General features: G+C 32.3%; 59 protein-coding genes (2 of these 59 running past the window's edge). 18 read left to right on the top strand and 41 right to left on the bottom strand.

What is annotated here, in order from left to right:
- Together ACKTTV_RS08055 and ACKTTV_RS08050 are read right to left on the bottom strand one after the other, a co-directional pair.
- Positions 1-531, bottom strand: partial view of a hypothetical protein gene (locus tag ACKTTV_RS08055; RefSeq protein ID WP_408030316.1) — the 5' portion only. Its footprint begins 141 nt before the window's first position; the window shows 531 of its 672 coding nt (coding positions 1-531); its start codon is at positions 529-531; the stop codon falls past the left edge of the window.
- A 60-nt stretch (positions 532-591) separates the two neighbouring features.
- The gene (locus tag ACKTTV_RS08050) at positions 592-1185 is read right to left on the bottom strand and encodes a DUF2589 domain-containing protein (RefSeq protein ID WP_408030315.1); all 594 of its coding nucleotides are present in this window, start codon (positions 1183-1185) and stop codon (positions 592-594) included.
- 1003 nt (positions 1186-2188) lie between these two features.
- On the opposite strand from ACKTTV_RS08050, the gene ACKTTV_RS08045 reads away from it, so the two are divergent.
- The 6 genes from ACKTTV_RS08045 to ACKTTV_RS08020 all read left to right on the top strand — a co-directional run bounded on the left by ACKTTV_RS08045 (position 2189) and on the right by ACKTTV_RS08020 (position 7837).
- Positions 2189-2812 (top strand): hypothetical protein, encoded by a 624-nt coding sequence (locus tag ACKTTV_RS08045; RefSeq protein ID WP_408030314.1) that lies wholly within the window; start codon positions 2189-2191, stop codon positions 2810-2812.
- A gap of 215 nt (positions 2813-3027) precedes the next feature.
- Positions 3028-3705: a hypothetical protein gene (locus tag ACKTTV_RS08040; protein WP_408030313.1), complete on the top strand. Its 678-nt coding sequence runs from the start codon at positions 3028-3030 to the stop codon at positions 3703-3705.
- 596 nt (positions 3706-4301) lie between these two features.
- Positions 4302-5048, top strand: a complete 747-nt coding sequence (locus tag ACKTTV_RS08035; protein WP_408030312.1) for a sensor histidine kinase — start codon at positions 4302-4304, stop codon at positions 5046-5048.
- Positions 5049-5203: 155 nt separating this feature from the next.
- On the top strand, positions 5204-5848 hold the full coding sequence (locus ACKTTV_RS08030) for a response regulator transcription factor (RefSeq protein WP_408030311.1): 645 nt from the start codon (positions 5204-5206) through the stop codon (positions 5846-5848).
- Positions 5849-6082: 234 nt separating this feature from the next.
- Positions 6083-6478 carry a 30S ribosome-binding factor RbfA gene (gene rbfA / locus ACKTTV_RS08025; RefSeq protein WP_408030310.1) on the top strand — a complete coding sequence of 132 codons (396 nt, stop codon included), beginning with the start codon at positions 6083-6085 and terminating at the stop codon, positions 6476-6478.
- 153 nt (positions 6479-6631) lie between these two features.
- A complete protein-coding gene (locus tag ACKTTV_RS08020) occupies positions 6632-7837 on the top strand; it encodes an ABC transporter permease (RefSeq protein ID WP_408030309.1) in 1206 nt (401 codons plus the stop codon).
- Between the two features lie 99 nt (positions 7838-7936).
- On the opposite strand, the gene ACKTTV_RS08015 is transcribed toward ACKTTV_RS08020, so the two are convergent.
- From ACKTTV_RS08015 to ACKTTV_RS07990, 6 genes are all read right to left on the bottom strand, one after another.
- Positions 7937-8470 (bottom strand): HD domain-containing protein, encoded by a 534-nt coding sequence (locus ACKTTV_RS08015; RefSeq protein ID WP_408030308.1) that lies wholly within the window; start codon positions 8468-8470, stop codon positions 7937-7939.
- A 71-nt stretch (positions 8471-8541) separates the two neighbouring features.
- Positions 8542-9519 (bottom strand): tRNA dihydrouridine synthase DusB, encoded by a 978-nt coding sequence (dusB, locus tag ACKTTV_RS08010; RefSeq protein WP_408030393.1) that lies wholly within the window; start codon positions 9517-9519, stop codon positions 8542-8544.
- 78 nt (positions 9520-9597) lie between these two features.
- On the bottom strand, positions 9598-10449 hold the full coding sequence (locus ACKTTV_RS08005) for a DUF5777 family beta-barrel protein (RefSeq protein ID WP_408030307.1): 852 nt from the start codon (positions 10447-10449) through the stop codon (positions 9598-9600).
- A complete protein-coding gene (locus tag ACKTTV_RS08000; RefSeq protein ID WP_408030306.1) occupies positions 10431-10823 on the bottom strand; it encodes a hypothetical protein in 393 nt (130 codons plus the stop codon). The genes ACKTTV_RS08005 and ACKTTV_RS08000 overlap by 19 nt, the downstream gene beginning before the upstream one ends.
- Positions 10801-11352 carry a YceI family protein gene (locus ACKTTV_RS07995; protein ID WP_408030305.1) on the bottom strand — a complete coding sequence of 184 codons (552 nt, stop codon included), beginning with the start codon at positions 11350-11352 and terminating at the stop codon, positions 10801-10803. The genes ACKTTV_RS08000 and ACKTTV_RS07995 overlap by 23 nt, the downstream gene beginning before the upstream one ends.
- Complete coding sequence (locus ACKTTV_RS07990) at positions 11330-11695, bottom strand: hypothetical protein (protein WP_408030304.1); 366 nt, start codon at positions 11693-11695, stop codon at positions 11330-11332. Before ACKTTV_RS07990 ends, ACKTTV_RS07995 begins: the two co-directional genes overlap by 23 nt.
- A 340-nt stretch (positions 11696-12035) precedes the next feature.
- Here ACKTTV_RS07990 and lepA point away from each other — a divergent pair, with 340 nt between their 5' ends.
- Together lepA and ACKTTV_RS07980 are read left to right on the top strand one after the other, a co-directional pair.
- Complete coding sequence (gene lepA, locus ACKTTV_RS07985) at positions 12036-13832, top strand: translation elongation factor 4 (protein ID WP_408030303.1); 1797 nt, start codon at positions 12036-12038, stop codon at positions 13830-13832.
- Between the two features lie 17 nt (positions 13833-13849).
- Positions 13850-14017 carry a hypothetical protein gene (locus tag ACKTTV_RS07980; RefSeq protein ID WP_408030302.1) on the top strand — a complete coding sequence of 56 codons (168 nt, stop codon included), beginning with the start codon at positions 13850-13852 and terminating at the stop codon, positions 14015-14017.
- 57 nt (positions 14018-14074) lie between these two features.
- On the opposite strand, the gene ACKTTV_RS07975 is transcribed toward ACKTTV_RS07980, so the two are convergent.
- The 5 genes from ACKTTV_RS07975 to ACKTTV_RS07955 all read right to left on the bottom strand — a co-directional run bounded on the left by ACKTTV_RS07975 (position 14075) and on the right by ACKTTV_RS07955 (position 19721).
- Positions 14075-14842 (bottom strand): LytR/AlgR family response regulator transcription factor, encoded by a 768-nt coding sequence (locus ACKTTV_RS07975; RefSeq protein WP_408030301.1) that lies wholly within the window; start codon positions 14840-14842, stop codon positions 14075-14077.
- Between the two features lie 79 nt (positions 14843-14921).
- Entirely contained in the window at positions 14922-15926 is a 1005-nt protein-coding gene (locus ACKTTV_RS07970; protein WP_408030300.1) for a sensor histidine kinase, read from the bottom strand.
- A complete protein-coding gene (locus ACKTTV_RS07965; RefSeq protein ID WP_408030299.1) occupies positions 15916-16467 on the bottom strand; it encodes a hypothetical protein in 552 nt (183 codons plus the stop codon). Before ACKTTV_RS07965 ends, ACKTTV_RS07970 begins: the two co-directional genes overlap by 11 nt.
- 5 nt (positions 16468-16472) lie before the next feature.
- On the bottom strand, positions 16473-18851 hold the full coding sequence (locus tag ACKTTV_RS07960; RefSeq protein WP_408030298.1) for an outer membrane beta-barrel protein: 2379 nt from the start codon (positions 18849-18851) through the stop codon (positions 16473-16475).
- Between the two features lie 180 nt (positions 18852-19031).
- Positions 19032-19721: a zinc metallopeptidase gene (locus tag ACKTTV_RS07955; RefSeq protein WP_408030392.1), complete on the bottom strand. Its 690-nt coding sequence runs from the start codon at positions 19719-19721 to the stop codon at positions 19032-19034.
- A gap of 99 nt (positions 19722-19820) precedes the next feature.
- Here ACKTTV_RS07955 and ACKTTV_RS07950 point away from each other — a divergent pair, with 99 nt between their 5' ends.
- From ACKTTV_RS07950 to ACKTTV_RS07915, 8 genes are all read left to right on the top strand, one after another.
- A complete protein-coding gene (locus ACKTTV_RS07950) occupies positions 19821-20855 on the top strand; it encodes an asparaginase (RefSeq protein WP_408030297.1) in 1035 nt (344 codons plus the stop codon).
- 248 nt (positions 20856-21103) lie between these two features.
- Positions 21104-21823, top strand: coding sequence for a MotA/TolQ/ExbB proton channel family protein (locus tag ACKTTV_RS07945; protein WP_408030296.1), 720 nt, complete (start codon positions 21104-21106; stop codon positions 21821-21823).
- Positions 21824-21832: 9 nt separating this feature from the next.
- Positions 21833-22273, top strand: a complete 441-nt coding sequence (locus ACKTTV_RS07940) for a hypothetical protein (protein WP_408030295.1) — start codon at positions 21833-21835, stop codon at positions 22271-22273.
- 6 nt (positions 22274-22279) lie between these two features.
- Entirely contained in the window at positions 22280-22912 is a 633-nt protein-coding gene (locus tag ACKTTV_RS07935; protein WP_408030294.1) for an ExbD/TolR family protein, read from the top strand.
- Positions 22913-22929: 17 nt separating this feature from the next.
- Positions 22930-23400: an ExbD/TolR family protein gene (locus tag ACKTTV_RS07930; protein WP_408030293.1), complete on the top strand. Its 471-nt coding sequence runs from the start codon at positions 22930-22932 to the stop codon at positions 23398-23400.
- Positions 23401-23569: 169 nt separating this feature from the next.
- The gene (locus ACKTTV_RS07925) at positions 23570-24199 is read left to right on the top strand and encodes an ExbD/TolR family protein (RefSeq protein WP_408030292.1); all 630 of its coding nucleotides are present in this window, start codon (positions 23570-23572) and stop codon (positions 24197-24199) included.
- Between the two features lie 2 nt (positions 24200-24201).
- On the top strand, positions 24202-24456 hold the full coding sequence (locus tag ACKTTV_RS07920; protein WP_408030291.1) for a hypothetical protein: 255 nt from the start codon (positions 24202-24204) through the stop codon (positions 24454-24456).
- A 114-nt stretch (positions 24457-24570) separates the two neighbouring features.
- Positions 24571-25245, top strand: a complete 675-nt coding sequence (locus tag ACKTTV_RS07915) for a porin family protein (protein ID WP_408030290.1) — start codon at positions 24571-24573, stop codon at positions 25243-25245.
- Here ACKTTV_RS07915 and ACKTTV_RS07910 read toward each other — a convergent pair.
- The 14 genes from ACKTTV_RS07910 to rplM all read right to left on the bottom strand — a co-directional run bounded on the left by ACKTTV_RS07910 (position 25240) and on the right by rplM (position 42630).
- The gene (locus ACKTTV_RS07910; RefSeq protein WP_408030289.1) at positions 25240-25839 is read right to left on the bottom strand and encodes a hypothetical protein; all 600 of its coding nucleotides are present in this window, start codon (positions 25837-25839) and stop codon (positions 25240-25242) included. The two genes, ACKTTV_RS07915 and ACKTTV_RS07910, sit on opposite strands and share 6 nt — an antisense overlap.
- Positions 25839-27302 carry an RNA polymerase factor sigma-54 gene (gene rpoN / locus ACKTTV_RS07905; protein ID WP_408030288.1) on the bottom strand — a complete coding sequence of 488 codons (1464 nt, stop codon included), beginning with the start codon at positions 27300-27302 and terminating at the stop codon, positions 25839-25841. Before rpoN ends, ACKTTV_RS07910 begins: the two co-directional genes overlap by 1 nt.
- An 83-nt stretch (positions 27303-27385) precedes the next feature.
- Positions 27386-28828: an asparagine--tRNA ligase gene (gene asnS / locus ACKTTV_RS07900; protein ID WP_408030287.1), complete on the bottom strand. Its 1443-nt coding sequence runs from the start codon at positions 28826-28828 to the stop codon at positions 27386-27388.
- 136 nt (positions 28829-28964) lie between these two features.
- The gene (locus ACKTTV_RS07895) at positions 28965-31331 is read right to left on the bottom strand and encodes an efflux RND transporter permease subunit (RefSeq protein ID WP_408030286.1); all 2367 of its coding nucleotides are present in this window, start codon (positions 31329-31331) and stop codon (positions 28965-28967) included.
- 96 nt (positions 31332-31427) lie between these two features.
- Positions 31428-31982: a ribosome recycling factor gene (gene frr / locus ACKTTV_RS07890; protein ID WP_408030285.1), complete on the bottom strand. Its 555-nt coding sequence runs from the start codon at positions 31980-31982 to the stop codon at positions 31428-31430.
- 51 nt (positions 31983-32033) lie between these two features.
- Complete coding sequence (gene pyrH / locus ACKTTV_RS07885; RefSeq protein ID WP_408030284.1) at positions 32034-32741, bottom strand: UMP kinase; 708 nt, start codon at positions 32739-32741, stop codon at positions 32034-32036.
- Between the two features lie 329 nt (positions 32742-33070).
- Entirely contained in the window at positions 33071-34207 is a 1137-nt protein-coding gene (locus ACKTTV_RS07880; protein ID WP_408030283.1) for an MBOAT family O-acyltransferase, read from the bottom strand.
- Positions 34207-35094 (bottom strand): hypothetical protein, encoded by an 888-nt coding sequence (locus ACKTTV_RS07875; RefSeq protein WP_408030282.1) that lies wholly within the window; start codon positions 35092-35094, stop codon positions 34207-34209. The genes ACKTTV_RS07880 and ACKTTV_RS07875 overlap by 1 nt, the downstream gene beginning before the upstream one ends.
- Entirely contained in the window at positions 35094-36947 is a 1854-nt protein-coding gene (locus ACKTTV_RS07870; protein WP_408030281.1) for an AMP-binding protein, read from the bottom strand. Before ACKTTV_RS07870 ends, ACKTTV_RS07875 begins: the two co-directional genes overlap by 1 nt.
- Positions 36934-39732, bottom strand: coding sequence for a class I adenylate-forming enzyme family protein (locus tag ACKTTV_RS07865; protein ID WP_408030280.1), 2799 nt, complete (start codon positions 39730-39732; stop codon positions 36934-36936). The genes ACKTTV_RS07870 and ACKTTV_RS07865 overlap by 14 nt, the downstream gene beginning before the upstream one ends.
- A 127-nt stretch (positions 39733-39859) precedes the next feature.
- Positions 39860-40828 (bottom strand): translation elongation factor Ts, encoded by a 969-nt coding sequence (tsf, locus tag ACKTTV_RS07860; RefSeq protein WP_408030279.1) that lies wholly within the window; start codon positions 40826-40828, stop codon positions 39860-39862.
- 89 nt (positions 40829-40917) lie between these two features.
- Positions 40918-41667, bottom strand: a complete 750-nt coding sequence (gene rpsB, locus ACKTTV_RS07855; protein ID WP_408030278.1) for a 30S ribosomal protein S2 — start codon at positions 41665-41667, stop codon at positions 40918-40920.
- 121 nt (positions 41668-41788) lie between these two features.
- A complete protein-coding gene (gene rpsI, locus ACKTTV_RS07850) occupies positions 41789-42175 on the bottom strand; it encodes a 30S ribosomal protein S9 (protein ID WP_408030277.1) in 387 nt (128 codons plus the stop codon).
- Complete coding sequence (rplM, locus tag ACKTTV_RS07845; protein WP_408030276.1) at positions 42175-42630, bottom strand: 50S ribosomal protein L13; 456 nt, start codon at positions 42628-42630, stop codon at positions 42175-42177. Before rplM ends, rpsI begins: the two co-directional genes overlap by 1 nt.
- Positions 42631-42852: 222 nt before the next feature.
- Between rplM and ACKTTV_RS07840 the strand changes: the two genes are divergently transcribed.
- Positions 42853-43890, top strand: coding sequence for a DUF5694 domain-containing protein (locus ACKTTV_RS07840; protein ID WP_408030275.1), 1038 nt, complete (start codon positions 42853-42855; stop codon positions 43888-43890).
- Between the two features lie 75 nt (positions 43891-43965).
- Here ACKTTV_RS07840 and ACKTTV_RS07835 read toward each other — a convergent pair whose 3' ends face one another.
- Entirely contained in the window at positions 43966-44814 is an 849-nt protein-coding gene (locus ACKTTV_RS07835) for an OmpA/MotB family protein (RefSeq protein ID WP_408030274.1), read from the bottom strand.
- A 127-nt stretch (positions 44815-44941) separates the two neighbouring features.
- Here ACKTTV_RS07835 and ACKTTV_RS07830 point away from each other — a divergent pair, with 127 nt between their 5' ends.
- A complete protein-coding gene (locus ACKTTV_RS07830) occupies positions 44942-45934 on the top strand; it encodes an FAD:protein FMN transferase (protein ID WP_408030273.1) in 993 nt (330 codons plus the stop codon).
- A gap of 50 nt (positions 45935-45984) precedes the next feature.
- On the opposite strand, the gene ACKTTV_RS07825 is transcribed toward ACKTTV_RS07830, so the two are convergent.
- The 13 genes from ACKTTV_RS07825 to gpmI all read right to left on the bottom strand — a co-directional run.
- Positions 45985-46566 (bottom strand): TMEM175 family protein, encoded by a 582-nt coding sequence (locus tag ACKTTV_RS07825; RefSeq protein ID WP_408030272.1) that lies wholly within the window; start codon positions 46564-46566, stop codon positions 45985-45987.
- A gap of 93 nt (positions 46567-46659) precedes the next feature.
- Positions 46660-47106 (bottom strand): cupin domain-containing protein, encoded by a 447-nt coding sequence (locus ACKTTV_RS07820; RefSeq protein WP_408030271.1) that lies wholly within the window; start codon positions 47104-47106, stop codon positions 46660-46662.
- Between the two features lie 12 nt (positions 47107-47118).
- Positions 47119-47577 (bottom strand): SRPBCC family protein, encoded by a 459-nt coding sequence (locus ACKTTV_RS07815; RefSeq protein ID WP_408030270.1) that lies wholly within the window; start codon positions 47575-47577, stop codon positions 47119-47121.
- Positions 47578-47689: 112 nt separating this feature from the next.
- Positions 47690-49168, bottom strand: coding sequence for a Dyp-type peroxidase (locus ACKTTV_RS07810; RefSeq protein ID WP_408030269.1), 1479 nt, complete (start codon positions 49166-49168; stop codon positions 47690-47692).
- Positions 49147-49575, bottom strand: coding sequence for a hypothetical protein (locus tag ACKTTV_RS07805; RefSeq protein WP_408030268.1), 429 nt, complete (start codon positions 49573-49575; stop codon positions 49147-49149). The genes ACKTTV_RS07810 and ACKTTV_RS07805 overlap by 22 nt, the downstream gene beginning before the upstream one ends.
- 34 nt (positions 49576-49609) lie before the next feature.
- Positions 49610-50746: a ferritin-like domain-containing protein gene (locus ACKTTV_RS07800; protein WP_408030267.1), complete on the bottom strand. Its 1137-nt coding sequence runs from the start codon at positions 50744-50746 to the stop codon at positions 49610-49612.
- Positions 50721-52361: a GMC oxidoreductase gene (locus tag ACKTTV_RS07795; protein WP_408030266.1), complete on the bottom strand. Its 1641-nt coding sequence runs from the start codon at positions 52359-52361 to the stop codon at positions 50721-50723. The genes ACKTTV_RS07800 and ACKTTV_RS07795 overlap by 26 nt, the downstream gene beginning before the upstream one ends.
- 2 nt (positions 52362-52363) lie before the next feature.
- On the bottom strand, positions 52364-52891 hold the full coding sequence (locus ACKTTV_RS07790) for a hypothetical protein (protein ID WP_408030265.1): 528 nt from the start codon (positions 52889-52891) through the stop codon (positions 52364-52366).
- Between the two features lie 36 nt (positions 52892-52927).
- A complete protein-coding gene (locus tag ACKTTV_RS07785; protein ID WP_408030264.1) occupies positions 52928-54535 on the bottom strand; it encodes a phospholipase D-like domain-containing protein in 1608 nt (535 codons plus the stop codon).
- Between the two features lie 235 nt (positions 54536-54770).
- A complete protein-coding gene (locus ACKTTV_RS07780) occupies positions 54771-55538 on the bottom strand; it encodes a class I SAM-dependent methyltransferase (protein ID WP_408030263.1) in 768 nt (255 codons plus the stop codon).
- A gap of 1 nt (position 55539) precedes the next feature.
- Positions 55540-56358 carry a type I methionyl aminopeptidase gene (map, locus tag ACKTTV_RS07775; RefSeq protein WP_408030262.1) on the bottom strand — a complete coding sequence of 273 codons (819 nt, stop codon included), beginning with the start codon at positions 56356-56358 and terminating at the stop codon, positions 55540-55542.
- 30 nt (positions 56359-56388) lie between these two features.
- Complete coding sequence (locus ACKTTV_RS07770; RefSeq protein ID WP_408030261.1) at positions 56389-56919, bottom strand: thioredoxin family protein; 531 nt, start codon at positions 56917-56919, stop codon at positions 56389-56391.
- 21 nt (positions 56920-56940) lie between these two features.
- A protein-coding gene (gene gpmI, locus ACKTTV_RS07765) for a 2,3-bisphosphoglycerate-independent phosphoglycerate mutase (RefSeq protein WP_408030260.1) crosses the window boundary here: on the bottom strand, positions 56941-57671 show its 3' portion. The gene runs 787 nt beyond the window's last position; only the last 731 of its 1518 coding nucleotides appear in the window; its start codon lies off the right edge, out of view; the stop codon is at positions 56941-56943.

Genomic DNA, 57671 nt, shown 5'->3' with positions numbered 1-57671 from the left:
AACTTTAGTGTTTTGTTTTACAACTTGTTTTGAAGAAATAAGTGGTTTTAGATTTGAGTTAAGTTGTTTTACAAGAAACTTGTAATCTAATTTCTTTGGATAAATAGATAGAAAACGTTCAGCAACCCTCATTGAAAATTGATCCAGAAACTCTTCGTTGTTTTGATTTGCCTTTAAATTCTTTTCTAGGATATCGGTTTCTTCGGCAATTAATGAACGAAGAAGAGTAGATGTTTTACGATCAAATGTGTTTACTTTGGAACTGTTTTTTAAAATAGTGTAAGTTTGAGAGTTGAATTCAATATTGTTAATTGGCTCGTAATCTTTTTCATAATCGCTAGAAAGTTCACCAATGGCAACTGGAATCGTAAGCTCAACATTTTGAGCTTTAAACCTAGGGATTGTAAAATGCTTCAGTAAATTATGTTTAGCAAATTTCTCTGCAATTTCCAGTGATTTTAAATCGGACATTAATCGTGCCTCTGCTATTGAGGTGGCAATACCACCAAGATATTCGTTTAAATTAACCATGATAAAAAGTTTAAAAAGAGACTGAGTGAGATAATACTCTTCAGTCTCTTTATGTTATACTTAAGCTACTGTAGCAATACTATCTTCAAGCATATCTAAAATTCTACTCAATCCCTCTGGTAACTCGTCATTTACCGCCCTAACTTTTACACCTAAGTTGTAAGTCTTATCTACTTTTACTCCTTGAGAAGTGTTTCGCTTGTATGAAGCCGAAGCTTTAAAGTTTACAATCTTATAGTTGATTCCTAACTCTGCACTCGCAGCAAATTCTGTGGAAATATCTCTAGTTTCTGTTGAACTTAAACGAGCATTAAAATCGATATTTACTTCATCTATTCGAATAGATGGAATGGTAAGTGTTGTTAAGAAAGGAACCTTAATTTCAACTTCATTTTCAATAAACTTTTGATTACTTGGTCCAACGGCTGTGTTCGGATCGTAATCGGGGTTAGGAACAGATTTCTTGTATTGGAAATCTACATAACGAAGAGGGTCAACGGTTGCATCGTTTCCATCACTTTCGAAACCTACTTCTTTAATAAAGTTAACAGTTGCCATGGAAGCGGCAGTTTGTGCTTGAATAGCGGCCTGTAATGGTCCACCTACATATACATTAAAATCTAAGCTATTTAATTCTGGAACTAAATTTGGCATTTTTATTATTTGTTTTTGTTTGTACCTACTCTCTTTAGGCTTTTCGGTTTTCGCCTTTTCTATTTCGAAATACTGAATGCAAAGTTTGTGGATTCTAGGAGATGCTTTTCCAGTAGAAAAACGCTTTTTAAAACTGGAATCTCTGCTGTTTTTTACGGTTGTTTTCCTTGAATAGAATAGGGAAAAGCGAAGGATGGGTAAAGAGGAATAACCTTAATGAGCCTACTTAACGTAAGTTTGATAGGGATTATTAAAGTCAAAAATTATCAACTCGAGAGGGAGAAAAAATTCTCAAATGGATTTGATTACAACGACGAGAAATATTTTTGAAGGGTAAATTATTTTAACTGATGAAAGGCTATTAAAAATACCCGTTCTAAGCAGGTAAGCCAAAAATAACACCGCAAGAGCCGTTAAAATTAAAATCTGTTTGAGCGATAGCGAGTTATTTTAATTTAGGTTCGAGGATGATTAGTTTTGAGTGCAGGCTGGTTAAAACTAGATTTTTTGTTTAGCTCATTAATTATTATTGGTTTTTATGGAATTCGTGAACCTCTTAGTCGGTTTCTTTTTCATCAATGGAAAAAGAAAAATAACTTAGAAAAATGAGTAACACAAATTCTTAAGATTTCTTCTAAATTTGAAATGACGTCAGTGGTTGTGAAAAAAGTAAGAGTTTTGTGTTGAGAATAGCTTTTTAATTGCGGAAATCAATTGTTTTCGATATATTTTTCTTCGAAAAACACTCAAACTGACATTAATTTTCTAATATCGAAGTAACGTTATTTAAGATCTGTTTTCTTATACTCAAGGATGAAATAAATAATGTAATGTTAGTTGTTTTATTTAAAAAGTGTTAAATTGCTCCAAAATGCTGGCTATGAATTTTCTACAAAAAAATAACGCTGTTTTAATAAGTCTTATATCCTAACTATATTGAATTTATAGTTGTTTTGTGCTATGCAATAGCCAGTGAAATCTTAACCAATTAAAAATTTTAATTATGAAAAACAAATTGATGTTAGTCTTTATGGCTATTGCCTTAACTATGGTGTCTTGTTCTCAAGATAGAATTGAAGAGCCTTCTCAAAATGAAACGGCTGAGGTTTCACGTCCGTATAATGCTTTAAACTATTTGGAGTTAGTTCCAATGTTGGAACATTATGACAAAACTAGAAAACCTGTTTTGGAAGAAGCACTGGGTTACGAGGATACTCGTATGAACTATTATAGTATTGAAACTATTGAAAACTATTTGAAATATGTGAAAACACTTTCAAGAGAAAAAGGAATTAAGTTTACGGGGATCAATTTTGTTTCTGCGGCATATCCTGAAAATACGGGGCATGGAGTTCCGAATTATCAGAACTTGTTATTGATGCCAACAACCGAAATTAATGGTAAAAACATATCTTTTGATCCCGTTCAGTCAACATCAGAAAAGATTGTAACTGTAAAGGAGATGTTAGCAAGTTATGGCTATAATTGGGTGTATGATTCAAAAGAGGACTATGATAGTAGGAATAAACCGAATGAGTTAGTGCAGCGAAACTTTCAGAATAGGTCTAAAAGTAGTGATGTTGAAAGTGGAGCAGGGAATAGGGGGCAAATATCTCCGCCATATTAAATTGAGAATAAGAAAAGGTCGGTTTTAAGCTGACCTTTTTTTATATAAACAACCGTTGAAGTCTTTAAATTCCTTTAGTGTAAACGCTGGAGGCTTTAGGGTGGTTTTCCTGAATATTCTTTTGAAAGCGTTGATTTACTTAGAGGTGTGAAAAAAAATGTTGGTTTTAGAAAATATAGGAATGTATATTTGACTCAAACAAACCAAATAGTATCATGAGGGAACAAAATTTTATTACGAGATTATTAAGAGCAATTAGAAACTTTTTTAGAGGTGATTGCGATTGCGAAGAATGTATTGAGAAGGGACCAGAACAAGGAGTTTTTTGTTATAAAGATGAAGGAAGAACCAAAGAAATGCTTACTTATCCTCAAGTTATCGAAATGTTGAAACGATATGACGATACAAGAATAGAGCCTTTTGAACAAGCTTATGGGTATGAAGATTCGCGTATCACAACGTTCGATTTTTACCAGTTCAAAAAATATTTAGGGCATGTAGAAACCTTGAGTAGAAAAGCCAAAATTAAAATGACAGGCATTTCTTTTATTTCAGGAGCAACAAATCTGGAAGATAATGGTAAGGAATATAGTAGTTTGATTTATATGCCTTCAACGAAGATAAATGGAAGAGATGTTCTATACGATCCAACTCGTAGTGCAAACGAGGGGAAATTGGTAACTTTTAAAGAAATGTTGGAAAGATATGGTTACCAATGGATATATGATAATGCTGAAGATTATGAACAAGGAAAAAGAAAAGATAATAATTATGACTTAAAATCGAATCAAGTAAAATCTGCTAGATTTAGTATGATTTCGAATGACGGTTTTGGTCAAGATGATGAAAGTGGTGCGGGTAATTATGGACAGCTGACACCACCATATAATTAAAAATGTAATATGAAGTATTTATCCCTTCTAGGAATCGTATCGCAAATTATAGTCGCTTTAATTTCTGTTGCTTATTTTAAACGGTATAGTACTTTATTTGCTAGGATTCTATGCCTATTGTTGATTGTGAATTTAATAGCTGAGGTTATTGGGGCTTATTGTAAAACCCACCAAATAGATGCTTTTCTTTCGTATTATTTCTATACGGGTATAGCTTTCACTTTAATAGGGGTAATGTATCTTAAAATTATTAAAAGCAAAACATCAAAAAGGAATATAAAGATTTTAATGTCTTTGTTTTTTCTTTTGTTACTTGCAGTTTTCTTCAGACAAGATTTGTTTACTATTTTAATAATTTTTGGAGGGGTCAATACAAGTATATTTATTTTTGTTTACTTAAAAGAATTACTTCAATCAAATGAAATAATAAATTACAAAAAGTTACTTTCTTTTTGGGTGTCGGTAGGTTTATTAGTTTTTTATTTACCGTCAATTCCTTTTTTTACTATGCATAAATACATGGAAAATAGGGGGTTGTTTTTTATTCTAAATATATTAATTATCTTGATGAATGGGTTTATATCTTTCGGATTAATATGGAGCAAGGAGGAGAAATATTAATAGTTACTACGGTTATTATAGTTGTCGTTGTTGCTTTTCTAGTGATATTATTCACCGTTTTTCAACGTAGAAAGAATAAGCTTTTATTGGAACGTGAAGAAATAAAAAAACAATTTGAGCGAGAAATAGCCGAAACACAAATAGAAATTAGAGAAGAAACATTAAGAAGTATAAGTTGGGAGTTGCACGATAATATTGGGCAACTCCTAACCTTAGCTAAAATTCAATTGCAGCAGGCAACCCCTGAAAGCTTGCAAGAAATTACCGAAACCATAGGAAAGAGTCTAACGGAAATAAGGGCGTTATCTAAATTAATAAATCCAGAATTTATTAATAATATAAAGTTTATCAAAGCATTGCAACTAGAAATAGAACGTTTTAATAGATTAAATTATATCAATGCCAGTTTAAATGTTTTTGGAGAAGAACAGGAAATCAATCAAAAACATGGTATTATTATTTTTAGAGTGCTCCAAGAGTTCTTTTCAAATACAATTAAACATTCAAAAGCAACAGACTTAAAAGTGGAGTTGCATTTTAAAAAAGATAAACTAGAAATTAAAGCCTGCGATAACGGAGTAGGTTTTGAGGTAGATAAGGTAGCTCTCAAAGGTATTGGCTTGCAAAATATTAAGGCAAGAGTTAAATTAATAAATGCAAAGGCAACCTTAAAATCTGAACCTCAAAAGGGTACAACTTTAACAATTAATTATTATTTTTAAGAAATTTCCCTATTGTTATGCCTGTTGTTGGTTGAAAATACTAGAAGAGAAAATGAATAACTTCTTCCTTAAATAAAGAAAAAAGGATTGTTTTATTGTGGTCATTTCAAATTACAAAAGGTATTGTTAGAAGAAATTAACCTAAACTTAGTTTTATGAAATATTCAGTAGTTGTTGTCGACGATCATACATTATTGTCGCAAGCAATCGAAAGTATGGTAAATACTTTTGATAAATTTAAGGTGTTATACACCTGTAAAAATGGAAAAGAATTGTCAGATAAATTTACTGGGTCTCCAATGAATATCCCTGATATTGTATTGGTTGATGTTAACATGCCAGTAATGAACGGTATAGAAACTACACAATGGGTTGTTGAGAACTATCCTCAGGTACATGTTATGGCACTGTCAGTAGAAGATGCTGATAATACCATTTTAAAAATGCTTAAAGCAGGTGCCGTAGGCTACTTACTTAAAGATACTCAAAAGGAAGTACTAGAAAAAGCATTGCTAGAGTTAATGGAAAATGGTTTTTATCATACCAAAGAGGTTACAAGTTTATTGATTGATTCGGTATCTGGGAAAAAGAATAGGAGCAATGTTGAGTTTAAAGAGAACGAATTAAAGTTTATGAGATTGGCATGTTCCGAATTAACCTATAAGGAAATTGCCGAGAAAATGTTTTTAAGCCCAAAAACTATCGATGGGTATAGAGATAGTTTATTTACAAAGCTCGATGTTAGAAATAGAGTAGGGTTAGTAATGTATGCCATTAAGAATAAGATATATACTCCTTAGAATTCGTTTGGGTAGCGATTTTGAGTAGTAGTCTAATTCTTAATTTTATTAACTTTTAGGTAAAGTTGTAGGTTTTGTATTCACTGCAGGTAATTTAAATCATTAGAGAAAAATCTCTATCAAATTTTTAAATTCTTCTGAAGAGGGTATCGTACTCCTTTTCTCATAATCAAATTATAAGATTAAAAAATTACAAAAACTCAAACGTCTGAAAATATTCCGTAAATTTGCGGCATGGAAGAAACAAACAGACAGCGTAAAATTGCGGGTGTACTGCAACAGGATTTAGTAGATGTTTTACAACGTGCTGCTCAAGATGGAATGCGAGGGGTAATAATCTCTGTATCGAAAGTTTCGGTTACAGCGGATTTAGGTGTAGCGAAGGTGTATTTAAGTGTATTTCCTTCGGAAAAAAGAGATGAAATTATTGAAGGAGTCAAGTCGAACACGGCTTCAATACGTCATGAATTAGCTCAGAGAACAAGAAATCAATTGAGAAGAATGCCTGAGTTACTCTTCTATGGTGATGATAGTTTGGATTATATTGAAGAAATTGATAAATCTTTAGGAGGAGAAGACGTTGATCCAATTAAAAACCCAGATATCTTACCAAGACGCCAAAAGCGTTAATGCTTAATAAGTAGTGGGTTATCCTCAAATTAGTCAAAGGCTAAATAAACCTGTTAAAAAGAATAGCATTGGCTTGGATAATTAAATTATTATCTATGGTTCTGTGATTAAAAAAAGAATTACATTTGAGGTGTAATCTTTTTAAAAAGTCTATTGAATTTTCCTCTATACATAGCTAAGAGATATTTATTTTCAAGGAATAGTACAAATGCTATCAACATTATAACATTTATAGCAACGTTTAGTGTTATTGTTGGTACGGCGGCTCTTTTTATTGTATTATCAGGATTTTCAGGATTAAGAACTTTTAGCGATTCCCTTTTGGAGGCTTCTGATCCAGATGTAAAAATCCTTCCTTCAAAAGGAAAAACCTTTAAAATCTCAGATAACTTTATCAATTCGCTAGTTGATAATACTAAACTAGAGGCGTTTTCATGTGTTATAGAAGAACGAGTTTCCTTAAGCTATAACGATAAAAATTACATTGCATTTATTAAAGGAGTTGATAAGCACTATAACAATGTTGTGCAAATCGATTCGGCTTTAACTGTTGGTGTTTGGCTTGACAAAAAGTATACAAATACAGCAATTATTGGAGCGGGAATTTCCTATAAATTATCTGTAGGGGCTTTTAATTTTGGAGATCCGTTGCGTATTATGGTACCGAAGCCAGGAACTAAGTTTATTACAAACCCCAATAAAGCATTTAGCTCTATTGATGTTCAGGTGGTTGGTGTGTATACAGGTTCAGAAGAATTTCAAAATAAGTTTGTTTTTACACATATTGAAGAAGCACAAAGATTGTTGAATTATGATAGTAGAGATATTTCCGCTATCGAAATTAAGGTGAGAGATTCTTATGATGTAGAGGATGTGAAAGAAGAATTAATTACCAAACTTGGTGATGAATTTGAGGTTAAGACTAAAAAAGAATTGAATGCATTGTATTATAAAGTGGTAAATACAGAAAACTTTATATCCTACCTCATTTTTACTTTGATTATTGTAATTGCTCTTTTTAATGTTATCGGTTCAATTATCATGATGATTATTGATAAAAGAAAGAATCTTAAAACCTTACTTAGCTTAGGTACAAGTGTAAAGGATATCAAAAGAATATTTGTTTATCAAGGGTTTTTGCTGGTTTTGGTTGGAATGTCGATAGGATTATTCATAGGGGTTGCATCAGTGTTTATACAATTGAAATTCGGTTTTTTTATGATTACCGATAGTCTTCCTTATCCTGTAGAATTAAAATGGATTAATTTTTTCGTAGTACTCCTTACGATAATAGTTCTTGGTTTTATAGCATCTAAAATAGCAAGCTCTCGAATTAGTAGAGGTTTTATAGAAAAGTAAATAGATAGAAGTATTTTTCGCGTTATTTTGACTGAAAGAAAAAAAATGGGTTTCTTCTTTAGTAAGTATGGTTTGTCAAAAGACTAATGTCTCAATATCTTATAATCCTTGCCAGGCAATTCGATCATCTGATCCGAGAATGATCTTTTCTAAAATTGATTCTAATTTCATAGAAACATCCCAAAAATCAGCTTTGATCAATTTAGATATTTCAGTTGTTATCCGCTCCTCTAATTCATCTATCCGTTTTCCTTTCCAGATTTTATCAGATAAACATACGAGAAGATCTTCTATATTCAAGTCTGGACTTTTCCAGTCTCCATGAGTTATAGTAAACCTTGATTCCTTTTTGTTATAACCAAGATCTGTTAGTATTCTGAACCCTTCAGATTCATGTTTATTACCTTTTTTGTAGAGTTCATCGGTAACGATTACTTTTCCGATGTCATGAGTGGAAGCTCCGAATAATATTTCTTTTTCGTTTAATACTAAGTTGGGTAGCACCTTTTTTAATTCTTCAATTATAAAAAACGCTGTTGAATTAACAATAGTCAAATGTTTGATAAGCCTTTGCGGCGTATCGAATTGTGCAAGTAATTTTTTTACTTCTTCAGATAATTCTACTATTTTCAAACAATTGATTTTATCTTAATGGGAATTAAATTTCTGGAGTCGATAATAGTATCGTTAAACTAATCTACTGATTACCCAAACTTCTCTTTTACCAACTCAAACGTATCAAAAACATCTTGAGGATCATCGGAAGTAACCATTTTTAAGCGGTACTCTTTAAAATGAGGAATTCCTTTAAAGTAATTAGTATAATGTCTTCTGGTTTCAACAACGCCTAAATGTTCACCTTTCCAATCGATAGACATTTCAAGATGCCTTCTTGCCATTTCAGCACGTTCAACAATGGTCGGCTTTGCTAAATGCTCACCAGTTTTAAAATAATGTTTGACTTCATTAAAAAACCAAGGATATCCAATAGAAGCACGACCAATCATGCAACCATCAAGTCCGTAAACATCGCGCATTTCTTTAGCTCTTTCAGGAGAGTCAACATCACCATTTCCAAAAACAGGAATGTGCATTCTTGGATTGTTTTTAACTTCAGCAATAGGTTTCCAGTCGGCATTACCTTTATACATCTGAGCACGTGTTCTACCATGAATAGAAATAGCTTTACAGCCAACATCTTGTAAACGTTCTGCTACTTCAACAATACGAATAGAATCGTGATCCCAACCTAAACGAGTTTTAACTGTTACAGGAAGTTTGGTATGTTTAACCATGGCTTCGGTTAATTTTACCATTAAATCAATATCCTTTAAAATACCAGCTCCGGCTCCTTTAGAAACTACTTTTTTCACAGGGCATCCAAAGTTAATATCAATAATATCTGGGTTGGTTTTTTCAACAATCTCAACAGATCGTAACATAGAATCCAAGTTCGCACCGAATATTTGAATACCAACAGGTCTTTCTTTCTCATAAATGTCCAGCTTCATAACACTTTTTGCAGCATCACGAATTAAACCTTCTGAAGAAATAAATTCAGTATATACAACATCGGCACCATTTTCCTTACACAAAGCTCTAAAAGGAGGGTCACTAACATCTTCCATTGGAGCTAGTAATAAAGGAAAATCCGGTAATTCTATAGTATCTATTTTAACCAAACCAAAAAATTTTGGCAAATTTAACTTTTATTTTTTAGGTAGAAAAGTATCTCGTCCTATCAATAGAAGTTCAAAGATTTAGAATACTCGTACAATATTAAATCCAAAAGCGATGTCACCTTCAGCCTTACTAATAAACCCAGGTTCGTTGGTAGATTGAGCATTGGAAAAAAGTAGTTGAAATACATGCCCTCCAGTTTCAATATCTACTCCGAAAGTATATGGGTTGGCAAATCTAGAATTTTCATGACGGTTAAAATTATGAACATATTCGGCGTTTAGACTTACTCGCTTACTAATTTTATAACGTCCACCAAAACCAAGTGCAAACTGATTATGATTTGCTTCAACGGTGTTTCTTAAGTCTTGTAAGTTTTCTCTAATAAAAGTTGGAGCTATTTGGAAAGAAAATTCTTTAGAGAATCTTTTAGAGGCTAATAGTTGTAAAGAGTAACTATAGCGATCAGCATCTTTTAATTCTGGAAACACCTGTGTGTTTATCAAAGTATTTCTGTAAATACCTGCATATCCAGTTAAGTTTATTGGGAATTTTTGAGATTGTTGTGTTATTCTCACTTTCGATGTAGCAGCAAAAGTACGATCGAAAGACTCTCTAGAAATACTGAATTGTACTCCATTCCATAAGCTATAAAGTAATTCAATTTTTGTATTGGCATTATCCAAACCTAGAAAGGTGTCAAAACCTTCGCTAAGTGGTCCAAAACGATGTGAAACAATTAAATAAAAATCACCTTTATTAGCTACTTTAGTCGATTGAAGGTTGCCAATCTTGAGGGTTTTAAAAGCAGGTAAAATAAAAGTAGATGTCGTGTTATCGTCATTTTCTAACTCCTCTAGTAAATCGTCTTGAGAGTATAAAGATGTTGTGATAAGAATAATTAATAGAGAGATTAATTTTTTATAATACATTGATTGATTTTTAGTTCGTTTAGTAATTCGTCATAACCAACAACAATTCCTTTAATGGTTATTTCATCGTTTAATTTGGGTAAAGATTTTACTTCGTGAGTTTCTTTAAGTTGACAAAAAACAAATCCATCCATAATAAAGTTGTTTTCTACAAGTTCAGTTATCTTACCCGAAAGCGCTATGGGTTTATTATTCCATTTCAAAGGGTTTTTATCTAGTAAATTGATAAAATTTTTGGATGTACCTGAATATAGTACTTCCATTGCTTCAATTTGCTTTGGAGCTTGAAATACATATTGAAAGACACCCCAAAAAGAGATAACCAGAATAATGGAAATGAGTAAAACGCCTTTATTTTTTTTCAGAAAGTTCATAGTCAAGAGTTATGGTTACTTGTTCTGCGATTTTTTTTCTAACAATGCTAGGTATTTTAATATCGAAATCTTTAGGAGATACTATTAAAGTTCCACTCAGAACAACTTTATTGTTTAAAGCTTTTTTTATTTTAATTTTTGTTTGCACCGATTTAGAGATTTCTCTAATAGTCAAAATTCCCTTTAAAATATAAGTGTCTTTTAAAGCCCCTATATCAAACTGTTCTATGGTACCTTTAAAGTTGGCCTTTGGGAATTCATCAGATTCCATATAATTTTCATTAAAATGCTCTTGCATAAGAGCTACTTTAAACGAAAAGGCACTGATGTATAATTGCGCTGCTATTTTACCTTCACTATTTACCACAACAGATGTGCTTTTGTTTATGGCTTCAACTGGTTCAAATGCATCAATCGATGCTTTGAATTCTGTAACTCCTGTTCTTGTGAATAGCTTTTGCGAGAAACATAAAGGAGTAATAAATAAAAATACCAGAGCAGTGATTCTAATTTTCAAGATATCCATCATTTTTCCATTGATTTATAATTGTAATAATTGTACTGTTTTGACCAGTCGGAGGCATTGGATTTGAACTGCTATTTATACGATTGATGAGATTTCCGTTTTCTGCTGCATTTCTTACTTGAGTATAATTTGTTAGAGGCAATCCAGCTTGAGGATTGTCGGAATCATGGCAAGCAGAAGTTGCACAACTGTTGTTTATTAATGTTTTTACATCTTTCTCGTAAGTGGTTTTTTCACTTGGCGGATCAACAGGAGTTGTGTCAGGATCACTGATTTCAGCAGAAGAGCAGCTCAATAGAAAAATGCTCATCAATAAAGCTATAGTTGACTGAATTAATTTTTTCATTTTAAATTAAAGAATTTTAAAAATTATTTGATACGTGGGTTTTCTTATCGTAGGTAATACGATTTTTAAACAAATTAACTTCAATTAGCTATTGCGTAGCTCTTTAAAGTTACTAAAAAGGAATTTAATCATGTTGAAAAGGAAAAATTAGCTTTGAAAAAATGTCACATTTGGTTAAAATGGAGCAAAATTGTTCTGTAAGCGAAAAAAACAGTAGTGAAAATTAAAGGCTTTGAATTGATATTTCAATGAATAATTTTAAATCAGATGGTTACTTTTTATTTGTTGAAGGAGTTAAATAGCGTATCTTTGTCGGTCACGAGATGTTAGAATTTGATACATGAAAAATATTAGAAACTTTTGCATTATTGCGCACATTGATCACGGGAAGAGTACTTTGGCTGATCGTTTGTTAGATTTTACTCAAACTGTTACAGAGAGAGAAAAACAAGATCAGTTATTAGATAGTATGGATTTGGAACGTGAGCGTGGTATTACAATTAAATCGCACGCCATTCAAATGGACTATGTTCATAATGGTGAGCCTTATATTTTAAACTTGATTGACACTCCAGGTCACGTTGATTTTTCTTATGAAGTGTCTCGTTCGATTGCTGCTTGTGAAGGGGCGTTATTAATTGTTGATGCAGCTCAGAGTATTCAAGCGCAAACTATTTCTAATTTATATCTAGCACTAGATAATGATTTGGAAATCATACCTGTTTTAAATAAGGTTGATTTACCAAGTGCAAATCCTGAGGAAGTAACTGATGATATTGTTGACTTGTTAGGGTGTGATGCAGAAGATGTGATTCCTGCGAGTGGAAAAACAGGTTTTGGTGTTGATAATATTTTAGAAGCAATTATTAATAGAATTCCTGCACCTAAAGGAAATCCGGATGCTCCATTAAAAGCATTGATTTTTGATAGTGTGTATAATTCATATAGAGGAATTGAAACTTACTTTAGAGTAATTGATGGTTCTATTAAAAAGAATCAGAAGATTAAGTTCATGGCTACAGGAAAAGAATATTTTGCTGATGAGGTTGGAACATTAAAGTTAAATCAAGTTCCTAAAAAGGAAATTCAAACAGGTGATGTTGGGTATTTAATTACTGGAATTAAAACTGCCAAAGAAGTAAAAGTAGGAGATACTATTACTGATTTTGCTAATCCAACTACAGATACTATTGAAGGTTTCGAGGATGTAAAACCAATGGTATTTGCAGGTATTTATCCTGTTGATACTGAAGATTACGAAGAATTGAGAGCTTCCATGGAGAAGCTTCAACTGAATGATGCTTCGTTAGTATTTCAACCTGAGAGTTCCGCTGCGTTAGGTTTTGGATTCCGATGTGGATTCCTAGGAATGTTACATATGGAAATTATCCAGGAGCGTTTGGAACGTGAGTTCAATATGACTGTAATTACTACAGTTCCTAACGTATCATATCATGCTTTTACAAATAAGGAACCTGATGAAATTATTATTGTAAATAATCCATCAGACTTACCTGATCCTTCAAAATTAAATAGAGTAGAGGAGCCATTTATTAAAGCTTCAATTATTACTAAGGCTGATTTCGTAGGTCAAGTAATGAGCTTGTGTATTGAGAAGCGAGGACAAATAATGAATCAGACCTATTTGACTACGGAAAGGGTTGAATTGATTTTTGAGATGCCATTAGCTGAGATCGTTTTTGATTTTTATGATCGATTAAAAACGGTATCTAAAGGTTATGCTTCGTTTGATTATCATCCAATAGGTTTAAAAGCTTCGAAGCTTGTTCGTGTTGATATGTTATTAAATGCACAGCCGGTTGATGCATTGTCATCTTTGTTACATGCCGATAATGCTTATACAATTGGTAAGAGAATTTGTGAGAAATTAAAAGAACTAATTCCTCGTCAACAGTTCGATATTCCTATTCAGGCCGCTATTGGGGCTAAAATTATTGCTCGTGAAACCGTAAAAGCTCTAAGAAAAGATGTAACAGCGAAGTGTTATGGAGGTGATATTTCACGTAAGAGAAAGCTTTTAGAGAAGCAGAAAAAAGGTAAAAAACGTATGCGTCAGGTAGGTAATGTTGAAATTCCACAGCAAGCGTTTATGGCCGTATTAAAATTGAATGATTAATTATTAAGTTCTTGACTTTGAATAAAACTCAAATAAGAATATTAGGAGCATTGTTAATTCTAATATCTGTTAGCTTTATGGTTTTTGATTTTGTTGGAGGTTTTCTAGGAGGTATGTTTCTTGGAGCAGCAACAGCAGGAGGTATTGTGCTAACGATTTATGGGAAGTTCAAGTTGAATAATTAAAAATATATTCTAGTGGCAAAAAAGGCTCTTTCAATTTTGAAAGAGCCTTTTTTTAGATTATTGTTCCAACCACTTTCTAAAATCGGAAGTAGTGGAAGAGCTTGTCATTACTTTATCTTTTCCTCCAGAGAAAGTAATTAGTAGTCTGTTTTTAAAATGACTTTCTATATTTTCTATGGCATCAATGCTTATTATTTCACTCCTGTTAATTTTGAAAAACTTGTTTGGGTTTAACTGTTTGAATATTGTACCCAAATTCATAGAAATTGTATGACGTTTCCCAGAGTTTTCAGTGGCAATACAAAAATCACCTGAAGCTTCGATTAAACTTATATCGCTAACATTCAAAAGTTGGATCCCATTAGTTTTTTTAATAACGAATCTCTTTTTAAAGCTAATATTTTCACTTTGTAGAGCCGATTTTAGATTATGAATTGTTTTTTTATTGATCTTATGATAGGTGCCTTTATTGAATAGCGACTGGTATTTTTCAATGGCCTTAGTGAAGTCAGATTTCGTGTAAGGTTTTAAAATATAGGCAATTCCATTGGTGTCAAAAGCCTTTAGCAGGTAATTATCATGTGCTGAACAAAATATGATTGGGCAATTTGTAGGAATTTCATCAAATAAGTCAAAAGAGATTCCATCTAACAATTGAATATCCGATAAAATAAAATCATACCCGTTATTCATTAGAAATTCTTTACCATCATTTATTGATCGAGACCAGTCATGATCATAGGAATCACCCATAAAGAAATCATCAAGATATGATGTTAGTTTTTTATATGCTGGAATTTCATCTTCAAGAATCAATATCTTCATCTTCTTTGGATTATCTTGGTTATATTGAGTTTAATTTCATTTTCATAAATCTTTCTAAGAATTTATTTTTTCATAAAATTTAATTGGTCAATTTAATCAATGGAACAGTAACCTTAAATTCTTTTTCTGTATTTATTATCAATATTTCCTTATTAGAAAGGTGACTATATCTTATTTTTAAATTGTCAAGTCCAGTTCCAAATGAAATATGACCGGGTTTAAGATCTGATTTTGTATTAACAATGCTCAAAACTTTATCGTCAATTTTTATGGTGGCATAAATGGGAGTTTTGTTCGGTTTATTATGTTTCACTACATTTTCCAATAAGGTTTGAATGGCGCCTGTAGGAAGGAAGGAATCAGTTGTATCAGTACCTTCACTATTTACATTGAATACATAATCATTCTCAAACCGGGTTTTGATAAGAAAAATATAGTTCTCGGCAAAATTGAGTTCTTCAGAGAGTTCCATTACCTCACTATCTTTGGTTTGAATTAGGTAACGATATATTAAAGAAAGGCGGTTAATATACTCCTTTGCCTTTTCAGGATCTATATCGATCAATGAATCTAAGGTATTTAAGTTGTTAAACAAAAAATGAGGATCTATTTGAGACCTTAATAATTTTAACTCATTCTCTTTTTGTTGTTTTTCTATTAATAAAAGGTTGTTTTGTCCTTCATAAAACTTTTTAGTTAATAATAGTGCAAAAGGAAAAGCAACTTGTCTTGAACCGATATCTAACATTTTTAAGATAAAATCGAAACCAGTAGGAAAGCGTTTCCAGTCATTATTTCCAGACCAAAAACCCAAAGTATAATCGATACCAGTGAACACAATGAGGATCAAAATTCCAACAAAAGCAAAGAAAACATAGTTTTTCTCTTTTACAATTTTCGGAATTAGCCAGAAAACGAAAAGAAAAATAGTACTACATATAGAGAAGGTCTCGATAGGGAAATCGATTAGGTATTCTCTGATCAAAGCATCTCTATCAATATAGTCTTGTATTTGAATTATGTACGAAACAACAAAGTATACGATGAGAATATAAAGATCAGATCGATTAAGTTTAGTGTTCATTACTTACAGTTGTTTTGGTGAATAATATAAGGTAAAAGCCAATAGCGTAAATAAGATAAGCGTATATTAATCTATTTGGAATAAATCTCATAAAAAACACAATTAATGTAGCCAAAAAAATAAGTGCGGTTCCAATTTTGTTCTTCTTGAAAAATGGAATGCTGAGCAGCAGTAATCCTACATTTAAAAAGTTAGGGCCAGTGGTAATAAATGGCTTCCATATAGAAGGATATTTCGAAAGGTGTGTCGCAAATTTAACTCGCACATCTTGATTGGGTTGACTCCACCATACAAAATCTAAAATGCACATACCTATAATACAAACTATTCCAATTAAAACAATTGGTATTCCAAGCTTTACGAAGAGTTTCTCTGGAAAAGAAAATAATTGAGGAATCAGAAATACAACACCCAGTAGCAAAAGCCAATGCGCAAAATCTATTGGTTTTTGCGCATATACAAATTCAAGACCGTTTGATAATAAAATCTGACCGATACATTCAAATAGTAAACCTACTATAAATAGTACTCTATAAGTCATGATGTTTAGTTGTTATTTTCAATTCTGTTTTCCTCATCTCTTGAAGAGTTTCTTTTCGATTTCTTTTTGCCAAACTTCGAACCAAAACTATAGCTTACTCTTAATTGTATGTTTTGTCTTGAACCATTACTTTCAACATTAGCTGTACCATTTCCATAATCAATATTACCAACAAAACCTCTATTTAACATTTTATTAAATCCTAAATTTACCTTTAGTTTGTTGTCAAGGAATTTTTTACCCAGTGAAAAATCCAATCCAGCTAACCAATCTACTTCAATTTGTCCTTCTAAAGCTCCTGTTCCATAATTTCCACTTACTTCTAAGTTGACATCCCAAGGTAATTTATAGTTTGCTTGAAGGAACCAGATTAAGTTCCATTTTGATAAGTTTACATCATGACTTGCTGAGGTAAAACTATTTCTATTTACAATGAATCCCGTAAAGCCATCTAGTTTTTTTATGAAATTAAGAGGGCCGAATAATCTGAAATTCCAATTTTCGAAATTTTCAACATTAACAGCTTGCTGTCTAATTTGAGCAGTTTCATTATTCTGTTTAATTAAGTCGAAAATTTCATCATTTGTTCTGCTGTATCCAACTGTAAAGAAAGGTTGTCCTTCATAGGTTAAATTAAACTGATAGTTGTTAGTGAAAGCAGGTCTTAACCTAGGGTTTCCTTCACTTGCAGAAAAAGGATCTAAGAATTCTTGGAATGAGTTTAAGCTACCATAAGAAGGTCTTTCAATTCTATAACTATAAGAAAGACTAGCTCCAATGGCTTCTGTAATTTTTCTACTAATAGAGGCGCTTGGAAATAACTTACTAATAGGTCTTTTGTTTATTTCAGTTGTCATTACTCCATTTTTTAAGAAAATAGAAGTACCATCGGTTTTACTGTCTTCATAACGTAGACCTCCTGAGAAAGACCATTTACCAAAGTTAGCGTTAAGTTTAGTATATAAGGCAAAAATGGTTTCATCTATTAAAAAGCGACTACTGGTTTCTGGATCTAATACAAAACCAGTACCAGATTCATTTTCTTCAAATGATTGTAAATCATTATCTGTATTTACATCAGCAAACTTACTTCCGAAGCTCAATTTAAGATCATCTGAAAGATTTCTTGAGTAATCTAATCGATATGTTTTGATATTGTATTTTCCATCTTGTAAATATCTTCGGTCTGTAAAATCAACTGTACTTCCCATAACATCAGATAAAGTGTTTGTATCGTCATTAACATAATCGATATAATTAAAGTCAATTAATAATCTGTCTTTGTCTGTCTTATATTCGTAATAAGGGTTGATATTGAAATCTACTCGATCTCTATCAAAAGTGTTTTCCGAAAGTAAAATGTTTGAGTTGTTAGAGTCCGAAATAACAGTTCTACTTGTTGCAATTCGATCAGATTGACGACTGTTCCAACGTCCTCCAATTCCAATAGAATGATGTTTACTTAGGTAGTAGTCTAAACTACCACCAATATTTAAGTTTACCGGATCGTATGGCTCTCTTGTAACCTGATCGTACGTTTCATCTCCAACTGTTCTTACGAGGAAAAGATCATCTCTCCAAGTTGGTCTTGAATGACCAATACTCGCTTGCCAGTTTAATTTATTTTTGTAGCTGGCAATAGAAGCTCTAGTACCATACTCAAAGCCTTCATCTTCACCGACCCAAACCATAGCACTTCCATGAGTACCTAATTTTACATTCTTTTTAAGAATTATATTAATTACGGCTCCAGTACCAGAAGCATCATATTCAGCTCCAGGTTGTTCAACAACTTCGACTTTAGCAATATTATCAGCAGGAAAATCACGTAGTAAAGTTTCAACATCCATGTATTCCGTTGTTTTGCCGTTAATTAATATGCGAACACCACTTTTACCAGCAACACTTATTCCGTTGTTGGTTACTAATATTCCTGGAACTTTTCTCATTACATCTTGCAAACTGGAATTAATCATTTCCGTTTTTTCAAGATCTACCACTAGCTTTTCAGCGGTTTGTTTTATCACTGGACGTCTAGCAGTTATTTCTACTTCACTTAAGGCCTGATTTTCCTCTTGTATTGTAAAGTTCAAGGTTTTATTACTCTCTAAGTAGAAATTATCTGATTTTTTAACCTTGAAACCAAGTACAGATATTTCTAGTTGATACATTCCTTTTTGAATTTTTGAGAACCTGAATTTACCTTGATCGTCAGTAATTTCACCTTTTGGGGTTTTGCCTTTTTCTTGTTGAAAATGTAAGATGACATTGGCAAAGGGAATAGGAGTGTCGTTTTCATCGGTTACTGTCCCCTCTACAGTATATTGACCGTATGATTTAAAAACTCCAATAAAAATAATAATGATAGTAGCTAAATATTTCATTTTTGAGCAATTGATGGATTGTGGAAACAAATTTGCAGGAGAATCAATGTTTTTTAAAGTCAATTCTGCCGAACAAGGTTTTTTTTCCGTTTAATGATTAGTTTTCTCTGTTCAGTTTGTGAAAATAAAAAAAGGCTTGTAATTAATACAAGCCTCCTACATTATTATATAGTTGTGATTTTAATCTCTATTAGCAGCCATCAATTTCATCACCCAATAAGCCAACATGGCAAGAGAGCCTAATGCAGCTACTAAATATGTTCTGGCGGCCCATTTTAGAGCATCTTTTGAACCAGCATATTCTTCTCGTGTTACAATATGTTTGTTTTCCAACCAAGCTAAAGCTCTATTACTCGCATCGTATTCAACTGGTAAGGTTACAAAGCTAAATAAAGTTCCTATGGCCATTAATGCTACCCCAGCTGCTAATACCCAATACCCCATACTTGAGGTTGCTCCTAGAACAAGTCCACCCAAAACAAGATATTGAGAAAACTTTGAAGAGATGCTAACCATCGGAACTAGGTTAGATCGCATTTCAAGCCATTTATAAGCTCTGGCATGTTGAACAGCATGCCCAACTTCATGCGCGGCAACTGCGGCTGCGGCTGCGTTTCGTTGATTGTATACCCCTTCGCTTAGGTTAACTGTTTTGTTTCTTGGGTTATAGTGATCCGTTAGCATTCCTGGAGTTGAAATAACCTTAACATCATAAATTCCGTGATCTTGCAACATTTTTTCTGCAATTTCAGCTCCGCTCATTCCATTTCTTAAGCTTACTCTCGAATATTTTTTAAATTTTCTTTTTAGTGTATTGCTTACTATCCAGCTAACTATAGTAATAATTCCTATAATTAAATAATACTGCATTCCCATATTTTCGATTTTTCTAGTTTAAATTCTGATTAAGTTAATAAATTTACCGCACAAATTATTCCATATTATAATAACTAATAATAATATGTCAAAATGACAAAAAAACCAAATATTCTCATCGTTTATACTGGAGGAACCATTGGAATGGTTAAGGATTATGAAACTGGAGCTTTAAGAGCCTTTGATTTTAGTCAAATATCGAATAAAATTCCAGAGTTGCAACAATTAAATTGCACGATTGAAACAATTTCATTTGAAGAACCTATTGATTCTTCTAATATGAACATAGACTATTATGTTGATATTGCAGAAATAATAGCTAGGAACTATAATGAGTTTGATGGGTTTGTTGTGTTAACAGGTTCTGATACAATGTCATATATTTCATCTGCAATTAGTTTTATGTTTGAAAACTTGCAGAAGCCCGTTATTTTCACTGGTTCGCAATTGCCTATTGGAGATTTAAGAACCGATGCTAAAGAAAATCTGATTACTTCTGTACAAATTGCAGCATCTTCTGATGATGGAGAACCAATAATACAAGAAGTTGGTTTGTATTTTGAGTATAAGTTGTATAGAGCTAATAGAACCACAAAAATTAGTGCGGAGCAATTTGAAGCCTTTACCTCTATGAATTATCCCCCTTTGGTTGAGAGCGGTGTCCATTTAAATTTTAACTATCCATTGTTATTAAGATTAAGAGGTGAAGAGAAGGAATTAGTTTTTAGAAAAAAGCTTGATAATAATATAGCTGTTTTAAAGTTATTCCCAGGAATAACTGAAAAGGTAGTAAGAAGTTATTTAGGGATAGAAGGATTAAGAGGATTGATCTTGGAAACCTATGGAGCGGGTAACGCCCCTACAGAAAAATGGTTTTTAGAGGTGTTACAAGAGTTTATTGAAAAAGGTGTATATGTAGTAAATGTAACTCAATGCGCCGGAGGAAGTGTAATATTAGGACATTATGAAACAAGTTCTGGCTTAAAAGAACTAGGAGTAATTGACGGAAAGGATATAACTACAGAAACGGCAGTTGCTAAAATGATGTATTTATTAGGTGAAAATTTAACGAAAGAGCAATTTAAAAGATATTTTGAGTTGCCATTGCGAGGAGAGATTCGTGAATAAGTGGAAAAAATGTTAATTACTATTCCTTAAACACTTGATGATCTTGAAATAACGGGAATATTCCATTGTTAATAGATAAAATATCTATTTTTTTTTTAAGAACCAACATTTTTTTGTTACTTGCCACTCTGAAAATAAAAAATGCAATAAGTAGGCGTAAAACCTATACTTATTCTTTAATTTTTATTAGAATCATAGTAAAATTTGTATTTTTAACCCGTTAACTATTTAAAATTAATTATAACAAAATGAAAAAAGTAGTAAATATCCTAACTATCGCAGGATTTATGTTCTTAGGAGCTATTCAGTCGACTTATGCTCAAGATGCAGCAGTGGAGAAAACTTTTCACCAAGAGTTAAAACAACGTTTTATTGAAGGAGGTCCTGGGTTTATGGGGATTGTATTAGTAGCTTTAATCTTAGGATTAGCTATCGCTATAGAAAGAATCATTTACTTAAACATGGCTACTACTAATACTAAGAAGTTAGTTGCTAGTGTAGATGAGGCTTTAAGCTCTGGTGGTGTTGAAGCTGCTAAAGAAGTTTGTAGAAACACAAAAGGTCCTGTTGCTTCTATTTTTTATCAAGGTTTAGAAAGAGCTGATGAAGGATTAGATGCTGCTGAAAAAGCTGTAGTTGGATATGGTGGAGTTCAAATGGGATTATTAGAAAAAAATATTTCTTGGTTATCTTTATTTATTGCATTAGCACCGATGCTTGGGTTCATGGGAACGGTTATTGGTATGATTGGTGCATTCGACTCTATCGCAGTAGCAAATGATATTTCTCCAGCGGTTGTAGCAGTAGGTATTAAGGTAGCACTTTTAACAACAGTATTTGGTCTTGTTGTTGCAATTATCTTACAGATCTTCTATAATTATATCGTATCAAAAGTAGATAGTATTGTAAACACTATGGAAGATGCTTCTATCTCTTTAATCGATTTATTAGCTAAGTATAAAAAGTAGTCGTCAATTATGAATAGTAAAATTTTAAAAATTATAGTTGCTGTTTTATCAGTAATCGGTCTTATACTTTTCTTTAGAGTAGCAGGTATCGATAAAGAAGATACGACAGCGCTTTCGGATGCGGTTTCACCGTTAGTAACCTATTCAGTGGGCTTACTTATTTTAGCGGTTGCTGCTGCAATAATAGCTTCTTTATTGGGGATAATGAAGAATCCAGCTGCTTTAAAGAAAACATTATTAGGAGTTGCGGCTTTAGTAGTAGCTCTTGTAATATCATACATCTTAGCTTCTGATGCAGCTGTATTAGATGCAAACAGTTCTGTTATTGCTGAAGCTGGTTCTGATGTTTCGAAGTATACAAGTACAGGTATATGGATTAGCTTAATCTTATTGGTTATAGGTGGAGCTTTTTTCGTATACGACTTAATAAAAGGTTTAATTAAATCGTAAATAATTATGGCAAGAAGAGAAACCCCGGAAATTAATGCAGGTTCTATGGCAGATATTGCCTTCTTGCTACTTATCTTTTTCCTGGTAACTACAACTATGGATGTTGACTCAGGAGTTTCAAAGAAATTAGCTGAGAAAACACCACCAGATGTTGAATTACCTAAAATTAAGGAAAGAAACATTTTTCAAGTTCTAATTAATCGTAACAATCAACTTTTTGTTGAAGATCAGATTATGGAATTAAAGGATTTAAAAGATGCTGCTGTTAAGTTTATTGATAACGGTGGTGGAATTGGAAATCCAGTTGGAGATGCTAAAGAAGGTAAGGAATGTGATTATTGTAAAGGAGAAAGAGATCCAGAATCATCTGATCATCCGAATAAAGCAATTATCGCTGTAGAAAGTGATAGAGCAACGGAATATGGTATGTATGTAACTGTTCAGAACGAACTACTTGCAGCGTATAGAGTATTACGTGATAGATTATGTCAAGAAAAGTATGGAATTAGTTTTACTGAGCTAGAACAAGCTTTTAAAGACAGTCAGAGAAAGGATGATGATTTGAGAGTGAAACTTGAAGTAATAAAGAAGAGTTATCCTCAGATTATTACTGATGTGGATCCAGCAGGTGGTCAATAATAATTAAAACAACAATTATGTCTAAGTTCAAAAAGAAGAAAAAAGGATTACCGGCTTTATCGACTGCGTCTTTACCAGACATTGTTTTTATGTTATTATTCTTCTTCATGGTAACTACTAAAATGAGAGAAACTAGTTTATTAGTTGATACTCCGAGATTACCAAGTGCTACAGAAGTTAAGAAACTTGAGAATAAAAGTTTGGTGAGTACCATTTATGTAGGGAAAGCGAAAGATTCTAAATATGGAGGAGGATACGAAAGTATTCAGTTAAATGATAAGATAGCAACCGCAGATGATGTTCCTGCTTTTATTTTAAAGGCTAGGGAGGAAATTGCTGAAAAGGAGCATCCATTCATGACTACCTCATTAAAAGCAGATAAAGAATCTAGTGTTGGAACCTTAGCGGATATCCGTGAGAAATTAAGAGACGTAAATGCTCTTAAATTAAGTTTGTCGACACATAAAGGTGACGCTATTAAGAAATAGTTAATAGTATACAATAAGTATAAAAAAGTGTAGTCATTATTTGATTGCACTTTTTTTGTTTTCAACACCTTTCGTTTTTGAGATCTCAATATTCACTGAGCATCTCAGCTGTAGTATGGCATATTTTTTGTTACATATTAAAAAAATGTTTAATTAAATTGTTATCGCTATGGCAAAAAGAGAAATCCCTGAGATCAATGCAGGCTCTATGGCAGATATTGCCTTTTTACTACTTATTTTCTTTCTTGTAACTACTACTATGGAAGTCGATTCTGGAATCTCCAAAAAACTCGCTGAGAAAACTACATCTATTCCAGAAATAACAATAAAAGAACGGAACATCTTTGAAGTAAGTCTAAACCATAAAAACGAACTGTTTGTGGATGGAAAGATTATGGAAATAGAAGATTTAAAGGAGGCTGCTATCAAGTTTATAGATAACGGTGGAGGTACTGGAAACCCTATTGACGATGAAAGTGAAGGTAAGAGACGTGATTATTGCATGGGAGAAAAGAATCCAGAGTCATCTGATCATCCAAATAGAGCGGTTATTATGGTTGAGAGCGACAGAGCCACTGAGTATGGAACCTATGTAAAGGTTCAAAACGAGTTACTGTCTGCTTATAAAGTATTGCGTAATAGATTTGCACAAGAGAAGTATGGGGTGAGTTTTACTGAGTTGGAACAGGCTTTTAAGGATAGTCGAAGAAAAGACGATGGGTTGAGGAAAAAGATTGAAACTATTAAAAGAAGTTACCCTCAGATACTCACAGATGTGAATCCAACGAATATTCAATGATTATGTCTAAATATGGAAAAGGATACGACAACATTCAATTGAATGATAAAATTTCAACGGCTGATGATGTTGCTCATTTTATTTTGAAAAGAATTAATAATATACCCGATTCAGAAAGGCCGTTTATGACCACTTCGTTAAAAGCAGATAAGGAATCAACTGTTGGTACTATGGCTGACATTCGAGAGAAACTGAGAGAAGTGAATGCGCTCAAATTAAATTTGTCAGCGCATCGAGGAGATGTAATAAAAAAATAATGTTATAATGAATTAACTTAAAAAGTGCAATTGAATAACGATTGTACTTTTTTTGTTATTATAGAGTTATATTTACGATCGATAATGTATCCTATAAATCTAGATGTGTTAATAATGAATAAGATATTAAATTTAATTGCTCTATTTCTATGTGTTGTTAGTGTGTATGCACAGAAGGATTCTTTACAGTTGGGGGATAAGTATTTAGAGGATCAGTTATATCTTGATTTTACTTACAATGTACTTAGGAAACAACCGAAAGACGTTGCGGCGAGTAGTTTTTCCTACGGTATTTCAGCTGGATATATTCGTGATATTCCATTAGTGAAAAGTGGTAGGATGGCTTTTGGCTTAGGGCTTGGATATGGTTATGATTCCTATAGCCATGGTTTAAAGGTAGCTGAAAATGATTCTGGATATACTTTTGAAATAACTTCATTAACAGATAATAAACTAAGCCTTCATAATCTAGAAATGCCGATACAGTTCCGATTGAGAACATCGGATTCAAAAACGTATTCTTTTTGGAGAGTATATTCTGGGGTAAAACTAAGCTATAACCTAAGTAATAGACTTACATATCAAAGTAACAATGAACCAATACCCATTAGAAATGTAGATTTTTACAATAAGTTTCAGGTTGGGGCTACACTTTCCGCTGGATACGGAACTTTTAATTTTCATCTGTATTATGGGTTAACACCTATTTTCAAATCTTCAGCGGTATTAGATGGAACATCTATAAATACAAGGGTGTTTAAGTTGGGTTTAAGCTTTTATATTTTATAATAAGTAATAGACAGCAAATTGAGAGAGAAACCCGATAAAAAAGCCTGTATACACTTCTTTTGGCGTATGAGCCTTTAAAAATAATCTTGAACTTGCTAGGATACCTGAAAGAAAAATAAAAATAATAACAACATGCATGATGTTGACATTATGTATTTGCTGAAAAATAATAAAGTAACCAACTGCACCTCCCATAGAAAGTAAATGTAAACTTGATTTTAGTTTAGTGAAAAAGAGAATGTAAGTAATAATCAAGCCGAGTACTATTCCATAAAAAAGATAACTAAGATCTTTTACAATTGTCAGTTTTCGAAAAAGTTCTGCAAGAAAAAATAACAATGTAATCATAAAAAAAAGAGGAACCTTCCTTTCTTTTATACTAAAGACCTGATAAGATTTAATATATCCCACAGATTTGAGGAATACTAAGAGCAATAAGGGAATTATATATGTTGCAATAAAAACAATGCCAAAAACTGTTAATTGTTGATCTCTATTTAATCTTACGGGCGATAGGATAAAGTAAAGGAATATTCCTATTGTAGGCATTACAATAGGATGCAAAATAGCTGATATAAGTTTGTGAAACTTCATTAGATTTCTTTTCTTAATCGGGCGACAGGAATGTCTAATTGTTCTCTATATTTAGCAACGGTTCGCCTTGCTATTGGATACCCTTTTTCTTTCAATAGTTTTGAAAGTTTCTCATCGGTAAGTGGTTTCTTTTTGTTTTCTTCTAAAATAACAGTCTCTAATATTTTTTTGATTTCCCTTGTTGAAACATCTTCTCCTTGATCATTTTTCATAGATTCTGAAAAGAACTCTTTTATTAGTTTTGTTCCATACGGAGTTGATACATATTTACTATTTGCAACTCTTGAAACCGTTGAAACGTCCATGTTAATTTCATCAGCAATATCCTTAAGAATCATAGGTTTTAACTTTCGTTCATCGCCTGTTAAAAAGTATTCTTGTTGATAATGCATGATTGAATTCATTGTAATTAAAAGAGTTTGTTGACGTTGTTTTATAGCGTCAATAAACCATTTTGCCGCATCTAGTTTCTGTTTGATAAACATTACAGCATCTTTCTGAGCTTTAGTTTTATCTTTTGAATCTTGATACCCTTTTAACATGTTGTTATATTCTCTAGAAACTTTTAACTCAGGAGCGTTACGTGCATTTAGAGTTAGTTCTAAATTCCCTTCAATAATTCTTATAGTAAAGTCAGGAACTATTTGTTCGGCAATTTTGTTATTCCCATCGTAAGAACTTCCTGGTTTAGGATTAAGTTTACTTATTTCAGTAACAACCTCTTTAAGTCCTTCTTCTGTTAAATCAAATTTTTCAAGTAGTTTTTTGTAATGCTTCTTAACAAAATGATCAAAAGAATCTTCTAGGATTTTTATAGCAAGTGTTCTGCATTCTTTTTCGGGTTTTGCTTTTAACTGAATGACTAAACAATCTTTCAGGTTTAAAGCACCCACACCAATCGGGTCTAATTTTTGAACGACCTTCGTTAAAATTTCAATAACCTTTTCTTCAGTTGTAAATATATTCTGAGTAAAGGCAAGATCATCTACCAAGTCAATTATTTCACGTCTTATATATCCACTGTCATCAATACTTCCAACTAAAAATTCAGCAATAGCACGCTCGTTATCGTCCATTCTGAAAGTATTCAATTGGTTTTTTAATGATTGGTGAAAAGAAGTTCCTGCAGCATATGGAACTTGTTTATCATCATCGTCTGAAGAGTAATTATTGGCTTGTGTTTTATAGCTTGGGTATTCATCATCACTTAAATACTCATCTATATTAATATCGTCGGCATCTATCTTTTCATTTCCTGCATCATCATAATCCGAGTCATTTGAATAAGTGTCTTCAAAGTTGTCATTTTCTTCTTTTCCTGTATCCAAAGCAGGGTTTTCTTCGATTTCCTGTTTCAAGCGCTCTTCAAAGGCTTGAGTGGGTAATTGAATGAGTTTCATCAGCTGAATTTGCTGAGGAGATAGCTTTTGTAGTAATTTTTGATGTAAACTTTGTTTTAACATAGTTACAAATATATGAATTCAATAAAAAAAAATCGCCACTCTGGGAAGAATGACGATCGTAATTATTGAGTTTTATGATTTTTTTAGAACTCGGCGTTTTGAGGTGTTCTTGGGAAAGGAATTACATCTCTAATATTACTCATACCTGTAGTGAATAATACTAAACGTTCAAACCCTAAACCAAATCCTGAGTGGACAGCTGTACCAAACTTTCTAGTATCTAGATACCACCACATTTCTTCTTCCTCAATATCCAGTTCTGCCATTTTTTGTTTTAAAACGTCCAAGCGTTCTTCTCTTTGAGAACCTCCAACCATTTCTCCAATACCAGGGAATAAAACATCCATCGCACGAACAGTTTTCCCGTCTTCATTTAAACGCATGTAAAATGCTTTAATATTTGCAGGATAATCAAATAATATCACTGGACATTTAAAATGCTTTTCAACTAAATAACGCTCATGCTCCGATTGTAGGTCGGCCCCCCATTCATTAATAGGGAATTGGAATTTCTTCTTTTTATTAGGTTTTGAATTCCTTAAGATGTCAATAGCCTCTGTATATGAAACTCTTTTAAAGTTATTGTCAACAACAAAATGAAGCTTCTCAAGTAAAGTCATATCACTTCTTTCTGCTTGAGGTTTCGTTTTTTCTTCATTTGCTAAGCGATCATTTAAAAAGTTTAAATCATCTTGACAGTTATCTAAAACGTATTTTAAGACATACTTAATAAAGTCTTCAGATAAATCCATGTTTGCATCTAAATCGTTAAATGCTACCTCTGGTTCTATCATCCAGAACTCAGCTAAATGCCTAGTTGTATTTGAGTTTTCTGCTCTAAACGTTGGACCGAAAGTGTATACTTTACCCAAGGCCATCGCATAGGTTTCCGCTTCCAATTGTCCAGAAACCGTTAAGTTGGTTTCTTTACCAAAAAAGTCTTGACTATAATCTACATTACCATTTTCATCTAAAGGAGCTTTGTTGGTTTCAAAGTTTGTTACTTTGAACATTTCTCCGGCGCCTTCCGCATCAGATCCTGTTATAATAGGAGTATTTACATAGTAAAATCCGTTTTGTTGGAAGTACTGATGAACTGCGAAAGATAGCGTAGAACGCACTCTCATAATTGCACTGAACGTATTTGTTCTAACTCTTAAGTGTGCCTGCTGTCTTAAGAACTCTAAAGAATGTCTCTTTGGTTGTAAGATTGTTTTTGAAACTTCATCTGGATCGGCATCTCCTAATATCTCAACATTTGTTACCTGTACTTCTACAGATTGACCTTTACCTTGACTTTCAACTAAAGTTCCATTTACAGAAATAGCAGCGCCAACAGTTATTCTCTTTAAAAGGGCTTCGTCTGTATTCTCAAAATCTACTACACATTGAATATTATTTATGGTAGAGCCGTCATTCAATTGAATAAAACGATTACTTCTAAATGCTCTTACCCAGCCTTTAACATGTACTTCTTGTAAAAATTTTTCTGAAGCTAATAATTCTTTTACGCTACTTCTTTCCATTATTTTCTATATTCTTAATATCAAAATACGCAAAGATACTTTTTTGAACCTAATTGACAAATGAACAGAAGGTTATTTAAAGAAAGGAATTCCTTGCTTTTTCGTTAAAAATGTATGTTATGATTTTATAACTGCTCTATTTGTCTTCTTCTTTCGGAGGAAGAATTTTGAAATTAGTTTCTTTAAGTACTTTCTTATTGGCTATTTTCTTTTCAAATGATAATAGTAATGAAGGTAATAGCAGTAAGTTAGATACCATAGCTAGTAAAAGCGTAACCGAAACTAAACCACCAAGCGCTATGGTTCCTCCAAAACTAGATACCGTAAAGACAAGAAATCCGAAGAAAAGAACAATGGAAGTGTAAAACATACTAACTCCTGTTTCTTTTAAAGCAGCATAAACAGCAGGTTTAATTTTCCAGTTATTCGCCAATAGCTCTTGTCGATATTTTGCTAAAAAGTGAATAGTATCATCAACAGAAATACCAAAAGCAATACTAAAAACTAAGATCGTTGATGGTTTGATAGGAATATCAAAGAAGCCCATTAATCCAGCTGTTATTAACAATGGTAGCATATTTGGGATTAATGAAATTAATATCATTTGTGGTGATCTGAACATCCAAGCCATAAAAATTGAAATAAGTACTATGGCAAGTGATAGAGAAATAACTAAATTTTTAATTAAATAGTTAGTTCCTTTCAAGAATACTAAAGCTTTTCCTGTTAGCGAAACTTGGAAACGTTCATCTGGGAAATTCTTTTTTATAACGGCATTTAAACGTTCTTGAATAATATCCATTTTATCAGTACCAATATCTTTCATGAACGTGGTAACACGGGCATATCTACCTGTTGGATCAACAAAATTCTTTAGCATTCCAGAATTGCTATCAGAGTTTTTTGTATAGGAAAGAATATAACTTTTTTCTTGGCCAGTAGGAAGCTGATAGTATTTTGGGTTTCCGTTGTAATAGGCCTGTTTAGAATACTTAACTAAGTTGTTAATAGAAATAGGCTTTGATAATTCGGGAAAAGTTTCAATAGTTTCGTTAAGTTTTTCTATTTTTTTGAGTGTAGATAGCTTCATTACACCTTTGTCTTTCTTGGTATCTACTAAAATTTCCAATGGCATGATTCCTCCAAATTCACTCTCAAAAAACTTAATGTCTTTGTAAAATTGCTTTCCTCTAGGCATATCCTCAATCAAACTACCAGAAACACGGATTTGATAAAGACCAATCATACTTAATATAATTACAACCACTGTAGTTATATAAATGCTGATACGATTTTTCTTAACGGTTCTTTCCATCCAGTTCACAACATCTTCCATCCATCTTTTTTCGAGGTGACTTAAGTGCTTTTTCTCTGGAAGTGGCATGAAGCTATAAATGATAGGAATAATTAATAAAGCTAAAATGAATATGCTAATGATATTTACAGAAGCAAGAATACCGAATTCTCTTAAAAGTTGGCTTTTTACAAATACAAACGTGGCAAATCCTGAGGCGGTTGTAATGTTTGTCATCAATGTAGCATTACCAATTTTTGAAATAACACGTTGTAAAGATTTCGCTTGATTACCGTGTTTTTTAACTTCTTGCTGATATTTATTTATGAGGAAAACAGCATTTGGAACTCCGATTACGATAATTAATGGAGGTATTAATGCAGAAAGTACAGTAATTTCATATCTAAACAAACCAATAAAACCAAAAGCCCAAACAACTCCAATTCCAACCACTAATAAAGTGATAAACGTTGCTCTGAACGATCGGAAAAAGAAGAAGAAGATGATAGCCGTTATTAATAAAGCGCCTATCACAAAAATCCCCATTTCCTGGGTTATGTTCAGAGAGTTTAAAGTTCTGATGTATGGCATTCCCGATATACGAACATCGATATTGTTAACTTTTTCAAATTCTTCTATTCGGGGTTTTAATATTTCAGTAATAAAATCAGCTCTTTCAGGAGTATTAACAATATCTTTTTTTAGATAGATTGCAGTTTGTAAAACTCCTTTATCATTGTATAAGAGATTTTCATAGAAAGGTAAATCTTCAAAGAGCTGCTTTTTAATTTTTACAATGTCTTCACTAGTTTGAGGTGTTTCATTGAATAAAGGTTCAACTTCAAATTTTCTTTCTTTTCGATTTGCTTTAAGTTTTTTAACATCAGAAATTGAAACAGTAAAATCTACTTGAGAAGATTCGTCAAAAGACTTGGTAAGTAAGTTCCATGCCTTAAATTTTTCTGGGGTAAAAATAGTACTATCCTTTACTCCTAAAATGATAAGGTTTCCTTCCTCACCAAAAATTTCCAAAAATTTATCGTATTGAACATTGGCTTCATGATCGGTAGGTAAAAGGTTCGCCTCTGTATAAGAAAAGCGCATGTATTTTGTTTGGGTAAGTAATAGCCCTGTAATAACAGCAATCAGTACTAGTACTAAATAACGATTTCGCAATATAAACCCAGCGATCTTAGTCCAAAAAGTCATTCAAAAAAATTTTTGCAAAGGTAGCTAAATGAGAGTAATAAAATGAAAAAAGAGTGTTTAAAAACACTCTTTTAATTTGTATCTATGAAATAGAAATTAAACAGTCATTATTTCAGTTTCCTTTACTGCTAGTTTCTCTTCTATTTGCTTTACATATTGATCCGTTAACGTTTGCACGTCAGCTTCGGCATTTTTTTTCATATCATCAGAAACATCTGTTTTTTTGATGTCATTATTTGCATCTTTACGAGCATTTCGAATACCAACTTTTGCATGTTCAGCTTCAGCTTTTGCTTGTTTCGCTAACTCTCTACGTCTTTCTTCAGTTAATGGAGGAACGTTAATAATAATGTTTTCTCCATTATTCATAGGGTTGAAACCTAGGTTGGCTATCATAATAGCTTTTTCGATTTCTTGAAGCATGTTCTTTTCCCATGGTTGAATAGCTATTGTACGTGCATCAGGAGTGTTTACATTAGCCACTTGACCTAAAGGAGTTGAAGATCCATAATAATCAACCTGAACGTTTGAAAGCATGGCAGGAGAAGCCTTTCCAGCTCTAATACTTCTTAATTCTTTTACTAAATGATCAATAGCTTTATTCATTGCCTCTTTGGCAGTATCTATAATAAAATCAATCTCTTCGTTCATTATGTTAGTATTTAGCAACCTCTCTATGTAAAAGAGGTGATTAATGTTTAATTAATTGTCAACAACCGTTCCAATTTGTTCACCTGAAACGAGTTTTAATAAGTTTCCTTCTTTGTTCATATCAAAAACGATAATAGGAAGCTTGTTTTCTTCACTTAAAGTAAATGCGGTCATATCCATAACCTTAAGTCCTTTTTCAATAACGTCCTTAAAGGTAATATTATTAAATTTAATAGCATCCTTATTTTTTTCTGGATCGTCGTTGTAAATTCCATCAACACGAGTTCCTTTTAAAATTGCATCGGCATTAACTTCGATTGCTCTTAAAACTGCTGCCGTATCCGTTGTGAAATATGGGTTTCCTGTTCCGGCACCAAAAATAACAACTCTACCTTTTTCAAGATGTCTGTTAGCTCTTCTTTTAATATAAGGTTCAGCTATTTCTTTAATTTCAATAGCTGTTTGCAATCTAGTTTGAACTCCTTGGTCTTCAAGAGCACTTTGAAGAGCTAATCCATTGATACAGGTTGCAAGCATTCCCATGTGGTCACCTTGAACTCTGTCCATTCCATTACTTGCACCAGCTACACCTCTAAATATGTTTCCACCACCAATAACGATTGCTACTTCAATGCCTTTTTCAACAACTTGTTTTATTTCAATTGCGTATTCTTGAAGTCTTTTAGGATCAATTCCATATTGTTTTTCACCCATTAAAGCTTCACCGCTTAGTTTTAAAAGAATTCTTTTGTATTGCATAATTTTATAGAAAGTTGCGCAAAATTAATCATTTTTTTTAATTAATGTTTTTTAAAAGGAAATCTATATGAAATATAATTATCCGTTGTGCAGTTTAAAATAATACTATTTTCTAATAATGTTATTAAATAGAGCATGGAATCACTTAAATGCCAACAATCAAAAAAATAATACTAGAATAGTTAGGTTAATAATGTAATTACCATTGTAAATATTTAAATCTTGCTTCTGTAATATTAACTGAAGAAATAATTAAAAATAATAGTATTAGATACCAAATTATGATGATGATATTTGCTTTTTTTTTGGAAAAGTTTTTGATTAACCAATTATACATAATTAAGAAAAAATAAAATTTTTAATATTTCAATAGATTGTGAAAAGCTTTTTTCACTAATTAACACAAAACTAAAAGCAACAAAGTGAAAAGTGATAAAAATACCGAGGAGCTTTTTTATTAATGGGTAGCTAGTTAGTTTCAAGTTTATTTTACTTTTTTGATATTTATACCATATGTTAATACCCAAAGCATGTAAAAAAGCCCAAAGTATATACCTAAAAGAAATTTCGTGCCATAGACCAATAATTGTCATTGTAATAATGATGCTTAATTTTAAACTTCTAGTAATACTTAAAAAAGGGAGAAAGATGTAATCTTTACACCAGCTAGATAAAGATATATGCCATCTATCCCAAAAATCAGAGATGTTTTGAGCTAAAAAAGGATAGTTAAAGTTTTCAATAATTTTAAATCCGAATAAAAGAGCAAGCCCAATGGCGATATCAGAATAACCAGCAAATTGAAAGTAAGCGTTTAGATAAAATTTAATTGTATTTAGATAATTGAAACCCCAATCTTCCTTATTTAAATTTATTAAAACATAATTGTTCAGCTTCGTGCTTATTAGATAGTTTCCTAAAAATGTAACTTTAACCAAACCATAAAGTATAAGCTCTAATCCATTTGAAAATAGACTTTCATCCCATCTACGTCTGTTAATGTATTTTAGGAAAGGTTGAAATCTATTTATAGGACCAACCAATATGGTGGGAAGGAAAAACATGTATTGTAAAAACTCAAAGAGATTATGTTTGGGGAGTTGTCTTTTGTATGATTCAATGGCGTATTGAATTTGTCTAAAAGAATAGTAAGAAAGTCCCAATGGAATTAAAATATCATTTGAGGGATCAAAATAATTTTTAAGATTTAATTTAAAGAAAAGGAATATTATAACCATTTGAACAATAACTACTACTGACGCTTTTGAAACAGGTAGAAATTGATTTATTATATAGTAGTTGAATATACTTGTAAATATTAAAATGAATAAGCTAATGGGAGAGTAATAACCTAGAAAAAAAAACGTCGCTAGACATATGGGGAACAATTGCCATTTTTCAGGAAGAGTCCATGCTAAAACAATAAGGGGTATGCTTATCAATAAAATTACGAACAAAATTTCCATTAAAATTCTTTTTTTATTTTATTCCGTAACCAATCCGTATAAACGCTTCTTCCAGATTTATTCATATGGGCTCCATCTCTAAAATGTTTAAAGTATAGTACTTGACCATTATATACCCAATAATCAATATCGTTAAGTTTTTTATATTTTTTGAATAAAGCCTTCAGATCGTGACGAAACTTTTTTGTGTAGACAATTTTTTCTGTCTTTATAGGTCTAGGTATGTCTACGGCAATTATTTTTATTTTTGCTTCTCTAAACTTTTTTAAAGCTTTAGTTATGTTATTAATGTTATGGTTTAGGTTTATGAATCTTTTATTTGGTTTAAAAGACAAACTATCATATTGAAAAATGGGTTTTGCCTGTTTATTGTAATAACATTCTTCAAATAACGTTGTTTTTATCGTGTTAATTCTGAATATTTTTTTTAGCAGAATTTTATTTGAAATAGATTGTTTTGTCATGAATCCCCTCTTGTTATTAAATTCAATTCCAAATAATTCAGCTTGTATTAAAAGTAAATCGGGTTTAATTTTAATAATCTCATTTATAAGTGAATTATTTAAAAAAAAAGAATCAAAATTTTCACTTCTCCATAACTTTCTGATATTTATTTCTTTTTGCTCTGATGAAGTTGATTCATAATGACATTGAACACCGTCATTTACCAATGATGTTCCAACAATTATAGCATTAAAATTATTCTCATTAAAACTATGTTTAAAATCACTTAAAACATCAAGATGTTCTTGATTAATAATGCTTTTAATATTCTGGTAATTAATTTCCATTATGTCCGCTTGGAACATTCCAATTAGAACTTGAATAAACAGAAAAATAGAGGAAACTAAAATCCATAATTTAAGTGGGGGATATTTATTTTTCATTAATTAAGAACCAATTTACTCTTTAGAATTTTTTCTACACTACTTAAAGTATTCATGGTCATCATTTCTGCAGTTGAGAATCTGATATTAAATTTTTTTTCAAGAGATGTAACAAAGATAAGATGCCCCATAGAATCCCAACCATCAAGAGAATATGATGAGTCTTTAAAACTAATGTTTTCTGGAGACTCACCGAAAGCTTCAGAAGCGCATTGAATAATTGAATGTTGATAATTTTTGATCTGATTAATATCGTTTAAATCCTTTTTATTATCTATGATTAACTTAATTACTTCATTTGTTATAATCTTGCCAGAAATCCCCTTTGGTAATTCTTCAAAAAAGTAATACTCTTTAGGAATTTGATTTTGTTCTAGTAAAGGACGTAAAAACTCTACAAGGTCTAATTCGTTAATAGGCTTGTTTGGAGCAGCTACAATAGCCGTAACTAACTTTTCTCCAAAACTTTCATCATGAATGCCAACACAAATACTTTCGACAACATCTGGATGAGTATTTATCATTTCTGAAACCTGTTCTGGATATATGTTTACTCCACCTGAGTTTATTGTGCTTTTTTCTCTTCCAATAATGGTGTAATTACCTTCATTATCTTTAATTGCGATATCACCGGTATTTAACCAGCCATTTTGAAGAACTTTTTCGGTTTCCTCATAAGCATTTAAATATCCAGTAAAGATGTGTTTTCCCTTTAACATTAAAACTCCTTCTTCATTTACCGATGCAGTTTCTCCGTTATTTTTTATTAGTTTAGCTTCACAGTCTATAGGAGTTCCAATTGTACCTTTTTTCGATGTTGAACCATTGGTGCTAAAAAGTGACCCAGCAACTGTTTCGGTGAGACCATATACGTTTAATATTTTCGTTTGAAAATTGTTTTCAAAGTCTGACCATAGATCCTTTTCTAATTTAGAAGCAACAGATACAAGAAGTTCGAAGTCGTCAGTTAGAAAACTATCTTCATAGTTTTCTTTAAATTTATTCATAAAAGAAAGAACAGTAGGAACGGTAATAAGGTGAGTGGTTCTGAATTTATAAACACTATTAAATAAATCGCCAATTTTGGCTAAGTCAAAGGTGAAAGGACGTAACCAAGTTGCAGCGTTGTATAACGATAATATTGGTCCTTGTATACAACCATCGGCATGATATAGCATGAGAATATTTAAAATTCTAGAATTCTTGTTTAAAGAATATACTTTTGATAATGTATGTAAATGGGTAAATAAACTTTCATGACTTATCATAACTCCCTTTGGGGCAGAGGTAGTCCCAGAAGTAAAAATTATATAGGCAATATCATTTCCAAAAATAGGTTCTAAGTTTACTGATGTTTCTTGAGTGGTATTAAGCATATCAGGAAAACAATTTTTTTCATAACTGATTTCCTGTGTTTTATTTCTTAATAATCGCTTAAATAGTTTCCCTTTTTTTTGTTCTTCTGCTTTGATTTTTATTTGACATATATTCGAGTCTATTTTTCGAGATTCGAAGAGATCTTTATCCATAAAGCAAGCCTTTGGAGCTACCTTGTTAATTATGGATTGTGCTCTTATACTTTTTACATTTGGATCAAGAAAAACGGTAACTATTCCATATCTTAATAAGCTAATAAAAATTAATGCTGTATAATAGTCATTGTTTGTTGAAAGTATTACTTTATCGCCCTTTTCTAAGTTATAGTTTTTTAAAATAACATGTATTTTGTTTACATCTGTTAAAAGTTGTTTATAACTAATTTGGCAATCTTTACTTTTATAAAAAAAAGCCTTATTTAAGGTTTCCTGAGTTTCGAGGTTTTTAAATGTTTCTGAAATATTAACTAAATCCATTTAATAATAATTCTTTATTTATTTTTCCATTTTCATTGAAGGGTAGGTTTGGCAAAATTATAATATTGGTTGGTATTTGTTTTAAACCAAATTTTAAGGCTAGTATATCTTTAATTTTCTTTTCTGGACTTTCAATAATAAATGTACTTTTTAATGAAAGAAAAATAGATGCTTTTTCAAAATCATCTTCATAATAGGGGCATACGTATACATCTTGAATAAAATCTACTTCCATTAAGAAGTTTTGAATGATGTTCAAGTCTATTAATTCTTCTGAGGATGTTTTAATAATATTTCTTTTTCGTCCTAATAATTCAATGTTCCCGTCTTTGTGCATCCTAGCGAGATCCTGAGTGTAGAACCATCCATTTTTTATTGCTTTTTTCGTAGCTTCTGGATTTTTAAAGTAGCCTTTCATCAAGTTGTCACTATAAATTCTTAATTCTCCTTTTTCACCAAAAGGGAGTAAATTATTGTTTTCATCAACTATTTGGGCTATACACTGTGTTGGTTTTCCAATGGTATTGATATCAAGGTTTTTATCGTTAAGGTTTTGAGCGATACAAATACCTGTAGTTTCAGAAAGTCCATAGTAATTATAAATAGATTTATCATAGCTGGTTTTAAAATCTTTTCTTAGTTGTGTACTTAAGTTATTTCCAGTGCACATGAAAACTTTTACTGAATTTAGTTGGTTTAGAATTCTACTTTTATAGTTGACAGCTTGCCGAAGAAAAGCAGGGTTGCTTGCTAAAATTGTTGATTTACTTATATCAATGTCTTCAGTAATACTTAAAATATTATGAGAATTTCTTTTTTTAGGTAGTACAACACTGGAACCCACATGTAATCCTGATATTACTGAATTTCTCAATCCACTCATTGTATCAAGTGAACCCATAGCAAAAAAGCGGTCGTCTTCAACCCAGTGAAATGTTTCTGTGATTAACCTTCCACTTCTAAATAAATTACCATGTGTCAACTCAACTCCTTTAGGAATTCCAGTAGATCCAGAAGTAAACAGAATAACAGCTGTATCGTATTGGCTTATTTTTGGGGTATTAACTTGATGTGCATCAACAGAATTTATCCAATCGGCAAAATAATCGTATTCGGTATTTTCTTCATCTGAATCGAACAATACAATGTTTAAACAAGAAAGAAAAGACTTTCTTTTAATAAAATAAGACTCGTTGGTAAAAAACCACTTAGCCTCAGTTAGTTTTTGGATACGAGCTAAATTTTCATCGTTTAGATTTTCAGATAAAAGCACAGGAATAACTCCTAGCTGCATACATGCCCAAAAAAGTAACATAGACTCGACGTGTAAGCTAGCGTCGGAAATAATAATTTTATCACCTTTTTTTAAACCAGATTCTAAAAACTTTGATATTATTTGCTTTACTATTTCATTACAATCATCATAGGTAAATTCACTATTCTCCTCTAGAGAAATAATGGCAATGTTATTTGCATATGCACTAACGGCATTTGCCCACAAGTCTTTAACTGTTTGCTCTGATTGAGGGGAGATGAATTCTTGAGTCATGAAATAGTTTTGAAGCCTAATTGCTGTTTCTGAAATTGGAAGTACCTGAAGCAAACCAAGTTTTTCTAAACTATTTAATTCATGTAATATGTTAGTTTCTTGCTCATTTGTAAAGTTAATAATGTCTTGAACTTTAAGACCTCTTTGTGAAAGATAAATTATTTTAATAGCTAGTTCAGATAATGTATAATTGTTTAAGTTATAAATTCTTTGTTCATAGATTGGATGTCTCTCTAAAAAGGATTTCATTGCTCCGTTAAAATAATTGTAATCTATGCTTACTTTAGATTGGTGGAGTGAAATATTTAAAAGAGAGTTAATAATTGTTCTAGAATTTTTTACATCATCTAGATTTTTCATAGAAAAATATGAAAGCTCTTTTTTATTCCAGTCGTGGGGTAATAAAGCTATTAAAGCATTGTAATCGTTCGTGTTAGGGGTTGATTTTAGTTCGATAGACTCATTTCGTTTTATATCATTTTCTTCGAATAATTTAGGTTCAGAAAGAACAAAGCACTTACGATATGCGCTAGGTAGTAAATAGTCAAATGCTTCAACGTAATCATTTCCATGTATTTGTTTTCCTCCTCTTTCAAAAAATGGAGTTGGTTGGGAATTAGAAAGATGTACATGAGGAAAAATAATACAGCCTTGATCATTGGTAATTCTGTTGAGTTCCTTTAAAAGTAATAATTGATCAAATCTATGTAATACATCTAAACCGATAACGTGAGAAATAGAATTTGTATTTAAAGGAAGTGGTTTATTTAAGTTACAGAATAAAATGTCAAGATTTTCATTTTTAGACATCCAATAATGATAACCTTTGTAGCCTAAAACGTCTTTATTGCCTTCCCAAGTTGTAATTATTTTTTGATCAGGAAAAAAGCCACACAACAAGTTCGTTAACCAGCCACTTCTATCCCATAAATTTAAAATTACATCGTCCTTTCGTATGTTTTTTTTTATCTCTTTTAGAAAGGGGTAAAGAGCTTTTAGAGATTCGTTGAAAGGCTGAAAACAGGCATACAAATCGTAGTTGGGGCGTCGTTTTTTTTGTTTGAGGAAGTTTTCGTAGAGATTGAGGGAATTTAACGTAGTAGTTAGAATATTTTGTTCTATTCTCTTAGCATTTTTTGAGGAAATATCAATTTCATTGTAAAAAAAAAGGTTATTAATTTTCGGAGTTAAATCAAACTCCAGCTTTTTAAATATTCTTTTTAAAATAATACTCATTATTATATAAAATTAGAAAGCAAAACAAATAGTAAGTTTGTCTTGCTTTCTTATAATTTTCAAACTTATATAAAACTTCAGATATAAGGAAGTTTTTAACAAGTATCTTGTGTTAAAAGATAATAAATTATCCTAAAGTAACTCTTGCAAAAGTTTTAATTTCTACATCACCATAAGTTTTGATGTATTCAGCAACAGTTTTCTTTTCGTCTTTGATAAATTTTTGATCTAATAAAGCTTGCTCTTGATCTAAGGTAGTATTATCAGAGATAAATCTTTCAATTTTACCAGGTAAAATTCTATCCCAGATTTGCTCTGGCTTACCTTCAGCTTTTAACTGATCTTTAGCTTCTTGTTCAGCAGCAGCTAAAGCTTCCTCAGTTAATTGTAATCTAGAAACGAATTGAGGAACGTTTTTAAGAGTTTTTCCTAAACGAACTAATTCTTCGTTATCTTTTACAATTGCAGCGATTCTAGCTTCAGTTTCAGCAGCAACATAAGCAGGATCAAAATCTTTATAAGATAAAGTTGTAGCTCCCATAGAAGCAGCTTGCATTGCTAAATCTTTAGTCAATACATCAGCTTTATCAATAGCAGCACTTAATCCAACAATAGCAGCAATCTTACCAACGTGAGTATATGATCCCACATATGGAGCTTCAATTCTTTCGAAAGAAGTAATATCGATTTTTTCACCGATAACACCAGTTTGCTCGATTAATTTTTCAGCTACAGGAATACCACCAAAATCAGCAGCTAAAAACTCTTCTTTAGTTTTACAGTTGAAAGCAACATCAACAAATTCAGAAGCTAATTGTTTGAATGAATCATTCTTAGCAACGAAATCTGTTTCACAAGCTAATACTATAGCAACACCGTAAGTGTTATCCTCGCTAATTTTAGTAATAGCTACACCTTCAGTAGACTCACGATCTGCTCTTTTAGCAGCGATTTTTTGTCCTTTTTTACGTAAAATTTCAATTGCTTTATCAAAATCACCTTCAGCTTCTACTAATGCATTTTTACAATCCATCATACCAGCTCCGGTAGTTTCTCTTAATTTCTTTACGTCTGCAGCGCTTATTTTTACTGACATTTCTAACGTTATTTTTTAGTTGTAATTATTTTGTTGTACAAGGTAAAAAAACCTAAAGGTTTCAATGTGATGAAACCTTTAAATTTTAATTATTTTGTTTCTTCAGCAGTTGCCTCAGTATTTGCTTCCTTTTCAGCTTTAGCTTTCTCTTTATCTGCTTTTCTTTCAGATAAACCTTCAGCTATAGAATCAGTAACATATGATAATACTTTATCAATAGATTTAGAAGCATCATCATTTGCAGGAATAACAAAATCAATAGGTCTTGGATCAGAGTTAGTATCCACCATTGCAAAAATTGGAATGTTTAATTTTTGCGCTTCAGCTACAGCAATGTGCTCTTTCTTAACGTCAATTACAAACAATGCACCAGGTAAACGAGTCATGTCAGAAATTGAACCTAAGTTCTTTTCTAATTTTTCACGTTGACGGTTAATCTGTAATTTTTCTCTTTTAGATAATGCATCAAAAGATCCATCTTGCTTCATTCTATCAATAGAAGCCATTTTCTTAACGGCTTTTCTAATAGTAACGAAGTTAGTTAACATACCACCTGGCCAACGCTCAGTAATATAAGGCATGTTTACTGCTTTTGCTTTTTCAGCAACGATATCTTTAGCTTGCTTCTTAGTAGCAACAAATAAAATCTTACGACCTGAATTAGCTATTTTTTGTAAAGCTTTAGAAGCTTCATCAATTTTAGCTGATGTTTTATACAAATCGATGATGTGAACACCATTACGCTCTGTATAAATGTATGGAGCCATGTTAGGGTTCCATTTTCTAGTTAAGTGACCAAAGTGTACGCCACTTTCTAATAATTCTTGAATGTTTGCCATTTTAATAAATGTGTTTACGTTCTGTTTTTTCAATATTTCAGTAGTTTTTACGTCTGAAATATTTAGATACTAAACTGTTAATAAAAAATTGAATTTTAAAAATAACAGTTCCAATAAACGATTAACGCTTAGAGAACTGGAATTTCTTACGAGCTTTCTTCTGACCGAATTTCTTACGCTCAACCATTCTTGGATCACGAGTTAATAATCCTTCTGGTTTTAATACGGCTTTGTTTTCTTCGTTAATAGCTACTAAAGCTCTAGTAATAGCTAAACGGATAGCTTCTGCTTGACCAGTAACACCACCACCATAAACGTTAACTTTAATATCGAAAGCATCTAAGTTTTCAGTTAACATTAAAGGTTGTTGAACTTTGTATTGTAAAGTTGGAGTAGTGAAGTAGCTTTTAAACTCTCTCTTGTTAACGGTAATGTTTCCACTTCCTTGTGAAACATAAACACGAGCTACCGCCGTTTTTCTTCTACCTATTTTGTGTACAGTTTCCATTATTTAAGATCGTTAAGGTTAATAGTTTTTGGGTTTTGAGCATCTTGCTTGTGCTCTGAACCTACATAAACATATAAGTTTCTGAATAGTGCACTACCTAATTTGTTCTTAGGTAACATTCCTTTTACTGCTTTTTCAACAATCCTTGCTGGATCTTTTTCGAAAAGTTCAGTTGCAGTAAGCGATCTTTGCCCTCCTGGGTATCCAGTGTGACGGATATAAGACTTATCAGTCCACTTTTTACCTGTTAAATTGATTTTTTCAGCGTTGATAATTACAACGTTGTCTCCACAATCAACATGAGGAGTAAAATTTGGTTTGTACTTACCTCTAATAAGTTTTGCAACTTTAGAAGCTAGACGACCTAATGTTTGCCCGTCCGCATCAACTAAAACCCACTCTTTGTTTACGGTAGCCTTGTTAGCTGATACTGTTTTGTAACTTAATGTGTTCATATTTACACGATTAGTTTTTGTTAATAAATGTTATTATTATGTTTTTTCCTTTAAAAAGGTCTGCAAAGGTACAATTATTTATTTTATTGACAAATAGTAGTTTAGGATAATTGTTGTTTCTGTTTGCAATTTTTTGAACACAATGTTGATTGTTAAATAATTTTAATTTGGTAACAAATACATTATCTATGCGTCGTTTTTATAGACCAAAATATATTAATGATGAAAAGTATATTAACTAATTTACTAATTGTAGCGGGCTTATTTACCTTGGTAACTCAAGCTCAAATGAAAAAAACAGAAGTGTTAATTTTAGGAACTCAGCACCTCCATCATATAAAAGGATTTGAAAAACCTATGTTGAAAAATGTAATCTCTAAATTAGAATCCTATAATTTTGATGTTGTCTGTATAGAAAAGATGTCAGGTGAGTTATTGAATGATATTGTATTTAGAGAAGATCGTTCTTTCGATGGAATTACTAAAGGCTCATTTGGACATAAATATTTGGCAGTAGCTGATACTGTTCAAAAAGTTAAGAAAGTTACTTTTTTGGAAGCGAAGAGAAATATAGAAGTTCTAAAAAGTGGCAAAAAATTATCTCCGCAAGAACGAAAAAAACTACTTTTTAACTATTTAGCAGTAACCGATGTGCCCTCAGCAGCTTTGCAGTATGAATACATTAATAGCGATAAGATATTTAAAACTAATTTTGAAAAGTACATTGCTGGATTGATTAAGGAGGAAATTGCGAGTAATAATGAGTACTATAGTCTAGCAGGTTCTTTGGCAAAGATTAATAATATTAATAAGCTAGAGCCTATTGATAACTTTCAGGATGAGGCTCTTTTATTAAAATATTATCCTGAATTTATGAATGACTTCAAAAACTATGGTGGAAAGTTTAAGAATATTAATATGCTTCCGGTGTATCAAAAGACGAATGAATTAACGCAAGAAGGTATTAAGTCAAATGATTTATCGAATTTATATGAATTTCTTAACAGTGATGAATATGTAAAACAAGATTATGACGCTCAATGGGACGTATGGCATAAGACCAATTTCCCTTCCGGTTCTGATCGTGCAAGACACTCACTATGGGAAATGAGAAACTTACAAATTACAGGAAATATTATGAAAGTTGCTGCTCGTAACTCAGGAAAGAAAATACTTGTTATAATAGGTGCCTCACATAAAGGTTTTCTAGAGAAGTATTTGAATCAAATTAATGATGTCAAGGTGTTAAAATACGAGTAAAACAGTTTGTGTTAGTTAAAAATAAAAAAGGGATTCAAAATATTTTGAATCCCTTTTTTTATAGTTTTTAGATTATTAATCTACTTTCTGATCTAATAAATCAAAGAACTGATTTAATCTTGGTAGGATAATAATTTTAGTACGTCTGTTTTTCGCTCTGTTAGCAGGACTGTTATTCTCTACTAGCGGAATAAAGCTACTTCTACCAGCAGCAATTAATCTGCTCGGAGCCACTTTATACTTGTTTTGTAATTCACGAACAATTGCTGTTGAACGCTTTACACTTAAGTCCCAATTGTCTTTAATACTTGAGTTGCTTCCAACAGGAGTATCATCTGTATGCCCCTCAATCATCACATCCATTTCTGGCTGACCATTTACAACAGTAGCTACTTTTTCTAACACCTTTGATGCTTTCTCGTTGATGGTATAACTTCCACTTTTAAATAATAATTTGTCAGAAATTGAAATAAACACAACTGTTTTTTCAACATTTACTTCGATGTCTTCATCGTCAATTCCAGCTTGTAGTTCTTTCTTTAAGTGGAAAGCAACTACTAAATTTAATGAATCCTTTTTAGAAGCAGCTGCCCTAATTTTGTTTATGTATTTGTCTTTTTTACCCAATTGAGCTAAAGTTTCTTTTATGTTGTCATTTGCTCCTTGAGTTAAAACAGTTAAATCCCCAACTTGTTTAAGGGTTTTTTCTTTGTCTTTTCTTAAATCATCAACGGTAGTTTGAAGTAAAGCAGATTTTTCTTGAAATCTTTCTTTTTCTACTAGACACTTTGTTAAGTTCGTTTTTGTAGCTAGTAGCTCTTCTTTTGTTTTTTCATGTGCTGCTTTTGCAGCTTCCAACTCTTTGGTTGAAGCACAAGAGGCAAGCAATGAAGTAATGGTGAATAGTAAAAATACTCTTTTCATTGTTAAAAAAAATTTATTCTGATTGAAAAATGATAAGACAAATTTATAAAAATGAGAATACAAAAAAGATAATTAACAATCTTTTATGAGCAGGGAAAGCATTATTTTTGTGCGCAAATCTAATATTATGAAGCAAAAGTACTTCTTATTAGCTGTAATTCTTGTTGTTTTGAATTTTGGCGCTTGTAATAAAAAGGTCGAAAAGAAGGTTAAAAAAGAAGAGATAACAAAGTTAGAAGGAGCTATTTTCGGAACAACTTACCATATAAAATATCTTGATACAATTAATTATCAGAAATCAATTGATAGTTTGTTTAATTTGATGAATAACTCTCTTTCAACTTATATTCCTACTTCAGATATTTCTAGAATTAACAGAGGAGATACAACGGTAGTTGTAGACGATTTATTTGTGGAAGTTTTTGATAAGGCCAAAAAGATATACAATGAAACTGACGGGTATTTTGATCCTACTATTGGAAGATTGATTGATGCTTATGGTTTTGGTTCTGGAAAAGAAAAGAAAAACCTTTCGCAAGAAGAAATCAAAGAGTTGATGGCAGGTGTTGGGTTTAATAAAGTTAGCTTGAAGGGTAGAAAGGTTTATCGTGAAAATGATAATATTGAATTTAATGTGAATGCATTTGCAAAAGGATACGGTATTGATGTTGTTGGGCGATTTTTAGAAACGAAAGGAATTCAAGATTATTTGGTAGAAATTGGAGGAGAGATAAGAGCTAGAGGCAAAAAGAAGGATAAGGCATGGAAAGTGGCAATCGAAAAACCTAATGTTGATGGTACAAGGTCTCTTCAAAAAGTAATTGAATTAAACAATGAATCAATGGCTACCTCTGGAAATTATAGAAAATATAAAGTAAATGAAAAAGGGGAGAAGATAGTGCACACCGTAAATGCGAAAACAGGATTGGCTTCTGAAAGTAATTTATTAAGCGTTTCTGTTAGAATGAAAGGCGATTGTGCTGATGTCGATGCTTATGCTACGGCATTTTTGGCAATGGGGTTAGAGGAAACAAAAAAGTTTTTACAATCACATCCTGAATTAAAAGTGGTGCTACTTTACAATGACGCAGAGAATAAGCTTCAAGAGTTTGTGAATTAAAAAAGTATATTATATTCAAAAAAATAAAAACCTACTTAAAGTAGGTTTTTTTACATTTTACTTAACATAAAATCATATACTTTTTTGAGTTCTACAACTTTTACAATACCTGCAATTAAAAAGCAACATAAAGGAAAATAATCGTTGATGCTCATCAACAAAAGTCCACTAATTTGAATTCCAAAAAAAAGCAAGTTCTTTTTATTCATTCTAAGGTCTTTTCCTACTTTCGAGTTTTTTCCATGCAGTTGGATAATATTGTGTTTTAAATAGAGAAAAGAAATTTCACTCATTAGAAATACAATTCCGTATAAGGCAACGGGAACATCTTCAATATGGTTATTACCTATCCAAGATGTGGTGAAAGGAATAAGTGATAGCCAAAAGAGTAGGTTTAAATTAGCCCAAAGAATTTTACCATTAATTTTCTTTGCTATCTTAAATAATTGATGGTGGTGATTCCAGTAAATACTGATGTAAAGAAAGCTTACAATATAGCTTAAGAATACAGGGGCTTTTTTCCATAAACATTCAAATGTTGTTCCTTCAGGAGCTCTCAATTCAAGAACCATTATGGTAATAATTATAGCAAGAATTCCGTCGCTAAAAGCTTCAAGTCTTTCTGATGTCATTCGAGTATAGTTTTAACGTAGTAGTTAGATGAAATATACCGCCCATAAAGAGCGGTATAATTATAGCTTAGTGTTTTGAATTAATTCAAAAAATTAATACGATCCTTCTTCAAGTACTTCATGTCCATATTTTCTAGAATATGCCTGAATTTCCTCGAAATCATCTGGAGATAATTTGGTTAATTTATCAAAGAAGTCGAATGTTCCTGCTGGTGTAAATGTACCTATCATCTTTCCATCTGTGCTTCCTACATTTGTGAATTTGTGAGCAACACCTCTAGGGAGGTATAAAAAGGTACCTTTAGGTGCTTTATGCTCTTTGTCTCCAATCTGAAAGGTAAATTCACCTTCAATTACATGAAGACTTTCATCATTTTTGTGATGAATATGCAATGGTGCTCCTTTTCCAGGAGGAACTGTTAGTTCAAAATAATCTAATAAATTTCCTGTGGTTTTAACATCTGTTCTATATACAGCATCAAAACCTGTAATTTTTGTTTTTTCTCCTTGTGTAGGATCTAATAAAACTGTTTCTACCATAATTTCTTGTTTTTATAAAGCGTTAGCTGATTCTTTTACTAATGGAAATAATTTTAATAACTCATCAAAACCTCTTTGATAGAAGTCAGAAATAGCATCTTCTTTATAATAGAAAGTAGCTACCCATTGTACAATACTGGTTCCTCCTTCAACGTCAATAACACGTAGGTCTGAATAATATTTGTGAATTGCTTCACCCCATTCACCCCAATGCCATTTATAACGGTAATGATGGTTTTCGTTGTCCATGGATACTAATTCTTCAATTGCTTGAGGTTGCCCAGGGAAGGTTAATAAACGTCTTAATTCACGAGTGTCTGTTTGGTCACTAATAACTTCAAGTTCCGTAATATCTGGATGCCATTTATGAATGGTGTAAAAACCACCAATAACTTCCCATACTTGTTCTGCTGAAGCTCCTAGTTCTACTGACTTTACAACTCTCCAGTCTTTATAATCTTGTTCGTTCATAATAAATTTGGTTTAATTCTAAGGTTAATTCCTCTCTTTATCTTTTTATAATACTTCGGTAAATACCGACTTTAATTCACAATTCTTTTTGAAATTTTATTAAGATCGATATTTACGATTCGTCAATTAAATTTTTAAAGAATGAAATACTAGGAGCAAAAAAATATTCGCCGCCTAATATTCTTACTAGGTCCTTATATCTAAAATCGAGGTCAATAACTTTACCATCGATTTCATGTTGCCATAGGTTATCACTTGATTTAGCATTCTGATCTCCCGTTATTGGATCATGACCAGTATTGTCTAATGGAAAATTTGAATTATCAGACCATCCACATTGTGTTACTAAGAATTGTTGCTCAATATCACTTTGACAGGATAAAAAAAGTAGTCCAGCATCTGTCCATTCAGTTTCTGGATTCAAGTTCTTTGATCCATAACTAATTCCTCTTCTTACAATTCGATGACTCCTTTCATTTCTCATTAGAGTTCCATTTAATCTATTGGTGTCTCCTCTGGGATTCGTTTTTCTAATATGAGAATGAAAAGGGCATTTAGCCCCTTTCATATCTTCTAGATAACTAAAATTATTGTTAGAAGGGGTTTTAGTCGATTGTATTAAAGGAGTACCATCTTTATGTCTACCAAAAGCTAGTGCCTCAGCGTATTCTGTGTCTATTTGTATCCCTGTTTTTTGAGAAATTTCAGATGCTAAGCTTTTGGCTTGATCTTTAAAGCCTCTAATGTTTTGTTGCATTTTTCTATAAACAACATAGGTTCCAAAACTTAAATCTTCATCAAAACCTCCAGGGTCATTTACAGCGACTAAATCGAAAGGAGCAGTAGGGTCGTAATACTCAACTCCTTCTTTATTTTGCCAATAATCGAAATCTGATTTAAAGAACACAGGATTGCTAAGACCATCTACGAATCCGAAATGCTCTATGACATCATTATTACTGTTTCTTAAAGTGTATCCTTTTTCAATGGACAATATCGAAGCGACTTTTTTCGAGCTATTTTTAATGTTATCAATTTCATTTTCTAAATAGTCGTTGCATAGAATTTCATCTGAATCAATACCCCCATAAGCCAGAATAATTAAAAGGTCCACTTGATCATTAAATGGATGTTGCCAAGTATCTGGATTGTCATTTAGAGGGTTGTTTGTTCTTTCATGAACTCCATTTGGACCTGTGTCATATAAAAAATCTAAGTCTTTCATACCAGCTCGAAACGCCTTGTCATCTGGAATTTTAAAATCATCGATTCCTAAGGCTTGATATCCAGAATTACTTAGTAAAATACCTGTGAATAAATGTTCAGTGCCTGTACTTTTATAATCTATAGACGTTTGATGTTGTTTATAAGCAGATGTAAGTTTAGAGGCAAACTGATTTAACCAATGACGATTATCTTCAGTTTTACCTGTAAATTTTAGAAATATATGACGTGAATGTGTACGACCATGACTTTTTAAAATATTGCCTTGAATGTCATCAAGAACAATTTTTAAATTAGGGTCATTCACATCTAAATGTTTTTGACTTAGTTTAATACTTGGTTTATTTACACCTGAGAGGTTTGACATACTTCTTGTTTGAAATAATTTCGATCGTCTGGGGCTTCATTTAATGTAAAAGTGTATTGGTATTCTGGATCGTATACATTTAAAATTGTATAAGTTCCAGAAGTAATCCATGATTTACCATCCCAACTTCCATCTTCGTTGAATTGTTTCTCTATTTTTTGCGTTTGAATTAACACACGTCCCCAGAAAAGCCACTTTCCATCAATATTATGAGCATAAAACACCCTTACTGGATCTAATTGAAAAATTCTTGCACTTGGTTTGTTTTTGAATTCAAAAACTTTTCCCTCAACGTCTTTTAAGGTCACTGGATTTTTTTTATGATTCTCTAAATTGAATACATCTACCGGAAATCCTTGCTCGGTTGTAAGTTCAAGCGTATCATTTATTTCTACGAAACTTCCCATATTTTTTGGTTTTTATTGTTTGATTATTTTGTTTTTATATCATTCTAAAACAAGGTCCATAATGTAATCCTTGCTCATTATTTGGAATAGGAGTTTTTACCAATGGAATGGCATACCTTTCCAATTTAAACATGGCTTCGATAGCATTTACTAAGGCTGCCTGTCCTCTTCCATTTATAGCCCATGCCTCTTCTAATAATTGTACAACTGTGGTATAAGCTTTATCGAACTCTGTTAATAAATGCCATACTTCAGGAGATACATCTGACTGCTGATAGCCGTCTTTTGGGATTCTGGCTAAAGGATAAATTTCAGGCCTTGGCATTGGGTCTTTGAAGTAATATTTATCTCCTTCTTGTACAATTTTTTTCTGATAGAACACTTCCCAAAACCTATAAAAATGGGCAAGATTATCCATTCCGGTGCTTGCTGGAGAAACATCTTCAGATCCTTCTCCTTGTTCCTTAATCATATCAATTGCTTTTGAAACACTTTCGGCATCCGCCATTACCCACCAAGAAAGAGGTCCAGCAAGTTGTCGTTCAACATTCATTTTAGGTTGAAGATCTTGAAAGAGTTCATTAATGCGATCGTATAACTCGCCTATTGTAGTATTGTGCTCAAAGTTTTGAGAATGATTGTTAGGAAAGTTACCTTCTTGATCACATAGTCCACCAATAGTTACAAGCTCCTGAGTTTCGTAATCGTATATATCGGCTATTTTCTCTGGAAGTTCTATTTCCATGAAATTTCTTAAAGAACAATCACTTAATCCTTCCAAGTACAAAAAAAGATCAGGGTGAACGCCTCCAGGAAGACCAGAAGGGAATTTTAAACCATTTTCAGGGTCATATATTTTCGGTTCACCACCTAAGCCAGCAATCATATTGCAAACCATGGCCATATGCAGCATTTCTTCTTGAAAAACATTACGGATTGATTTGGCTACCTCGCAATTGTTGTCTTTTATACTCCACATGGTTTGCATATATATTGGAATAGTAGCAAACTCTAAAACAACCGCTTGATTAAGGAGTTCTTTTAAAACATGTAATTTGTCCTCATGATCATCTTCAACAAGTTTAGAATGCTGAATTAGTTCTTTAGTGTTTTTTATTTGCGAAGCTTTTTCTTGAAACGCATTTTTATACTTCAGTTGTATGGTAGGCATTTTCGTGTTTAGTTTTTGTTAATTGTTTGTTAGTTAAATGTTCTACAAGTCTAAAGGCCAAAGCTGTTAGTGTAAGTGTTGGGTTTACCGCACTTCCCGTTGGAAAGGCTGCATTAGAGCATACATAAAGATTGTTTGTGTTATGAACCTTCATGTATTTGTCTGTAACACTATTTTCTGGACTAGTTCCCATTCTGGCAGTTCCAGTGGTATGATGCCCTCCAGGTTTATCAACTCTTGAAGAAGTAACTTCTAAACCCATTTTTTCAATTACCTGTTCCATTAATTTAAGGCGATCATTGGCATTTCTTATTTCTTCTTCCGTTCTGCTAAAATGAACGGTGGTTTGAGGGAGACCAAAACGATCGGTTCCTGATTTGGCTTCTAATCTGTTACTGAATTTACCTTTCTCTTCTAAAAAAGCTTGTAAGTTCACAGTCATTTCTCCATAAACAATAGCGTCAATTTCTTCTCTCGTTTTACCTTCAATCATTAACTGAGCAATGTCAGTATTGGGAGTTACCCTGTTTTTGAACATAAAAATCTTTCCTTTTTTCTGATGTTCTTTGGTGTTATAGCTATGAGTCATCAAGGTAGGAAAGTCGTATTCCTGAAACCATCCATTTGGATTTGATTTAGCCTTACCCACTACGTTTAACATAGAGTGAGAAACAACGAAACGCCCAACTAAATCAAAATCATTTCCAATACCATGCTCCCAAAATTCATTTTTTGAAGCTCTTAAGAGTTTTGGAACATTGTAAGCTCCCGAGGCAAGGATAATGGTATCTCCACTAACAGTAAATTGTTCACCAGATAAATTGTTGGTGTAAGTGACTGATTCTATGTTTGATTTACTGCTAACATTTACTTGATGAACGGGAGAATTTACACGCACTTCGAAGTTTACAAATCTTGAATCGTTTTTTAAATCGTCTAAAACATATTGAGCGTTAAACCTTCCTCCAATAGGGCAATATTTACATGTTCCAGTTGCCATGCATTTTCTGTATCTGGCAATTGGCATTTTTCCAGACTTTATTTTGGATTTAGTACCAGGATTAATATCGCCATCCTGATATACCACATCTAGTTGCTCCCATGCTTTGATCATTTCTCCATCGGCTGCTGTCCATTCAAAAGGAGGAACAGGATATGGTTTTGATCTGGGCACCCAATTTGCTTCGTTATCTCCACAAACTGAAAGATATTCTTCAGCATAATTATAATATTCTTCGAGGTCTTCATAATTAATAGGCCAGTCAGCTCCTTCACCAGTATTTGTAAAAAGATTGAAATCTTCAGGGCGAAATCTTAAACACCAAGCTCCCCAGTGCATGGTTGACCCTCCGTAGGCCTTTACTCGAACACCTTCTGTTTGGTAATCGATATTTCCAGTTGAATCGGCTTCCCATTTTTGATCATAAGTATAGGTGTAGGGTCTTTCTCCTTTAGTGATATAATCCCACCAAAACCTTCTGTCTTTTGCTTTCACTTCAGGACCAGCTTCTAGTATTAGAATGGAAGTATCATTTTTATGTTCAAGAAGTCCTTTAGCAATGGTTGCTGCTGCTACGCCAGCCCCAACAATAATGTAGTCATAGTGTTTTCTCATAATTATTGGTTTTGAGTAGTTTTGGGTGTATAATTACGAACTTTTGGAACTCTATTGTAGCGTGTACCAGCTATAAAACCATGATAATTGCGTGCTTGTTCACCTCCATATTTTGTTCCCCAGCTTTTAAAACCACCTGCCATTACTTGCATTCGTATAAATTCATTAACAACGTATATTTTAAAGTGAGCTAAACGTGTTGTTGGAGGTTGGTTATTGTCTATTTCGCTTTCAAAAAATAACTTTCGGTAAGCATCGCCTTTGCCGTAAATAGATTTTAACTCGTTCATCACGTAAATAGCGTTTACGTATTCTCCAGTATAGTTTGGAGCATTTTCAGTTTTGGCTTTGATCATTTCAAACCAAGAACTCCTTTGGTTGTTGGAATCAAAATTTGTGTTACGCCAATTAATTCCGATTGCCTCAAATATTTCCCAGAGGGCTTCTTTATTATCATGGGTTAAATGCTGCCCTTCCGCAAATATCAATTCAGCGGATAGGACCTCATTACAGACAGGGCCTCCAATCATAATTATTAAGTTTTGTGTTTTTGTTAGATTCGTTTTTTAGCGAAACAACTCACGTTGTTTGCTATGCTGTGTTCCTTCTTTGTAATGAACATTAGTCCAAGAAGAATCGGTTGTTAAATAGTCACTGAAATAACTTTCATCGTAACCATGATGCGCCATTTGATCTCTGAATTCGTAATGGTTAAACAGTCGCATAAATTCACTTAAATAAATATCTACAACTCCAGTATCACCTTTTACAATAATCATGTTTTCATCATTGCTATGTGTTGAGGCTTTCGAAAAGTTGGCAGAACCAGTTATAAGCGTAGGTGAATCAGTTAGAGGATCAACAAATAGGTATTTTGTGTGTAAGTATTTTACATGATCATTTAATCCAGTTAAATGCTCTTCTTCCCAGTTTTTCAATCCTTCTTGTTTTATCTCATCTTCATTTAAAGTTGCTCCAATAGCAATTCTGTTATTTGGAGTACTTTTAAAGGTATCGAAGGTTTTGCCTTGATGTTCAAGAAGTATATATCGAAGGCTTTCATCTTCTTTACTCATAATCTCGGCAAACTCTTCATTAACTCCAAAAGCAGCTGTAAATCCCACTGATTGATCAGCTTTTTTTATTTGCTCTCCATACCAATCGAGTGCGCTAAGGTCTTCTCTAGGGCTGAATATTGGAGTAATTCCTTCTTTTAAACTTCCATTGGGAGTTGGAGAAGATTGATCGTTGAGAGGACGTATTTCTTTTAAATCAGGGTTTTTAGATAAACGTTCCCAATATTTTAGATACTGTTGAGCAATTTCTTTGTCTCTAACAATATGACCAACATTTGATTGCCCAAAAATTCCTCCTTTTGTGAAATTTGTTGATCCTGTCCATACCTCTATAGGTTGGTTTTTATAAAGGAGTATAATATACTTATTGTGTTTGATAGAAGAATTGGAAGATCTAGGAATCATCAATTTTTCAATTCCAGGAACTTGAGCAATTGCTTTGTCTGTATTTTCCCAAGGACCTCGTTTTGATCTGTCATACAAAATTTGAACATCCGCTCCATTTTCAGAAGCCTCAAATAGTGCTTTTATAACAGGAACATAATCAAATTCGTAGGCAGCAACTCTAAGTCCATAATCTTTTCCTTTTGCTCTAGAAATAAATGATAAAAGAGCTTCTTCTAATCCTCGAGAAAGCCATTTATATGCTTCGTTGTTAGGTACTTTATCTGGGTTTTGATTATTGAATTTCTTAGCATATGCTTGACCAACAGTACCTCTGTTAAAAAATACACCATGAGAACCAATTTCAGGATTTTCAGTATTGATGTTCACTATGATTTCCTCTCCTTCTTCTTGGTTTTCAGGAGTTCCGTAAACAGGAATAGCAGAGTATTGGTATTTGGTATTTGGATGGGCCGTGTAATCAGCCCAGAAAAAAGCTTGGATGAGGTTGAAATCCTCTTCTTTAGCGTTGTTTTTAAATTGTTTAAAACCTTTTAAATCAGTTGTTTCGTTAGTAGCTGTTTCTTTACGACTTAGCCTAAAACCCAATAATCCTTCCCTTGATTTAATATCAGCATCTAGGCAAAGTAACACCACATGGGTTCCAGCTATGACATGTAAAGAAACCCCGTTTTTATGGTTTCTTACTCGCATATTTATGTTTGGTTAGTTAAGTAGTTATATAAAAATAGAAAAATATTTTTAAACTCAAACAAAATATTTTTTCACCAAAAACTGAATAAGGATGTTTTGGATTTTTAATAAAAAAACGCAAACAAAATATGTATTAGCTATCTTTTTTAATTTGAGATAAGTAGCGGCATTATAGAGAAAAAACCTAATAACAACGTGCTTTTAAAGTCGATTATTTAATTTGATTCTAAATTTCTTATTTGCGGCAAATAGGTAAAATTTCATCTTTGTCCAGTGCATACTTTCTTACAAGTTCGGCATTCATTGTTTTAGAGTAATGAACTTCTTCAACATTAAATCCGATAGACCTAAGTTTGTCAAAGTAGTCCAAGCCATAAACTCTTACATGGTCGTATTGACCAAAAATTTTAGCTCGCTCTTTTGGGTTTGTTATGGAATCGTCTTCAAAGGTTTTGGCTCTATTGATATCTTGAGGTATTTGAAAAATTCCCAATCCCCCTTTTTTAAGAACACGATACAATTCTTGCATGGCTTTCGTATCGTCTGGAATATGCTCTAGAACATGATTGCAGAATACAATGTCAAACTCTTCATTTTTAAAGGGGAGATCACAGATATCCGCTTTTACATCAGCAATAGGAGACTCAAGGTCAGAGGTAATATAGTCCAGATTCTTTTGTTTTTTAAAGATATCTAAAAAGCATTGTTCGGGAGCAATGTGCAAGACCTTTTGCTTTTTATTCGAAATGAAAAAATCTGTTTCATTTTTTAAATATAACCATAGGAGTCTATGCCTCTCTAGTGATAGAGTGGAAGGAGATAATGCGTTTTCTCTTTGGATTTCGTAACCATATGGAAGAAGCTTTTTGAAAGACTTTCCATCAATGGGATCAGTAAAGTTATTACCTTTTAACCACCAAGCAATAAAAGGGCGAACGACATAACTTATTTTAATGAGAAACGGTCTCGGTATGGTATTAAGAATAGCTTTAAATATAGACACACTAAAGAACTAATGGTTGTTGTCTAAACTCATCTTCTTCTGAACTTTCAATACCTAAAGCTTCATATATATACTTAAAAGTAGAAAGAAGTTCTGGTTTCCCATCTACAATAGCAATATTATGTTCAAAATGAGCGCTAGGTTTATTATCAAGAGTGGTGATAGTCCACCCATCTTTATGCTGTCTTATTTTATGGGTTCCTAGGTTTGTCATTGGTTCAATTGCAACAACCATTCCCTCGATAAATTTTTTACCTCTTCCTCTTCTCCCGTAATTAGGCATTTCTGGATCTTCATGCATCTTTTTACCTAACCCATGGCCTACTAATTCTCTGACAACCCCATATCCATGTTTTTCAGTGAAGTTTTGAATAGCATAGCCAACATCACCAACTCTGTTACCAGCTTTAAACTCTCTAATTCCAACGTATAAACTTTCTTTAGTTACGTCTAATAATTTTTGTGTTTCAGGAGCTATTTCACCAACAGGGAATGTATAAGCATGATCTCCGTAAAAGTCGTTTTTTAATACACCACAATCTATAGAGATAATATCTCCTTCTTGAAGAGGAGTGTTATTTGGAATACCATGAACCACTTGAGAATTCGGACTCATACAAAGTGAATTTGGAAAATCATAAAGTCCTAGAAAACCAGGAATGGCACCTTGTTCGCGGATAAATTCTTCAGCTAATTTGTCGAGGTGTAATGTTGTTACACCTGGTTTAACTTCTTTAGCTAACATCCCTAATGTTTTTGATACAATTAGGGCGCTTTCGCGCATGATTTCAATTTCTTCTCTAGTTTTTGGTTTGATCATGGATAAAAATATTGTGGCGCAAATTTACATTTATTTTTGATATGGATGCTTATAAGGCTTACCAGAAATAATGGTTAAAATATCTTTTTCTATGGTCGATCCGTCTAAGGCATGTTCAACGAATCTACCTATTTCTTTTCCATCTTTGTAAAAGATGAAAGTAGGTACTCTTTCAATATTGTATTCTTTCTCTAAGCCTTTTGCCTTTTTACTTCTATTAACAGCTACAAGTTCCAAGTTTTTATAGTTGAAATTAGCATTGTCAAGTAGCTTATAAAAGTTAGGGATTTCTCTTTGACTATCTCCACACCAAGTTCCCATGAATCCTTTTATGGTAACATCCTTTAAATGGCTTTTAGCCTTTTCTAAAACAGGTTTGTCAACTTCGTAATAAGAGTAAAAATCATTAAACCATTCACTTCCATAAGGTTCTTGTTGAAAGTTACTTTTCGAAACAATACCAACTAAGTCTCCTTCGGCATTTTTTTCAGCTGGGAACTTAGATGTTGAGGCGCAACTAACAACGATAAATGAAAGTAATGTGTATAAAAAATTCTTCATGGTATGTTTTGTCTTTAAGATTTAAACTAAAGAATGTTGTGTCATTTCTTTAGGTTTTTCTACTCCCAATAAATGTAAAACAGTTGGAGCAATATCACCCAAGATACCATTTTTAATTGATTTTAAATCTTTGTCAATTAAAACCATAGGAACAGGGTTTGTGGTATGTGCTGTATGAGGTGTTCCGTCTGGATTTATCATAGTTTCACAATTACCATGATCCGCAATTAAAATAGTTGTGTAATCAGAACCCAAGGCAGTTGTTACAACTTCATTTACACATTGGTCTACCGCTTCACAAGCTTTTACAGCAGCTTCAAAATCTCCTGTATGTCCGACCATGTCACCATTTGCAAAATTTAAACAAACAAAATCAACATCTCCTTGTTTCAATTCAGGAACAATGGCATCTTTGATTTCAAAGGCACTCATTTCAGGCTTTAGATCATAAGTAGCTACTTTTGGAGAAGGACATAAAAGTCTTTTTTCTCCTTTAAATTCTTCTTCTCTACCTCCAGAGAAAAAGAAGGTAACATGAGGGTACTTTTCAGTTTCCGCGATTCTAATTTGAGTTTTTCCTGCAGTTTCAAGAACCTCACCCAAGGTGTTTTCAATGTTTTTATTGTCGTACACGACTTTTATTCCTTTAAAAGAGTCATCATAACGAGTAAGTGTTACAAAATATAAAGGAAGCTTTTTCATTTCGTATTCAGAAAGATCTTCTTGGTTTAATACCTGTGTCAATTGTCGAC

It is taken from the genome of Tenacibaculum xiamenense (genome assembly GCF_964513065.1).
GTDB lineage: Bacteria > Bacteroidota > Bacteroidia > Flavobacteriales > Flavobacteriaceae > Polaribacter > Polaribacter xiamenense.
The sequence above is the reverse complement of the archived record's forward strand: the minus strand, read 5'-3'. Positions and strand labels throughout refer to the sequence as shown.

Excerpts from the sequence above, each read along its gene's own strand:
- ACKTTV_RS08050 (WP_408030315.1), bottom strand. The coding sequence starts at position 1,185 with ATGCCAAATTTAGTTCCAGAATTAAATAGCTTAGATTTTAATGTATAT.
- ACKTTV_RS08045 (WP_408030314.1), top strand. The coding sequence starts at position 2,189 with ATGAAAAACAAATTGATGTTAGTCTTTATGGCTATTGCCTTAACTATG.
- ACKTTV_RS08040 (WP_408030313.1), top strand. The coding sequence starts at position 3,028 with ATGAGGGAACAAAATTTTATTACGAGATTATTAAGAGCAATTAGAAAC.
- ACKTTV_RS08035 (WP_408030312.1), top strand. The coding sequence starts at position 4,302 with ATGGAGCAAGGAGGAGAAATATTAATAGTTACTACGGTTATTATAGTT.
- ACKTTV_RS08030 (WP_408030311.1), top strand. The coding sequence starts at position 5,204 with ATGAAATATTCAGTAGTTGTTGTCGACGATCATACATTATTGTCGCAA.
- rbfA (WP_408030310.1), top strand. The coding sequence starts at position 6,083 with ATGGAAGAAACAAACAGACAGCGTAAAATTGCGGGTGTACTGCAACAG.
- ACKTTV_RS08005 (WP_408030307.1), bottom strand. The coding sequence starts at position 10,449 with ATGTATTATAAAAAATTAATCTCTCTATTAATTATTCTTATCACAACA.
- ACKTTV_RS08000 (WP_408030306.1), bottom strand. The coding sequence starts at position 10,823 with ATGAACTTTCTGAAAAAAAATAAAGGCGTTTTACTCATTTCCATTATT.
- ACKTTV_RS07995 (WP_408030305.1), bottom strand. The coding sequence starts at position 11,352 with ATGATGGATATCTTGAAAATTAGAATCACTGCTCTGGTATTTTTATTT.
- ACKTTV_RS07990 (WP_408030304.1), bottom strand. The coding sequence starts at position 11,695 with ATGAAAAAATTAATTCAGTCAACTATAGCTTTATTGATGAGCATTTTT.
- lepA (WP_408030303.1), top strand. The coding sequence starts at position 12,036 with ATGAAAAATATTAGAAACTTTTGCATTATTGCGCACATTGATCACGGG.
- ACKTTV_RS07975 (WP_408030301.1), bottom strand. The coding sequence starts at position 14,842 with ATGAAGATATTGATTCTTGAAGATGAAATTCCAGCATATAAAAAACTA.
- ACKTTV_RS07970 (WP_408030300.1), bottom strand. The coding sequence starts at position 15,926 with ATGAACACTAAACTTAATCGATCTGATCTTTATATTCTCATCGTATAC.
- ACKTTV_RS07965 (WP_408030299.1), bottom strand. The coding sequence starts at position 16,467 with ATGACTTATAGAGTACTATTTATAGTAGGTTTACTATTTGAATGTATC.
- ACKTTV_RS07960 (WP_408030298.1), bottom strand. The coding sequence starts at position 18,851 with ATGAAATATTTAGCTACTATCATTATTATTTTTATTGGAGTTTTTAAA.
- ACKTTV_RS07955 (WP_408030392.1), bottom strand. The coding sequence starts at position 19,721 with ATGCAGTATTATTTAATTATAGGAATTATTACTATAGTTAGCTGGATA.
- ACKTTV_RS07950 (WP_408030297.1), top strand. The coding sequence starts at position 19,821 with ATGACAAAAAAACCAAATATTCTCATCGTTTATACTGGAGGAACCATT.
- ACKTTV_RS07945 (WP_408030296.1), top strand. The coding sequence starts at position 21,104 with ATGAAAAAAGTAGTAAATATCCTAACTATCGCAGGATTTATGTTCTTA.
- ACKTTV_RS07940 (WP_408030295.1), top strand. The coding sequence starts at position 21,833 with ATGAATAGTAAAATTTTAAAAATTATAGTTGCTGTTTTATCAGTAATC.
- ACKTTV_RS07935 (WP_408030294.1), top strand. The coding sequence starts at position 22,280 with ATGGCAAGAAGAGAAACCCCGGAAATTAATGCAGGTTCTATGGCAGAT.
- ACKTTV_RS07930 (WP_408030293.1), top strand. The coding sequence starts at position 22,930 with ATGTCTAAGTTCAAAAAGAAGAAAAAAGGATTACCGGCTTTATCGACT.
- ACKTTV_RS07925 (WP_408030292.1), top strand. The coding sequence starts at position 23,570 with ATGGCAAAAAGAGAAATCCCTGAGATCAATGCAGGCTCTATGGCAGAT.
- ACKTTV_RS07920 (WP_408030291.1), top strand. The coding sequence starts at position 24,202 with ATGTCTAAATATGGAAAAGGATACGACAACATTCAATTGAATGATAAA.
- ACKTTV_RS07915 (WP_408030290.1), top strand. The coding sequence starts at position 24,571 with ATGAATAAGATATTAAATTTAATTGCTCTATTTCTATGTGTTGTTAGT.
- ACKTTV_RS07910 (WP_408030289.1), bottom strand. The coding sequence starts at position 25,839 with ATGAAGTTTCACAAACTTATATCAGCTATTTTGCATCCTATTGTAATG.
- rpoN (WP_408030288.1), bottom strand. The coding sequence starts at position 27,302 with ATGTTAAAACAAAGTTTACATCAAAAATTACTACAAAAGCTATCTCCT.
- asnS (WP_408030287.1), bottom strand. The coding sequence starts at position 28,828 with ATGGAAAGAAGTAGCGTAAAAGAATTATTAGCTTCAGAAAAATTTTTA.
- ACKTTV_RS07895 (WP_408030286.1), bottom strand. The coding sequence starts at position 31,331 with ATGACTTTTTGGACTAAGATCGCTGGGTTTATATTGCGAAATCGTTAT.
- frr (WP_408030285.1), bottom strand. The coding sequence starts at position 31,982 with ATGAACGAAGAGATTGATTTTATTATAGATACTGCCAAAGAGGCAATG.
- pyrH (WP_408030284.1), bottom strand. The coding sequence starts at position 32,741 with ATGCAATACAAAAGAATTCTTTTAAAACTAAGCGGTGAAGCTTTAATG.
- ACKTTV_RS07880 (WP_408030283.1), bottom strand. The coding sequence starts at position 34,207 with ATGGAAATTTTGTTCGTAATTTTATTGATAAGCATACCCCTTATTGTT.
- ACKTTV_RS07875 (WP_408030282.1), bottom strand. The coding sequence starts at position 35,094 with ATGAAAAATAAATATCCCCCACTTAAATTATGGATTTTAGTTTCCTCT.
- ACKTTV_RS07870 (WP_408030281.1), bottom strand. The coding sequence starts at position 36,947 with ATGGATTTAGTTAATATTTCAGAAACATTTAAAAACCTCGAAACTCAG.
- ACKTTV_RS07865 (WP_408030280.1), bottom strand. The coding sequence starts at position 39,732 with ATGAGTATTATTTTAAAAAGAATATTTAAAAAGCTGGAGTTTGATTTA.
- tsf (WP_408030279.1), bottom strand. The coding sequence starts at position 40,828 with ATGTCAGTAAAAATAAGCGCTGCAGACGTAAAGAAATTAAGAGAAACT.
- rpsB (WP_408030278.1), bottom strand. The coding sequence starts at position 41,667 with ATGGCAAACATTCAAGAATTATTAGAAAGTGGCGTACACTTTGGTCAC.
- rpsI (WP_408030277.1), bottom strand. The coding sequence starts at position 42,175 with ATGGAAACTGTACACAAAATAGGTAGAAGAAAAACGGCGGTAGCTCGT.
- rplM (WP_408030276.1), bottom strand. The coding sequence starts at position 42,630 with ATGAACACATTAAGTTACAAAACAGTATCAGCTAACAAGGCTACCGTA.
- ACKTTV_RS07840 (WP_408030275.1), top strand. The coding sequence starts at position 42,853 with ATGAAAAGTATATTAACTAATTTACTAATTGTAGCGGGCTTATTTACC.
- ACKTTV_RS07835 (WP_408030274.1), bottom strand. The coding sequence starts at position 44,814 with ATGAAAAGAGTATTTTTACTATTCACCATTACTTCATTGCTTGCCTCT.
- ACKTTV_RS07830 (WP_408030273.1), top strand. The coding sequence starts at position 44,942 with ATGAAGCAAAAGTACTTCTTATTAGCTGTAATTCTTGTTGTTTTGAAT.
- ACKTTV_RS07825 (WP_408030272.1), bottom strand. The coding sequence starts at position 46,566 with ATGACATCAGAAAGACTTGAAGCTTTTAGCGACGGAATTCTTGCTATA.
- ACKTTV_RS07820 (WP_408030271.1), bottom strand. The coding sequence starts at position 47,106 with ATGGTAGAAACAGTTTTATTAGATCCTACACAAGGAGAAAAAACAAAA.
- ACKTTV_RS07815 (WP_408030270.1), bottom strand. The coding sequence starts at position 47,577 with ATGAACGAACAAGATTATAAAGACTGGAGAGTTGTAAAGTCAGTAGAA.
- ACKTTV_RS07810 (WP_408030269.1), bottom strand. The coding sequence starts at position 49,168 with ATGTCAAACCTCTCAGGTGTAAATAAACCAAGTATTAAACTAAGTCAA.
- ACKTTV_RS07805 (WP_408030268.1), bottom strand. The coding sequence starts at position 49,575 with ATGGGAAGTTTCGTAGAAATAAATGATACGCTTGAACTTACAACCGAG.
- ACKTTV_RS07800 (WP_408030267.1), bottom strand. The coding sequence starts at position 50,746 with ATGCCTACCATACAACTGAAGTATAAAAATGCGTTTCAAGAAAAAGCT.
- ACKTTV_RS07795 (WP_408030266.1), bottom strand. The coding sequence starts at position 52,361 with ATGAGAAAACACTATGACTACATTATTGTTGGGGCTGGCGTAGCAGCA.
- ACKTTV_RS07790 (WP_408030265.1), bottom strand. The coding sequence starts at position 52,891 with ATGATTGGAGGCCCTGTCTGTAATGAGGTCCTATCCGCTGAATTGATA.
- ACKTTV_RS07785 (WP_408030264.1), bottom strand. The coding sequence starts at position 54,535 with ATGCGAGTAAGAAACCATAAAAACGGGGTTTCTTTACATGTCATAGCT.
- map (WP_408030262.1), bottom strand. The coding sequence starts at position 56,358 with ATGATCAAACCAAAAACTAGAGAAGAAATTGAAATCATGCGCGAAAGC.
- ACKTTV_RS07770 (WP_408030261.1), bottom strand. The coding sequence starts at position 56,919 with ATGAAGAATTTTTTATACACATTACTTTCATTTATCGTTGTTAGTTGC.